Below are 57671 nucleotides of genomic sequence, written 5' to 3'. Positions count from 1 at the left end.
AGCTGAGCCAGGAATCCGTCGGACACTGTGCGGAAGTAGACGACGCCGTCGATGACGGCGAAGTTGACCGGCACGAGTTGTTGGCCTTCGTCGTTGACGAATGCCACTCTGCCGACCGTTGTGGTCGTCAGAAGGAACCTGCACTCGTCTTCAGGTATGTCGATGATCTTGCCTCGCCGTAGGTCCTCGTGAGTTGTCATGACAGCCCTTTCGGGTCGGTGTCCGCCGTCGTTACGCGACGGACCGCATACTTGGCGCAGTCGTACCTCGTGAGCGACGAAGGAGTGCAATGAGCGAATCGATTCCTGGTGGTGAAGACAGGGGACACCCGGCTGTCTTGGCCTTTCATCAGAGCCGTACGGCCGACGTTCAGCTGCGTCTCGCGGACGCGATCACGACGTTCGCGGGGTCCATGCCATTCGTGTATGCGCACGTCGTGGCGTTCGCATTGTGGATGCTGCTTGCGGAGTCGAGCCCGTGGCCGACTCTGACGCTGGTGGTCTCGCTGGAAGCGATCTTCCTGTCGACGTTCGTCATGATCGGGCAGAACCGCCAGGCCGAGTTCCAAAGAGCGAAGGCGGACCACGACTTCGTCGAGCAGGAGCTCGAGCTCAAGACAAACACGGAACTGACCCGCGCCATCCATGTCCTGACCACCGAACTTCATCGGCGCATCATCGACGATCCTGAACAGCGGACGTCGTGATTGCGGCGTGACAGCTCCCTCCACCATCACGTCACGTGCACTCATGTCCTGCTCCCTTCATACGCGGCCGCCTTCGCGGCGTGCCCGTCTTCCCCGCGTCTGGGGGGTTGGTGGTCCTGCCACCTCACGGCTCCGACGGGCTCGCTGATTCCACTATTTCGAGAGTTGAAGGGCGAACACACAGTCGTTGAGCACCACTCGCCAGGACCTTGGTCCTACGCCTGCCGGTGGCTGTGACCGTGGTCGGCGGCATAGGCGCTGAACACCTCGTCCCGGCTGCCGCTGAGGTCAAGGAACTTGGCGTCAACGGATTCGGCAAGGTCGTCCAGGGCGGCGGCAAGTACGCGTACCGCCAACAGCACAGCAGGCGAGTTCGAACTCCCGGCGGCTTCGAGTAGCTCGACCGCATATCCGAGGTTTGCGGGTAGCGACGCGTCGGCGTCGTCCTCCCTGAAGAAGTAGATCTCCGCGTACTCCTCAAGATCTACTCGTACGTCAATCACGCTCTTAGTGAGCGATTCGAGAAGTTGCACTGTCGCTGCCGCATCGAGCTCCGCGATTGTTTCGCGTGCTCTCGCTCGCCGGAGAAGGTTGAGTCGTACCGCGAGAGTTCGCCGGCGCGTCAGTGCCGGGTAGACCTGCATCACCCAGGACAGGGCAACTGTCAGCAGGGCGAGCCCAAACAGCGCCTCCAGAGGACTAACTATCCGCAGCCAGCCGTTGCTGGGAACCACGTCGCCGAGGCCCAATGTGGAGATGTTCACTAGGGAGATGTACGCAGACTCGAGCCAGGTCTGCAGCAGCCCGCGCGGCGGCTCGGAGATGAAAGTGAATCCTGACGGAATCTGTGGCCAGTAGATGAGAGCCCATCCGAGGGCGGCGAACAGACCCCAGACTGCGATGACACCGAGCATCGCGACAGGCCCGGCAAGCGACGCACGTCGGCGATGCCTGGATATCTTCCAGATCGGCCTCAGCACAGCCCTGCTCACGAATCCCTGAGTTCCGGGCCGGGCGAGTGTTCGGAAGATGTCACGGAGCACCCATGCAAGCACGAGACAGCCAGCAAGGCTGACCAACCACGCGGCGAGGTCACTCATGGCACGCCTGAGTTGCCCAAACGGTCGTCATCACCCGTTCAGTGTGGCGTTCGTCGTGCGCGGCCTTTCAGGGTCACTCGTCCGCCTGAGCGAGGACCTTTGGCACTCAGCCCGGCGCATCTTCGTGGCTAGCGTCGAGACATGACCATCAACGAGACCATTGACGTCAGTAGGGGGACTAGCGCGGCCAGCACGAAAGACGAGTCTGACGAGCAGCGAGAGGAGTTCGCACTCCCTCATATCACCGTCGGAATCTTCGAAGGGCGCTACAAGGGTGCGCTTGCCTATGCGCTTCGGTCTGCGCTGGGACGTCCTGCGACGATCGACGTGGCTCCTGCACGGATGGAGGAAGCGTCGTCTGAGGTCCCGCTCGACGTCGTCGAGCTGCTGGGTCCTGCCGGCGACAGACTGGTCGTGGCGACCGAGAAGTCCGACATGTTGGTCGTTGAAGTGTCGGATTCCGTGATCGAACGTCTTTCCGATCCTCAGCTGGCACGGCTGCGACGACACACTAAGTGCTTGTTGGTCGAGGTGAACTCAACTGGCCAGGTGGTACGCGTTGCCGGACCAATTGCAGGAATCTTCTCGATCGTCCCACCGGGCGAGGGAATGCATGTTCACACAGGAACAGACCATGCGACACGAGTTCCGCCGCCCGCGGCCTGAAGAATCTCGAAAGTTCCACCACGCGCTTCGGCCCGATCTCGGAGATTTGCCAGACCGCTGAGACGTGGGGTCTTGCCGGGTCCAACCCCGTCGTCAATGACCTCAATCGTCACCCTGCCAGCGATCGCGGAGACGCTGATCTGCACGTGGGTAGCTTCAGCGTGGCGTACTGCGTTGGCAAGAGCCTCGGTGACCGCGGCCGACACGTCGTCGGTGAGCGCGGCGTCAGCCATCAGGTCCACGGGTCCGAGGAAGGTGACGCGCGGCTTGTTGGGCAACTGATCGCCTGAGCGGTCGACAATTTCGAGGATCCGCGCCCGGAGGCTTGCCGAGGTGGATTCGGCATCGCGCCTGATGGCGAAAATACTCTGTCGGATCTGGGCGATGGCGCCGTCAATCTCTCGGATTTGATCCATGATCTTGTCGGCCGTGCCAGCGTCGGCTCCGGCCGCCGTGGCCTGGAGGTTGAGACCGGTCGCGAAGAGGCGCTGGATGACATGGTCATGGAGGTCGCGTGCGATGCGGGAGCGGTCCTCGAGCAGTTCCATACGCCGACGCGTCAGGTGAATCTCTGTGCGATCCAGCGCCAGGCTGATGTGGCCAGCGAAGGACACCCCCATGTCGAGGTCTCGTGGAGCGAACGGAGGCCTGTCGCTTGTGCGAGCTACACACAGCACGCCTGTAGCGGTCTCGCTCGAGCTGAACGGGATGATCATCGCGTTGCCGAGCTGAGTCTGCTCGTCGAATCCGTGCGCTGGGTGCAGGGAGAGATTGCCAACGATGGCCGGCTCGCCGGTGCGCATCGGCTCGGCTGCAGAGGTCCCTTCCACGGCGAAGGTAGAGGCGAGCAGAGAGTCGGCGCCAAGACCGACTGCTCGTTCAACCATGAGCTCGTCACTTGACCCTGGGCTCAACGCGACGCTCACCAGGTCTGCCTGTGCCAGATCGCGGAGTCGCTCGATCAGTGCGTCAAGTTCGTCTCCCTCGTCGGCCGACATGAGTCGGCGCGACACGTCGACCAGAGCCGTCGACCAGCGGGCTCGGTACTCAGAATCCTCGAACAGTCGGGCATTCTCGATCGCGATGCCTGCTGTCGCTGCCAACGCCTGCGCGAGCTCTTCGTCATCCGCGGAGAACTGGCCGTTCTTGCTGTCAGTCAGATAGAGATTGCCGAAGACTTTCTCGCGCACTCGAATCGGTACTCCGATGAAACTGTCCATCGGTGGGTGATGGGCCGGGAATCCGCTGGATCTTGCATCTGAAGATATGGATGCGAGGCGCACCGGTTGCGGGTCGTCGATGAGTGCGCCGAGAAGCCCCTTGCCCTCTGGCAGGTGTTCAATTTGGGCAACGATGTTGTCCGCCATACCGACGTGGATGAATTGCTCAAGACGTCGCTCGTCGCCGACCACGCCCATCGCGCCGTAGCGCGCCTGGATCAGGTCGACGCCGATTTCCACGATGCGGCGCAGCAGCGTGGGGAGATCCAAGTTGCTCGTCAGGTCATTGTTGACCCGGATGAGCTCTCGGAGGCGCGCCTGCGCGCTCATGACTTCGCCAGCCTGCTCGACGAACTGCCTTAACAAGACCTCGGACTCAAGCTGCGGGCCGTCAGGGCTTGGACGCTTTGCGCCCATGTCCCTCCTCATTGTCAATCGGTGCTCCTAGTCCACACCGTACGCCTGCATTGGTCCGCCGAGCCCGCCATGGTCCGCATGCTTCGCGCCGGCAGATGCGGGACCTTTGTCCCCCTGATCATGGTCGCGTGACCATTTCGTCGCCAACCGGGGTGGCAGATGCTCGAATACAACACGCCTCAGGAGGAGCCATGAGCAGCCCCACGCCACCCGTCGTCGTAGCCATTGCCGACAAGCAGCCGAGCGCGCTGCGATTCGCAATCAGTGAGGCGCGTGCGTTTGGTGCACCTCTGCGGGTTGTGTATGCCTACGGCGTACCTGCGCGGGCTTCGCAGTTCAATCCTGTGCCGGATCGCATCGTCCGCGAGCTTCGTGCGGTCGGCGAGGCCGTGCTGGACGCTGCCAAGCTGCTTGTGGACGAGGTCGACCCGAAACTGAGCGTCGAGTTCGTGTTGTCCAGCCATATTCCTCTCGACGCACTCTCGCTTGAGGCGGCATCTGCGCGCGTGATGGTTCTCGGTTCCGATGACGTGCCCTGGTACGACCGGCTGTTGCGCACCAAGATCGCCGGATACCTCGCTCGGTATGCGCTGTGCCCGGTGATCGTTGTACCTGAGCTGGAATTCCCGGTCGACCCCGGCGGTGAAGTCGTACTTACGCTCGACGGGGACACGGCCGCGACAGGGCCGGTGCGTTTGGCTTTCGAGGAGGCGAACGCGCGCGACTGCGTCCTCCATGTCCTTCATTGCACGCCTCCCGGAACACTTGGGGTGGACGTCGAGGCAGCGCGCGCCAACGTCGCCGAAGTGGTGGCAGGTTGGTGTGAGACCTACCCAGACGTCGCCGTGCTCGAAGCCGACGCGATTGGCGACACGGCGGAGACGATTGCTCGCGCGACCCGGAATGCAGAACTCGTCGTCGTCGGTCGTCCCCACGACCACGTGATTTCGTTCCCGCTCTCACAGCCTGTTGCCATCGAGGTTCTACGTAAGGCGAAATGCCCGGTGGCTGTCGTTCCTGCCACGTACTAGCGAGCGATGCGCCTAGACAAGCTGACGATCAGGACCTGATCGTCAGCTCGTCTGCGTCGGTCTCGTGGTCGACAGTCACTGTGGTGCCATCGTGCACGTCGCCTGAGAGCAGCATCCGGGCGAGCTTGTCGCCGATTGCCTGCTGCACAAGACGACGCAACGGGCGTGCGCCGTACGCGGGATCCCAGCCGGTCACCGCAAGCCACTCGCGGGCGGCGGGGGTCACATCCAGCGTGATCCGGCGCGCGTCGAGGCGCTTAGCCAGCGAACTGACCTGGAGGTCGACGATGTGTGCCAGCTCCTTGGTACCCAACGGATCGAACATCACGATCTCGTCGAGACGGTTGAGGAACTCGGGCTTGAACGAGGTCTTAACCACGTTCATCACCGCGTCGCGCTTGGCGTCGTCGTCCAGAGCCGAGTCGGCGAGGAACATCGAACCCAGATTGGACGTCAGGATCAGGATGACGTTGCGGAAGTCGACCGTACGTCCCTGGCCGTCGGTCAACCGTCCGTCGTCGAGCACCTGCAGCAGGATGTCGAACACTTCGGGGTGTGCCTTTTCGACCTCATCGAGGAGGACCACGGAGTAGGGGCGTCGGCGTACAGCCTCAGTCAGTTGACCGCCTTCGTCGTATCCCACATAGCCGGGAGGTGCACCGACCAATCGGCTCACGCTGTGCTTCTCGGAGTACTCGCTCATGTCGACGCGAACGATCGCTCGCTCATCGTCGAACAGGAACTCCGCCAGCGTCTTGGCGAGCTCGGTCTTGCCCACGCCGGTCGGTCCAAGGAACAGGAACGAGCCCATGGGCCGGTCAGGATCGGAGATTCCCGCACGTGAGCGACGTACGGCATCGGACACCGCTGCGACGGCCGTCGTCTGACCGATCAGGCGCTTGCCCAACTCGTCCTCCATACGGAGGAGCTTTCCGGTCTCGCCCTCAAGGAGGCGGCCGGTCGGAATGCCGGTCCAGGAGGCGACGACCTCGGCGATGTCATCGGCGCCGACTTCTTCGTGCACCATCGACTCGCCGTCCTGTGCTGCCTCGACCGCCTGGGCGTCTTCAAGCTGCTTCTCCATGTTGGGGATCTCGCTGTAGAACAGTCGACTTGAGGTCTCGAGATCTCCTTCGCGCTGGGCGCGTGCCGCCGCGATTCGGACTTCGTCAATACGTTCCTTGATCTCGCCAACGGCGTTGAGTGCCTGCTTCTCGCGCTCCCACCTGGTCTCGAGCGCACGCAGCGCCTCCTGCTTGTCGGCGAGCTCGACTCGCAGTTTCTTGAGGCGTTCCTTGCTTGCCGCGTCCGACTCCTTGTCGAGATGCAGTTCCTCCATGCGCAAGCGGTCGACGGCTCGGCGTAGTGCATCGATCTCGACGGGGCTCGAGTCGATCTCCATGCGGAGCCGACTGCTGGCTTCATCGATCAGGTCAATGGCCTTGTCGGGCAGCTGGCGGCCCGGAATGTAGCGGTCGGACAGTGTCGCCGCCGCGACGAGGGCAGCATCCGAGATCGAGACTTTGTGGTGTGCCTCGTAGCGCTCCTTGAGTCCACGCAGGATTGCGATGGTGTCCTCAGGGCTCGGCTCGCCGACGAAGACCTGCTGGAAGCGACGCTCGAGTGCTGGGTCCTTCTCAATGCGCTCGCGGTACTCGTCGAGCGTTGTGGCACCAATCATTCGCAGCTCGCCGCGAGCCAGCATGGGCTTGAGCATGTTGCCGGCGTCCATTGACGAGTCTCCGCCTGCTCCGGCGCCCACGACGGTGTGAAGCTCGTCGATGAATGTAATGACCTGGCCCTCGGACTCTTTGATCTCGGTGAGCACAGCCTTGAGGCGCTCTTCGAACTCGCCTCGGTACTTGGCTCCCGCGACCATCGCCGCGAGGTCGAGAGAGATCAGTCGACGTCCGCGAAGTGACTCCGGAACGTCACCGGCAACGATGCGCTGGGCGAGGCCTTCGACGACGGCGGTTTTGCCAACGCCGGGCTCTCCGATCAAGACGGGGTTGTTCTTGGTGCGTCGCGAAAGGACCTGGATGACTCGGCGAATCTCACTGTCGCGGCCGATGACGGGGTCGAGCTTGCCCTCTCGGGCCACAGCGGTCAGGTCGACGCCGTACTTCTCGAGAGATTGGTAGGTGTCCTCTGCGTCAGCGCTCGTCACGTGGGCGTTGCCACGCACGGCAGTGAACGCTGCCTGCAACGCATCGGCTGTGGCTCCCGCGTCGTTCAGGACTGTCTTGGCGGGAGAGTCAACGGTTGCCACGCCAACAACGAGATGCTCGGTGGAAACGAAGTCATCCCCCAGTTGATCGGCGAGGTCCTGGGCGCGCTGGAGGACTTCGTGCGTCGCACGACTGAGCCCCGGGTTCTGGACGTTTGCGCCACGTGCAGATGGCAAGGCGTCGAGGGCGGTCTTCAGACCGCTCAGAACTGCTTGCGTATCTACGCCGGCGGCCTGAATGAGTGGGGCAGCGGTTCCGCCGTCCTGGGTCAGGAGAGCAGTGAGCAGGTGGGTAGGTTCCACGGCGGGGTGTCCGGAAGCGGCTGCTGACGAAATTGCGCTGCCGAGCGCCTGCTGGCTGCGAGTGGTGAACTTGGCGAGATCCATCTGGTCCTCCTCAAAGGGTGTGCGTCATCTTGTTCAACGTCCCCAAAGTTGAGTCCATTCCACTCAACTTTAGGATCTTTGGGCTGCCGCGGTGAGAACTGGCTCACCCGGATGATCGGTTGTTGGGGATGGGTCGAAGGGGGAGACGACACTGACGACCTCGTCGCAGGCGTTGAGCACCTCAGCCGAGTGGGAGATCAGCACGATCGCGTGACCTCGCCTCAGCGACAGGATGTCGGCGATCATCTGCGCCGCTGCTTCTCGGTCGAGATGCTCGGTCGGTTCGTCGAAGATCAAGACCTTGTGCTGGCCTAGCAGCAGACGCGCCATGGAGAGTCGCTGTCGCTCACCTCCGCTGAGCGAGCTGCCGAGGTTGCCAATGACCGTGTCGAGTCCGGCAGGCATACGTTCGAGCAGCGGGCGCAGACCTACTCGAGTGAGGACGGACTGCATGGCGTCATCGTCAGCGTCCGGCGCTGCAACCCTGAGGTTCTCGCGAATCGTCGTGTCGAACAGGACGTCATCTTGTCCGCAGAGACCGACCCTGGCCCGTACGTCGTGGCCGTCGAGATCGCGATAGTCGATCCCGCCAAGAGCCAGACTTCCCCAACGCGGGGGGATCAACTTGACCAGCGTGAGCGCAAGAGTCGACTTGCCGACGCCACTGACGCCGCTGAGTCCAACGATGTGACCTGATGTCAGCTTGACCGACACCGGTCGTGTCAGAGACGAGTCCCATCCGGCGACAACTCCGCGCAGGACAAGCTCATTGCTAATGGGGAGTGGAACTGCTGCCGGTGGGTCGATGACGGGAGCCTGCAGGTCGTCGAGTTGGGCTAGACGCTGGCGGGCAGCTTGCACGGCGGGTCGGAGGCGTTCAGCTTCGAGCACACTGAGTAGAGGCTCGAGCAGCGCGACGGGGGCGAGGAGGACTACACCGGCCATGACGGGTGCAAACCCACCCGCCGCGAAGGCGATCGTTGCCGTGGCGGCACCTGTGGAGACCAGCACCAGGGCGGATCCAATCCCCGCCAACCAGCCTGTGCGGAGCTGGTTGCGCGCCTGACGGTCGATGGCCTCATGCAAGCGTCGAGTGAACGGTGCGGCCGCGCCGTACGCGACAAGATCGCGTGACGTGGATGCCAGAACAGCGCTCTCGGCCGACATCGTGCTGCGAGCCTTCGACGCGTCGATCGAGTCTCCCCGAACCGCCGTGGCAATTCCGAGACGCGCGATGGTGAAGCACGCGAGAGCGTGACCAACGATGACGAGTGCAGCCACGGGCGAGATCCAGGCGACGACTGCTGTCACCACAACACAACTGGTGATCGCATAGATCCACGGAAGCCTGATTCGGAGGAGAGCGTCCTGAGACGTCGTCACGTCGGAGACGACGCGGCTGATGATGTCTCCGCGGCGCTGCCGGGGCAAGCCGGTCGGCGCGGAGCGCTCGAGGTTTTGGTAGGCGTGAACTCGGTCGTCGATCATGCGACTCAGCGCAACATGATGTGTCAACAGTCGTTCCGCGTAGCGAAAGACAGCTCGACCGACGCCGAAGAACCGGACCGAAACGATTGCCACCATCAGGTAGAGCACAGGTGGGTGCTCGGCGGCACGCACGATCAACCAGGCCGACGTGAGCAGCAGTCCGACGCTGCTGAGCTGCGAAGCGCTCCCCAGGACGGCTCCCGCGACAAGTCGACGGTTCATGCGATCACGGCTGTCGGCGTCTGCACCCTGATCACTCGAGTCGCTGCGCTGATGGTCGCCTGCCGATGTGCCACGACGACGACGGTGGCGTCGAGCGCGGCCAGTGAGGCAAGCACGGATGCCTCGCGGTCGTCGTCGAGGCCGGCGGTGGGCTCGTCGAGAAGAACGAGCTGTGCACCGCCTACGCGAACTCGCAGCAGTGCGCGAGCAACGGCGATGCGTCGTCGCTCGCCAGCAGACACGTCGCTTCCTGCCTCGCTGACGGTGCGCGACAGCGGGAGGTCGGCGGCGCCGGCATCGTCCAGCGCCTGGCGGACGTTCACATCGCTCGCGACGGCGCATGCAAGTCGAACGTTGTCGGAGATGGTTCCGGCGATCAGTCCTGGGACCTGCGGGACCCATGCGATCTGGTGACGCCATTGGTCAGGGTCAATCTCGCGCAGGTCGGTGCCCGCAACGGTGATGTGTCCTGCGGTCGGAACAATGAACGAGAGCATCACGTCCAGCAGGGTCGACTTGCCGCACCCTGTGGGTCCCACCACCGCGACGTACTCGCCTGGGTGGATCTCGAGTTCATCGATCACCAGCGAGGGCGTCGAACGGCTGGGGTGCTGGACGGACACGTTGCTAAGCCGGATGGTCGACGTCCGAAGGCTGGGCGCGTTCTGGCCCCCGGTTTGTCGGTCGTGGTCCAGTAGGTCGAGCGCCACGGTGACCGCGGCTGCGCCTTCGGTGCTGTCATGGAACATCATGCCGAGCTGACGTACTGGCAGATATGCCTCGGGTGCCAGGAGCAGCACGATCAGGGCCGGTCGAAGATCCATGCCTCCGTCCACCACGCGAAGTCCGACGCTGACCGCGACCAACGCGACCGACAGGGTGGCGACAAGCTCGAGTACCAGCGAGGACAGGAACGCCAGCCGAAGCGAGCGCATCGTCTCATCGCGGTGCCGCTGACCTACGGCAGTCAGGTTTCGTTCCTGGCGGCGACCGAAGAGCTTGAGCACGACCAGACCGTCGAGGACCTGTGCGAAGTGCAGACTGAGTCGTTCCAATGACTCCCAGCGTCGGCTGAGCTTGTCTCGCGTCATGAGTCCGATGAGCACCATGAATGCGACGCTGAGGGGGAGGGTGATGGCGACGATCGCGGCGGACGCAGGGTCGACGAAGAACATGGTCGCGATGACGACCGGTGGTACCAGGCAGACCAGCACCAGCTGTGGGAGGAACCGAGACACGTACCCGTCGAATGCGTCGAAGCCGGGACCCATGATGGCCGTAACCGCAGCTGGGTCCGGCGCAGGACCAAGGCGGCGAGCGTCCAAAAGGTCGTTCGCCAGTTCGTGGCGCAACTCGGCCTTGACTGTGACCGCGGCGCGTTCGGAAACCGAGGAATTGGCCCAGTGCAGCAGTCCACGAACCAGGAAAACTCCGGCCAGAGCCCACGCGGTGTGGGTCAACGGCCGAGATGAGAACAACTGGTCGACCAGGGTGGCGATGACGACAGCCTGAGCGATGACGGTTCCGGCCGAAGCCAGTCCGAGGCCCGCAGTGAGAACGAGCAGCGACCGTACGCCATGGGATCGGCCGACGAGCCTCGGGTCCAGCGGCTTCACCGAGCCAGCACCTCGGTTGGGATGTGCTGGACGCCGATGCGCTTGCGGAAAACCCAATAGGACCAGCTCTGGTACATCAGGACGATGGGCGTGAAGATCACGGCAACCCACGACATGATCACCAGCGTGTAGTGGGTGGACGAGGCATTCGTGGTCGTCAGATTCCAGGCGCTGTTGAGCGAGGACGGCATGACATCGGGGAACAGCCCAACGAAGAGCATGATCGCGACGAACGCGATCGTCAGACTGGTCGCGATGAACGCGAGCATCTCGCGGTGGGCCAGTGCGAGTGCGAGCGAGGCGACGCACGAGATCACGGCCAGGAGCCCGAACAGCCAGACGGCGAACGCGCCCTGATCGATCCCAGTCCAGACGATGAATGCGACTGCCGGACCAGCGGCGCCGACTCCGACCTTCACCCCAAGCTTGGTTGCGCGGTGACGGATGTCTCCGACCGTTTTAAGGGCTACGAAGAAGCATCCGTGGACGAAGAAGACGGCCAACGTCACGACGCCGGCGAGCAAGGCGTACGGGTTGAGGAGGTCGAAGAACGTCCCGACATACTCGTGGTTCTTGTCGATCGGTACGCCACGGACGATGTTGGCGAGCGCGACTCCCCAGAGAAGTGCGGGCACTGCAGAGCCGACGACGATGGCAATGTCCCAGTTGCGTCGCCAAGCGCGTTCGTTGCGCTTGCCGCGGAACTCGAAGGCCACACCGCGGACGATGAGAGCGATGAGGATCAGCAGCAAAGGAAGGTAGAACCCGCTGAACAAGGTGGCGTACCACTCGGGAAAGGCGGCGAACGTCGCGCCGCCGGCAACGAGCAGCCAGACCTCGTTTCCGTCCCAGAGCGGACCGATCGTATTGATGAGTACCCGGCGCTCGGTGTCGTCCTGGGCCAGCGCCCCGACGAGCATGCCGACGCCGAAATCGAATCCCTCGAGCACGAGATAGCCGATCCACAGCACTGCAATGAGGATGAACCAGAAGGTGGTGAGTTCCATGAGTCAGGTCCGATCAGTAGGCGAAGGCGAGGGGTGCGTCGATGTCGTCGTCCCCGGGAGATTCGGTCGGAATCTCAGGAAGGCCGCGCTGGATGTACATCAGCAGCAGCTTGACCTCGACGATCGCCAGGACTCCGTAGATGACCGTGAAAGCGATCAGCGAGGTGAGAACCTCGGCCAAGGTCGTGCCAGGGGAGACTCCCGCAGAGGTGGGCATCAGCCCGAACACGATCCACGGCTGACGACCCATCTCGGTGAAGATCCAGCCGAAGGAGTTGGCGAAGAGCGGTAGCAGCGGAAGCACGATCGCCGTGCGAAGAAGCCAGCGTCCGCTGGGAACTCGCCCGCGCCGGGTGGCCCACAGCATCCACGCACCTGCCGCCATAGCGAGGCCGCCCAACGTAATCATGATGCGGAAAGTCCAGTAGCTGATGGGGATGTTGGGCGAGTAGTCGCCGGCGCCGTATGTCTCCTCGTACTTAGCCTGGAGAGAGTTGATCCCCTCGACCTTGCCGTCGAAGCTTCCGGTGCCGAGATAGGAGAGCAGTCGAGGAACTTCGAGCTTGTAGACCTCCTTTGAGCCGTCCAGTGTGCCGATCGTCAAAATCGAGAACGGAGCTGGCTCGGAGGTTTCGTACAGGCCCTCGGCGGCCGCCATCTTCATTGGCTGCACCTCGGTCATGATCTTGCCTTGGTAGTCACCGGAGACGATCGTGCCGAGACCGGCAACGATCAGAGTCACTGCGCCAAGGCGGAACGCCGTACGAAATGCCTCGGCGTCGCGGTCAGGGTGTTTCATGATCTGCCACATGGCGATTCCGCCGACAAATGCGCCGGCGACCATGAAGCACGCGAAGATCTGGTGAGGGACAGTCGCGAGTAGGACCTTGTTGGTCAACACCGCTCCAAAGTCCGTGAGCTCGGCTCGGCCCTTCTCGGCATTGAACTCGAATCCGACCGGATTCTGCATGAAGGAGTTCGCGGCGAGGATGAAGTACGAAGAAAGCAATGTGCCGACTGCGGCGATCCAGATGGTGGCGAGGTGGACTCTGGGCGTCAGTCGGTCCCATCCGAAGATCCACAGGCCCAAGAAGGTCGACTCCAGGAAGAACGCCAGCAGACCCTCGATCGCGAGCGGAGCGCCGAAGATGTCACCGACGAATCGCGAGTAGTCGCTCCAGTTCATCCCGAACTGGAACTCCTGGACGATGCCGGTCGCAACACCCATGGCGAAGTTGATCAGGAAGAGCTTGCCGAAGAACTTCGTCAGTCGCAGGTACTTCTCCTTGTGGGTACGGAACCAAGCCGTCTGCATACCGGCGACGAGGAAAGACGTGCCGATCGTGATTGGTACGAAAAAGAAGTGGTAGACGGTCGTGATGCCGAATTGCCAGCGTGCGATGTCCAGTGCGTCCATGGGAGAGGGCTTCCGTTTTGTGGCGCCGCGTAGGGCGGCCGGACCGCGGGCCCGCCAGTTCCCGCGGTCGGGGGTCGGCGGATCAGTTCTCCGTCGCGGTTCCGGCGGGCCCGCTGATCCCAATCTGTCGTCTGAGGTGCCGACTCCCCACGGTCGTTGCGCCTGATTCGGAGGGACCTTGGTCCTTAGCGTCGGTTGACCAGCTTGAGCTCGACCTGACTCAGAGTGTTGGTCGACGGTCGGCCCACGGAGCGGCCGCCTCGAGCTGGGCACACAGGCTGAACAGAGCGCCGTCTTGTCCCGGCATCGCTGCGAGCATCACGCCGATAGGCAGTCCTTCGGCGCTCCAATGCAGCGGCAGGCTGGCGGCTGGCTGCCCGCTCATGTTGTAGAGCGCGGTGTACGGCGTGAACAGCAGTTCTCGGTGGTGGTCCTCGATCGGATCGCCAGACTCGTTGAACCACTCGTTGGGCTGTGGAGGCAACGCGAGTGTCGGGGTGAGGAGGGCGTCGTACGACTGCAGACCGGTGATGACCTCACGCGTCGTTGCTTCGAGGAACTGCATCGCTTGGCTGAGCTCGATCGCCGACGCCGTCGCTCCTCGCGCACGCCAGTAGCGCGTGTTCGTGCGCAGCGTCGCCTCGGCCTCCGGCGGAAGGGGTACGCCAGCAATGCCGCTCGACCAGATGATGTTGAACTGCGGCTCGAGTGCCTGGGGGAACGGGTTGGGTATGTCTACGACCTCGTGACCCAACGATTCCAGCAGCGCGCCCGCCGCATCGAAAGCCGCCAATGCGTCCGGTCCGGGCTCGATGCCCTCGAGGTGTGTGGCCGACCAGCGAGCGATACGCAGGCTCCCCGGCTCGCGTCGCGACCACTCCGCGTACGGGATGGCGGGATCGGGGAGAGGGCGTATGTCACCAGGCATCGGGTGGGCGAGGACGTCGAGCAACGCGGCAGCATCGCGGACGGTACGCGTCAGCGGCCCATCAACGGCCAGGCCGCTCCAGTCGCTGCCGAGCGGTCCGGCGCTGACTCGACCGCGGCTCGGCTTGAACCCGATGATGCCGCAGGCGCTCGCCGGGATGCGGATCGATCCGCCGCCGTCGCTTCCTTGCGCGAGCGGCACGAGTCCGGCGGCCACCGCTGCTGCGGCTCCACCACTCGACCCGCCGGCGTTGCGCGAGGTGTCCCATGGCGTACGGGCAGGCCCGATGAGGTCGTTGTCGGTGTAGGACGAGAGACCGAACTCCGGGGTATTGGTCTTGCCGAGGCTGACAAAGCCGGCCTTCTCGATCAGGTCGACGACGTACGCGTTGACCGGCGGCACGAAGTCGCGCATCGCGACCGAGCCCATGGAGGTGGGGATGTCGCGGGTGAACGTGAGGTCCTTGATCGCGATCGGCACTCCAGTGAACGCCGGCGCGTCACCAGCGGTGAGCTTCGCGTCGGCGATCGCGGCTCGCTCGAGGGCCTGCTCGGCCGTGACGGTGATGAAGGCCCCCAGCGCTGCCGAGTGTGAGGCGATGCGATCGAGGTGGTGTTCGACCAGCTCGACCGACGAGACGTCGCGAGCACGGAGCGCCTCGGACTGGGCAATCGCATCGAGCTCGTGCAGTTCGGCCACGAACTGAGCGTAGGCGACACGCGAATCGTTCACCGTCTGGTTCGTTGCTTATCGCATCGCGAGGGACCACGCTCGAACTGAGCGAAAGGGGCTCCCATGAACAAGCTCATCGACAAGCTTGGCTCTCTCCAGGGCATCGTGACAGTTCTTACCGGCACTGTGGCCGCATACATTTCTCTCGTTGCCATCGGCAACATCACCGACTTCGACAGCAACCAGGCCTTCGTCCATCACGTGCTCGAAATGGACACCACGTTCAACGATCCGGACGTGATGTGGCGCGCGATCGAGAGCGACACGCTTCAGGACATCGGCTACATCGGCATCATCGCCTTCGAAACGCTGACGGCCCTCGTCTGCATATGGGGCACGGTGCTTCTGATAAAGGCGTTCAAGTCCGGAGCTTGGGGCCACGCCCGCAAGGTCTCCAGCCTCGGCATCCTGATGATGCTGTTCCTGTTCGGCTTCGGGTTCATTGCCGTCGGTGGCGAGTACTTCTCGATGTGGCAGTCGGACACCTGGAACGGTTTGAGTGCGGCGATCCGCAACTTCACGCTGGGTGCGATTCCGCTGATCCTGCTGCAACTACCCAACAAGGCGTGGGACGACGACTGAGCATTCGCGCCTAGAATTGCCCGGTGGCCACGCCCAAAGTCCTTCTCTTCTACGCCTTCGCTCCGTTGGTGGACCCTGAGGCGATCCGCCTCTGGCAGCACACCCTTGCAAGCTCGCTCGGTCTGCGTGGTCGCATCCTGATCTCGTCCCACGGCATCAATGCGACGCTCGGTGGCGATGTCATCGAGATGAAGAAGTACGTACGTGGCACCAGGGCGTACGCGCCCTTCAAGGACATCGACTTCAAGTGGAGTGAGGGTCGTGCACTCAAGGACGGTACGACCGCCGACTTCCCGAGACTGAGCGTCAAGGTGCGAGATGAACTGGTGACGTTCGGTGCGCCCGACGAGATTGAGGTCGGCGATGACGGCATCGTCGGTGGTGGCACCAAACTCACCCCGGCCGAGCTGCACGCGCTGGTCGAGTCGAAGGATGTCGTGTTCTTCGACGGCCGCAACAAGTTCGAGTCCGATGTCGGCCACTTCACCGGCGCCGTTCGCCCTGGCGTCGAGACGACTCGCGAGTTCATTGCGCAGCTCGACAGTGGCGCGTACGACCACCTCAAGGACCAGCCCGTCGTGACCTATTGCACCGGCGGCATCCGCTGCGAAGTACTGACTCCGCTGATGAAGAACCGCGGGTTCCAAGAGGTTTACCAACTAGACGGCGGCATTGCGACATACGGCGAGGCCTACGGTGACGACGGCCTCTGGGAGGGGTCGCTGTACGTGTTCGACGACCGCATCACGATGGACTTCTCCGATCACACTGCGCTGGTTGGCGCCTGCGATCGGTGCGAAACACCGTCGAACCATGTCGCCGACTGCGGCGACGTCTCGTGCGTACGCCAGATGAATCGCTGCGAGTCGTGCTTGGCCGCCGACACGATGTGCGATCAGCACGCCGCGGTGTCAGTGTGACCAACGAGCGCTTCCCGCGCGACATCTACGACGAGGGCAGGGACCCCGATCCGCGATTCTCTCTCGCCAATGAGCGCACGTTCCTCGCTTGGACGCGTACCGCGCTCGCATTGTTGGCGGGTGCAGTGGCAATCCACACTCCCGCAGTCGACCTCGACACTTGGGTCAAGGTCGTGGCGTCTCTGGTCCTGCTGCTGGCTGCCGGAGTCGCCGTAGCTGAGTCGTGGCGGCGCTGGCGGGCGACAGAACGGGCACTTCGGCTGGGGCACCCACTTCCGGGGTTCGGCGGTGCGGCTGTGCTGGTCGTGCTGCTCGGCTCTTTGATCGTCGGTGTGGCGGTCGGGGTCATTGTCGTCGCACTCCGCTGAAAAACTTTGAGGACCGTGTCGAATTGGCTCGACTCCGGTCGACGTAGTGGTGAAGGCTGACCCACAGAGGGCCTGCCACTGACAAGGGAGACATCATGCGATTCCTCAGCTACATCGAGTCCGATCCGGCGCAGCCGTGGGGCCCTCCGCCTCCCGAGCTGTTCGAGGCCATCGGCGCGTTCGGCGAAGAGATGGTCAAGCTCGGCGTCATCGTCGACCAGGGCGGTCTTGCTGACATCGCCACCAGCCCGCACATCCGGCTGGCCGGCGGCAAGATCACGGTCACCGATGGGCCGTTCTCCGAGGCCAAGGAAGTCATCGGTGGTTACGGCATGTACGACGTACGCTCCCGCGAGGAGGCGATCGAGTATTCGCGCCGCTTCATGCAGGTTCACCTCGACACCTGGCCCGAGTTCGAGGGCACCAGTGTCGTCCGCCAGGTCTTCGGCCCCAACGCCGAATCAGATGTAGTTGGCGAGGCCTGACATGAAGTACCTCGTGCTGATCCATCTCGATGAATACGTCACGGAAGCGCCCCCGGAGGCTCTGCTCGACGCGATGGTCGCTCACGTTGCCGACGAGACGCACGCACGCGTCGTCACAGACGCAGGGCTTGCGCCGACGGCGGAGTCGATCCGAGTCGTTCCCCGAGGCGGCAAGATCACCACGATCGATGGTCCGTTCGCCGAGGCCAAGGAGGTCGTCGGCGGCTTCATCATGATCGACGCGCCGACGCGTGAAGACGCGGAGGCTTGGACCCGCGGCTTTGTCGAGCTGCACGTTGCGAACTGGCCGGAAATCCCCGACTCGTTCTTCACCGAGCTGCGACAGGTCGCGGGAAGCCTCAGCGACCCGGAGTGACCAACCGCTGCGGTGGTGGTTGGATCGGTTGTCATGACCGAGCGCAGCGAAGGCACATCTAGGCTGTCATGCCGGTACGGCCGTATCGTGCCTTGCCTAGCGGTCGTGGCGGCATGACCGACTCCGACCTCCACCGCTCGGTCGAGGCCGTCTGGCGGCTGGAGTCGACCAAGCTCGTCGCCGCTCTCGTACGCATCACTCGCGATGTCGGTCTGGCCGAGGATCTCGCGCAGGATGCCCTCGAAGCCGCTCTCTCGCAATGGCCTGAGTCCGGCATACCTGACAACCCCGCCGCCTGGCTGATGGCCGTGGCGAAGCGTCGAGCGATCGACGGCTTCCGCCGTCGCGAACGCCAGGACCGCGCATACGGAGCACTCGCTGAAGGGCAGGAGGACGTCGTGGCTGGCATTGAAACTGCAGTGGACCATGTCGAGGACGACGTCCTGCGGCTCATGTTCATCTGCTGCCACCCGGTGCTCGGCGACGATGCGCGGCGGACCTTGACGCTCCGACTGGTCGCGGGACTGACGACCAGCGAGATCGCTCGGTCGTTCCTCACCAGCGAGGCGACGATCGGCGCTCGCATCACCCGCGCCAAGAAGACGCTTGCTGATGTCGATGCGCCGACCGAGGAGCCCGCCGACAACGAGCGTGCCGAGCGCCTCGAGGCCGTGCTCGCGGTGATCTATCTGCTGTTCAACGAGGGCTACTCGGCCACCGCGGGTGAGGACTGGATGCGTCCCGCGCTGAGTGAGGAAGCCGTACGCCTTGGTCGACTGCTGGTCGGTCTCGTGCCAGATGATCCAGAGGTGCTCGGTTTGCTGGCACTGATGGAGATGCAGCTCTCTCGTACCGCCGCTCGCACCGGGCCCGACGGAACACCGGTGCTCCTGCTCGATCAGGATCGCTCCCGTTGGGACCAGCTACTGATCCGGCGAGGGTTGGCAGCGCTCGAGCGGGCCACGGCTATCGGTGGGTCACCGGGCCCATACGTACTCCAGGGTGAGATCGCTGCGTGCCACGCGCGAGCCCGTGCCGCCGAGGACACCGAGTGGGCACGCATCGCATCGCTGTATGAGTCCTTGGCCGCAATCACCGGCTCGGCTGTCGTCGAGCTCAACCGGGCGGTGGCTGTGTCGATGGCACACGGACCTGACGTCGCTCTCTCCCTGATCGACCAGCTCGCGGAATTGCCAGAGCTGAGTTCGTACCACTTGCTCCCGAGTGTTCGCGGCGATCTGCTGGCGAAACTGGGACGCAGCGAGGAGGCACGCGTCGAGTTCGAGCGGGCTGCCTCGCTCACCCAGAACGAGCAAGAACGCGCGCTGCTGCTTGCCCGCGCGGCAGACTGCTAGACGTGCACCAGATCTCGAAACGCAATGCGAAGTTCCAACAGTGGGAAGCGCTGATCGCCAACCGCAACAAGCGACAGCGTGCGGGGGAGTTCTTGGTGCAGGGCGTGCGGCCGATCAGCCTGGCCATAGAGCATGGCTGGCCCGTACGCGCGCTGCTTCATGACGCCGACCGCGACCTGTCGGACTGGGCATCCGGGATCGTACGGTCGGTAGCCACCGATCACGTGGCGATGTCGAGCGATCTACTGGCCGAGTTGAGCGGCAAGGATGACGGAGTGGCCGAGCTTGTCGCGGTGGTTGAGATGCCGGCCGATGATCTGTCACGCATTTCGGTCGGGCCCAACTTCCTTGGGCTGGTCTTCGATAGGCCGAGCAGCCCGGGCAACATCGGAACGGTGATTCGAGCCGCCGATGCGTTCGGCGCAGGCGCAGTGATCGTCACTGGGCATGCTGCCGATCCGTACGATCCGCGTGCCGTGCGCGCGTCGACCGGATCGCTCTTCGCGTTGCCAGTTGTACGCGAGCGCAGCCACGTCGAAGTCCTCGCTTGGGCTCGGCAGTCAGGGCTGAACGTCGTTGGCACCGACGAGTCGGGCGAAGTCGATATCGCGGCGCACGACCTGACTGGCGCGACCTTGCTGGTGATCGGCAACGAGACCTCAGGCATGAGCGCTGGATGGCGAGAGTCCTGCGATGCAGTCGCCCGCATTCCGATCTCCGGCTCGGCGAGCTCGCTCAACGCGGCCACTGCCGCGACGGTCTTCCTCTACGAAGCGGCCCGCCAGCGCGGCTAGGCGGCCCACTTCCAGGTCGCGAGCACGGACTCGATGGTGTCGGACTGCTCCTCGGGGGTGACGTCGACGCTGAAGGAGAAGGTCACGATGAAGACGATGTCGTCGTGAACCACGCCGTACTGATTGGTGCGGTATTCGACGTCGTTGAAGCTCGTCCTCGCGGTGATGTGGATTGATTTGGCGTCGTCGATCGACTCGGGCGGCAGGACCTCAATCTCCTTCGCGCCGAGCCTCGTCAGTTCCTTCACGCTCTCGTCCTCGAACTGGCCGAGATCGTCAGATGGCGCTTCCCCGACGCGGATCACGTTGATGTTGTCGGCGAACCCGTCCTTGTCGCCGACGTCGGTCGCGACCGAATGGAAGTCGAATCCAGGCGTCTCGCCGCGAGGCTCCTCCCAGCCTTTCGGAAGGCTGTAGGTGTAGTCGTCCGTGGTGACGGTGTCACCCTCTGCAGGCGCCGCCACAGAGGTCGAACTGCTGGAGGGCTTCTTGGATTTCGCATCGGGTTCGCTGCTGCTGCAACCGGCAAGGGTCACGACGGCAAACAGGAACGCAACCAGAGCACGAGAAATCATGCGAGTGAATCTACTGGCACTCGAGGCCAAAGTTTTCTGATCGACCCGGAATACCGAGTGCTTGAGCAAGGTTGATAACATCAGACTCAAGTCTGTTGACTCAAGTCTTGCAACATCACATGCACCACCCCCACAGGAGGAAACACCATGGCCAGAGCGGTCGGAATTGACCTGGGGACGACCAACTCGGTTGTCGCCGTACTCGAAGGTGGCGAGCCCACCGTCATCGCCAACGCCGAGGGCGCGCGCACGACCCCCTCGGTCGTCGCATTCGCCAAGGATGGCGAAGTTCTCGCTGGTGAAGTCGCCAAGCGTCAGGGCGTGACCAACGTTGACCGTACGGTCCGTTCGGTTAAGCGCCACATGGGAACTGACTGGAACGTCGACATCGACGGCAAGTCGTTCAACCCGCAGCAGATCTCTGCTTTCATCCTGCAGAAGCTGAAGCGCGACGCTGAGGCCTACCTCGGCGAGCCGGTCACCGATGCGGTCATCACCGTGCCGGCCTACTTCAACGACCACCAGCGCCAGGCGACCAAGGAAGCCGGCGAGATTGCCGGACTCAACGTCAGCCGCATCATCAACGAGCCCACCGCAGCAGCACTCGCCTATGGACTCGACAAGGCCGATGACCAGACGATCCTCGTGTTCGACCTCGGTGGAGGCACGTTCGACGTGTCGCTGCTCGAGATCGGTGACGGCGTCATCGAGGTCAAGGCCACCAGCGGCGACAACCACCTCGGTGGCGACGACTGGGACGAGAAAGTCATCGACTGGATCGTTGCGAAGTTCAAGAGCGACACCGGTCTCGACCTGACCAAGGACAAGATGGCGATGCCGCGCATCCGCGAGGCTGCTGAGCGCGCCAAGATCGAGCTGTCGTCGAGCCAGTCGACGTCGATCAACCTTCCGTACATCACCGTCGACGCCGAGAAGAACCCCGTGTTCCTCGACCTGACGCTGACCCGTTCGGAGTTCGAGAAGATCACGCACGATCTGCTCGAGCGCACCAGGAAGCCGTTCACCAGCGTCATCAAGGATGCAGGCGTCGCGCTCAGCGCGATCGACCACGTTGTCCTCGTCGGTGGATCGACTCGTATGCCGGCCGTCGCGACGCTCGTCAAGGAGCTGACCGGTGGCAAGGAGCCCAACAAGGGCGTCAACCCTGACGAGGTCGTCGCCATCGGCGCCAGCCTCCAGGCCGGCGTTCTCAAGGGCGAGGTCAAGGACGTTCTGCTCCTCGACGTCACTCCACTGAGCCTCGGTATCGAGACCAAGGGCGGCGTGATGACCAAGCTCATCGAGCGCAACACGACGATCCCGACCAAGCGGTCCGAGGTCTTCACGACGGCCGATGACAACCAGCCGTCCGTGGCGATCCAGGTCTACCAGGGCGAGCGCGAGATGGCGGCTGGCAACCAGCTGCTGGCTACGTTCGAGCTCACCGGCCTGCCGCCGGCTCCGCGTGGTGTGCCGCAGATCGAGGTCACGTTCGACATCGACGCCAACGGCATCGTCAACGTGGGCGCCAAGGACCGCGGCACCGGCAAGGAGCAGTCGATGACGATCACCGGCGGCTCCGCGCTCAGCAAGGACGACATCGACAAGATGGTCAAGGACGCTGAGCAGTACGCCGAAGAGGACAAGGCACGCCGCGAGGCTGTCGAGACCCGCAACCAGGCCGAGTCGCTGTCGCACTCCACCGAGAAGTTCCTCGCGGAGAACGGTGACAAGGTCGGCGACGACCTCAAGGCTGAGGTGCAGGCTGACCTCGATGCTCTCAACGAGGCGCTCAAGGGCGAGGATTCGGACGCCGTTGCGGCTGCCGTTGCCAAGCTCGGTGAGTCCAGCTCCAAGATGGGCGAGGCGATGTACGCCGCGGCCGCGGCTGAGGCCCAGGAGAACGCCCCGACCGGTGACGACGCCGGCAACGATGACGATGACGTCGTCGAGGCCGAGATCGTCGACGAGGACGAAGCTCAGAAGTGACCGAGCCCAACGGCTCGGTCCCCGAGGAGGGCGTGGAGCCGGTTGAGGAAACTCAGCCGGCTCCCGCCCCGCCCGAGCCACCGACGGTGGAGCAGCAGCTCGCCGAACGTACGGCAGATCTGCAGCGCCTCCAGGCCGAGTACGTCAACTACAAGCGACGCGTTGACCGCGACCGTGAGCTCGTACGAGCGCAGGGCGAAACGGCTGTCCTGCAGTCGTTGCTGACCGTGCTCGACGACATCGGTCGTGCCGACGAGCATGGTGAGCTCGAGGGCGGTTTCAAGGCCGTCGCCGACGCGATTCACCAGCTCGCGGCCAAGCATGGCCTCGAGCCGTTCGGTGCCAAGGGCGAAGCGTTCGATCCCTCGGTGCACGAAGCGGTCTTCCATGCCGGCGAGTCCGCTGAGGTCGACACCACGACGATCGACAGCGTGCTGCGTATTGGCTACCGCCACGGTGACCGGGTGCTTCGCCCGGCAACTGTCGGCGTGGTCGAGCCGGCAACCGAAGAACCTGCAGCAGAATCGGCAGCACCGCTGACCGACGAAGCACCCGACGAGTAATTGAGAGGAGGGGTGGAACATGGCAGCCAGTGATTGGTCGACCAAGGACTTCTACAAAGTCCTCGGCGTCAAGAAGGATGCGTCGCAAGACGAGATCAAGAAGGCCTATCGCAAGCTCGCGCGTGACAACCACCCCGACTCCAACCCAGGCAACAAGGCCGCCGAAGATCGCTTCAAGGGCATCTCGGAGGCGTACGCCGTGCTCTCGTCCAAGGACAAGCGCAAGGAGTACGACGACCAGCGCAGCATGTTCGGGCAGTTCAAGGGTGCGGCAGGTGGCTACGGCCAGCCCGGGCCTGGTGGCCAGCCCGACTTCAGCGATCTGTTCGGCGGACTCTTCGGTGGTGGCGGTCGCGGACGCGGCCGGGGTCGCCAGTCGGCCGCTCGCAAGGGCGATGATCTCGAGACCGAGGCATCGATCACCTTCCAGCAAGCTGTCGACGGTGCGACGCTTCCGCTGCGCCTGACCAGCGACGAGCCGTGTCCGACGTGTCATGGCACCGGCGCCAAGCCGGGCACTACCCCCAAGGTGTGCTCGAAGTGCCAAGGCAGCGGCTCGCAGACCGGTACCGCTGGGGGACTTTTCGCGATGACCGAGCCGTGCGACCAGTGCCGCGGTCGCGGTCTCGTTGTCGAGCACTCCTGCGACACGTGCCGTGGCTCAGGCCGCGCGCCGTCGAGCCGCACCTTGCAGGTGAAGGTGCCAGCCGGCGTCAAGGACGGTCAGCGCATTCGCATCAAGGGCAAGGGTGGCAAGGGTGAAGCCGGCGGACCTGCTGGTGACCTCTTCCTCCTCGTCCACGTGCAGGCGCACAAGCTGTTCGGTCGCAAGGGTGACAACCTGACGATCTCGGTTCCGGTCGAGTTCGACGAGGCAGCGCTCGGCGCCGAGATTCAGGTTCCGACTCTCGACGGTCCGCCGGTACGCATCAAGATCCCAGCAGGCACGCCCAACGGTCGTACGTTCCGCGCGACCGGCAAGGGTGGCGTCAAGCGCGCCGGCGGCAAGGGCGACCTGCTCGTCACCGTCGAAGTGCAGGTTCCGGCAACCTTGAGCGATGAAGCCAAGGCTGCGGTCGAGGCGCTCCGCGACTCACGTGGCTCGACCTCGCCGCGTGACGGATTGTTCGAGGGGGCGAAGTGATGGACTCGTCATTCGTCCCGCCGGGACCCGAGGCGAAGGTCTTCGTCATCAGCGTTGCCGCTGAGCTGTCTGGCCTTCACCCGCAGACGTTGCGTACGTACGACCGACTCGAGCTCGTCGTCCCCGGACGTACGGGTGGTGGTGGCCGCCGCTACTCGTTGCGCGACATTGAACTATTGCGCCAGGTCGCCCGGCTCACCGCCGAGGGCCTCGGCCTCGAAGGTGTACGCCGGGTCATCGAGCTTGAGAACCAGGTCGACGCGCTGCGCCAGCGCGTCGCCGAACTCCAGCTCGCATTGGCTGCCGCCGGGCAGGTGCAGAACCTGCCGGTGCCGTTCGCGGGCCAACAGGTCACCGTCTGGGCCAAGCGCCGCCGCTGACTAGGACTCGTCAGCCCACTTGCGTTGCTTGGCGATGAACTTGATCGACTGCTTCTGCGTGAACTTCGGGGCGAGACGCTGCAGCCGGTGCGCAATGCGAGCCTGAACCGGCGCGATCACGATCGCTTCGTTCTTGCTGATCGCCTTCAGCACCTGCTTTGCGAGTTCATACGGATCGACTGGTTTGCGAATGCCCTGCCCCTTGAGGAAATAGTCGCGCCCGCGAACGACGCCGAACTGGCCCTTGTCGAGAATCGGCGTGTTGACGGCTGCAGGGCAAATGGCCGTGACGCCGATCCCGTAAGCCGCAGCTTCAGAGCGAAGGGCGAGTGAGAGACCGACGACTGCATGCTTGGTCATCACGTACGAAGTGAGCAAGCCCGCTGCCATGAGGCCACCCATAGAAGCGGTGTTGACGATGTGACCGCCGCCCTGCTTGATCATCTGCGGGTATGCCGCGGCGACGCCGTGCACGACTCCTCGAATGTTGATGTCGATGATCAGATTCCACTGGTCCAAAGGGAGGTCCTGGGTCTCTCCGAGCAGGCTGATCCCGGCGTTGTTGAACATCAGGTCGAGGCGGCCATGCTCGGCAACAACGGCATCGACGACGGACTGAACCGCGGCCGCATCTGTGACGTCGAGCTCGACGGCGCTTGCTGAGCCGAGCTCGGCAGCCACCTTCTCGGCAGCCGCCAGATCGAGGTCTGCCAGCACCACGGTGGCACCAGCTGCGGTGAGCGCTGTCCCGAGGGCAGCGCCGATACCGGATCCGCCACCGGTGACGATCGCGATCTTGCCGGCGTACGTATCGCGGCTCATCCGAACGCCTTCATGACGTGGCCGTGAATGTCTGGGTATCGCTGCATGTGCGCTCCGCCGTTGATGTCGAGGTTCTCACCGGTGATCCATCGTGAGTCGTCGGAGAGCAGGAACCGGATGGCGGCTGCGATCTCCTCGGGTTCGCCGCTGCGACCGAGAGGCGTGTTGGCGATGTAGTCATCCTTGATGCCGGGGATGTCCATGGCCGGAGCAGTCAGGGGAGTGACGACCAAGCCGGGCGAGACGGCGTTGACCCGGATCTTGCGGCCTGCCAGCTCGAGAGCGGTGACCTGCGTGAGCATTTCAAGGCCCGACTTCGCAGAGCAGTACGCCACCAGGCCGACGCCCGGCTGCCGGGCGTTCAAAGACGACAGGGTCACGAGCGAACCGCCGTCGGCGACGCGCGATCCGGCGTGCTTCAGGACGATGAAGGCGCCCGTGAGACAGATGTCGACCACGCGGCGGAACTCGGCGACATCGTGGTCCACGACCAGGCTCAGCGTGCTGACACCGGCACAGTTCACGACGCCGTCGAATGATCCGTGACGTTCGAGAACGCCGTCGAAGAGTGCCGCGACCGATGCCTCGTCGCTGACGTCAACGGAAGCGCCTTCGCTCGTACCGCCGAGCTCTGCGGCGCGCGCCGTCGCTGCCTCGCCGTCGATGTCGGCGATCACCACGAAGTGGCCATGCGCGAGTAGTTCGCGGGCGGTAGCAAGGCCGATTCCTGATGCCCCGCCAATCACGACTGTGGTCTTGCCCGGCCCGCTCATCTGATCTCCTGACGCTTGTCTGCATGGATTGACACGTGTCAAACGTAGACCTAATGTGGCCTACGTCACCACCGATTGCAAGCCCCCAACTTCAGGAGACTCCATGGTCGGCCCTACAACTGCGGTCATCGGCGCTGGGATCAGCGGCCTCACCGTCGGCAAGATGCTGAGCGACTACGGCGTCCCTTACACATGCTTCGAGTCGTCGGATCGCATCGGCGGCAACTGGGCCTTCGGCAACCCGAACGGGCACAGCAGTGCGTACCGCTCACTCCACATCGACACCTCCAAGGAGCGCCTCTCGTTCCGGGACTTCCCGATGCCGAAGGAGTACCCGGACTTCCCGCACCACACGCAGATCAAGGACTACCTCGAGTTGTACGCCGAGGCCTTCGACCTCAAGGACAACATCGAGTTCACCAACGGTGTTGCCCACGCCAAGCGACTGGAGGGTGGCGGCTGGGAGATCCTCGACCAGGCCGGCAAAACCCGTCATTTCGAGCACCTGGTGGTCGGCAACGGACATCACTGGGATCCCCGCTTCGCTGAGTTCCCGGGCGAGTTCACCGGTGAGTCGATGCACTCGCACCATTACATCGATCCGAAGTCGCCGATCGACTTCTTCGGCCGTCGCATCCTTGTCGTCGGCTTGGGCAACAGCGCAGCCGATATCGCCGTCGAGCTGTCATCGAAGTCGCTGCAGACCCAGGTGACGCTGTCGACGCGTTCTGGCGCGTGGATCGTGCCGAAGTACGTGTACGGCAAGCCGGCCGACACGATGTACCGCACGACGCCGTACCTGCCGCTCGCCTGGCAGCGCAAGGTGATGCAGAAGATGCAGTTCATGAACGGCTCGGACAGCTCGCTGTACGGACTCCCGCAGCCGAACCACAAGTTCTTCGAGGCACACCCGACCCAGTCAGTCGAGCTGCCGCTTCGTCTCGGCTCGGGTGATGTCGTGCCGAAGCCCAACGTCGCGTTCCTCGACGGCAGTACCGTCCACTTCGAGGACGGTACGAGTGCCGACTTCGATGTCATCGTCTACGCGACGGGCTACAACATCACGTTCCCGTTCTTCGATCCTGACTTCATCAGCGCACCCGAGAACCACCTCCCGCTCTACAAGCGCATCTACAAGCCGGGGATCGACGATCTCTCGTTTGTCGGGTTCGCCCAGTCGACGCCAACGCTGTTCCCGTTCGTCGAGTCGCAGGCCCGTCTCGTCGCAGCTCATCTCGCAGGCGAGTACGCGCTCCCGAGCATCAGCGAGATGGAGCAGACCATCAAGACTGACGAGGAGAAGTACATCGGTCACGTGCTCAAGACAGCCCGACACACGCAGCAGGTCGACTACTTCATCTACGAGCACGACATACGTGCCCGCGAGATCCCCGCTGGCCGCCGCCGCGCCAAGCCCGGGGTACGCGCATGACCGAGGGCGCCCCGGAACGGCCAGGTGAAGATGCCTGGAACCGCCTCGTCGACCGCCGTGGACCGAACCGCGGTGACGACCGTCGGGACGCACTGCTCGGAGCCTTCGACCAGCTCCTTCGCGAGCAGTCTCTCGAGGAGATCAACGTCGTCGAGATCTCGAAGCGCGCGGGTGTCACCCGCTCAGCGTTCTACTTCTACTTCGAGTCCAAGGCGATTGCCGTCATGGCCTTGATGCAGGACCTGTATGACGCGGCCGCCGAGGTCAACGAAGTGCTCGTGAAGGCTGAGGGTGAGCCGGAGGAGCGCATCCACTCCGCTCTCAAGATGCTGTTTGACTCTGTCGACGGCAGCCCGCACACCTATCGGGCGTTGCTGGAGGCGCGTGCCGCCAGCCCGACGGTCCGGCAGATGTGGGACGCCGGGCGTGCCGACTTTGCCAGCGTCATCGCCGGCATGATCTCGACCGAGCGTGCGGCCGGGCGCGCATCCGAAGGCCCATCCTCCGAAGCGCTCGCCTCCGTACTGCTCGACCTCAACGACCACGCGTTGGAGCGTCACTCGCTCGGCTCTGGTCCACCCCGTGACGAACACATAGAAGCACTGACGTTCATCTGGCTCCAAAGTATCTACGGAGCCGAGACCAGGAAGAAGCAGCGATGAGCCCCGAGAACCTCACCTTTGAATCCCAGGGGGTCCAGTGCGCGGCGTGGCACTACCCCGCGGCACACGATGAGCTCGCCACCGAAGCCGGTCGCCCGGCTCTCGTAATGGCGCACGGTCTTGCCGGGACCAAGGACTCCGGTCTGTCGCCGTTCGCCGAGGCGTTCGCCGAGGCGGGCCTCGACGTCGTCCTGTTCGACTACCGGGGTTTTGGTGCGAGTGAGGGGATGCCGCGGCAGACTGTCTCACTCGCGGGTCAGGTGGACGACTATCGCGCCGCGCTGACTGCGGCGGCCAAGCTTCCTGGCGTGGATTCGTCCCGGCTGGTCCTCTGGGGCGTGTCTCTTGCGGGCGGCCACGTGTTGTCGGCTGCCGCTGGCCGTCACGACATCGCTGCGGTCGTCGCGTTGATCCCGATGGTTGACGGGATCGCCGCCGGGGTCCACGCGACCAAGGTCCATAAGAAGCGAGAGCTGCTTCGGGCAACCCGACTCGGCATCGCGAGCAAGGTCTCCACTGCCCGCGGGCGTGGTGCGCGCATGATCCCGGTTGTGGCACGGCCCGGAGAGGTCGGCGCATTCACGCTGCCAGGCGCGCTCGACGACTATCTGAGCATCGCGGGACCGACCTGGCTGAACCAGATCGCCGCCGACGTCACGCTTGAGCTCGGCAGTCGTGCGCCAGCCAAGGCTGCTGCGACCCTCACCTGCCCCGTGCTCGTGCAGATCGCAGACTTTGATCAGAGCGCTCCGCCGCACTCCTCGGCGAAGGCGGCGTTCGCTGCCCAGGCCGAGGTCCGGCACTATCCCGGCGACCACTTCGACGTCTTCCCCGGAAAGCCGTTCCACGGTCCAGCGGTCAAGCACGCCGTCAGCTTCCTCGTTCGACACCTCGCTCCTGTTCGCGAAAAGGACCTCGCTCATGGCTGAGACCGTTCAGCAGTTCGTACGCTCGCTCGCTGAGAGCGAGAGCGTCGGTCTCGCGTTCGGGTCTGATTCATGGACGTGGGCCGAGACGGTTGGCGACGCAGCGGCGCGAGCCCGGGTGCTGCGCAGCTGGGCAGATCCGGATCGCCCGCTCCACGTCGGTGTGCTGATGGAGAACACCCCCGAGATGATCCGCGCCCTTCTTGCTGGAGCGATCGGGGCCCACGTCACGGCCGGCATCAACGCGACCCGACGCGGTGAGTCGTTGGCGGCCGACGTACGAAGGGCCGACTGTCAGGTCTTGCTGACGGACACGGAGCACCTCCCGCTGTTGGACGGGCTGGATCTCGGTGGAGCGCGAATCATCGACACCGACAGCGATGAGTGGAGAGAGCTGGTTGCCGAGGCGCCCCGCGACATCGACGGCTTCCCAGAAGTCGGCGTGATGGACACGTTCATGCTGATCTTCACGTCGGGCACCAGCGGTGACCCAAAGGCGGTGCAGGTCAGCAACTTCATGGTCGTGATGTCGGGGAGTGTGCTGGCCGAGAAGTACGCGCTGACACCCGAGGACGTTTGTTACTGCGCCATGCCGCTGTTCCATTCCAACGCGATCATGGCGTCGTTTGCTCCGGCGCTTGCCGGAGGCGCAACGATCGCGCTGGCGCGCAAGTTCAGCGCGACCCAGTTCCTGAAGGACATCCGTCACTTCGGCGCGACGTACATGAACTACGTCGGCAAGCCGCTCGCATACGTCCTGGCCACGCCCGAGCTGCCCGACGACGCAGACAACCCGCTGCGCACGGCCTTCGGCAATGAGGCCTCTGACCGCGATATCGCAGAGTTCGGACGACGCTTCGGCTGCACCGTGTGGGACGGTTTCGGATCGACCGAGACGGCCGTGATCATCACGCGTACCGATGACACTCCGCTCGGCTCGATTGGCCAGCCATTCGAAGGCGTCGCCGTTTACGACCGAGAGACTCGTACTGAGTGCCCGCCCGCGACATTCGACTCGACCGGCGCGGTCACGAACCTCGACGAGTGTGTCGGCGAGCTCGTGAACACCCAAGGCGCAGGTTTCTTCAGCGGCTATTACAACGATGATGCGGCGACCTCGGCCCGACTCGACGGAGGCATGTACTGGTCTGGCGACCTCGGCTATCGGGACGAGGCCGGGTTCATCTACCTGGCCGGGCGGACCGACGACTGGCTTCGCGTCGACGGCGAGAACCTTGCGGCCGCGACGATCGAGGCATTGCTGCTCCGTAACGAAGCCATCAGCCAGGCCTGCGTCTATGCCGTGCCCGATCCGCTTGTCGGCGACCAGCTGATGGCCACTCTGGTGCTGCGCGATGACGCCACGCTGGACGCGGTCGCGTTCGAGAAGTTCCTTGCTGATCAGGCGGACCTCTCGACGAAGGCATGGCCCCGCTACGTACGTCTCGCCACCGAGGTCCCGACGACCGCGACCAACAAGGTGCTGAAGCGCGAGCTGCGCGTACAAGGGACTGACACGACCGATCCGCTCTGGGTGCGGGAAGAGCGCGGCCGGTCCTATTCGAGCGTCTCCTGATGCGGGTCGCTGTCACCGGTGCTGCCGGATTCCTCGGGCTCAACCTGGTCACTGCACTGCTTCGGGATGGCCACGACGTTGTGGCCATCGACCGTGTTCCCGGTGCGCTCCCTGTGGACGTCACCGAGAGCTCGAGCGGCACGATTCGATGGGAGTCGGTCGACATCCTCGACGAGGAGGCAGTGGCTGTCGCGCTCGACGGTGTCGAGATTGTCCACCATCTCGTCGCGGTGATCAGCCTCCGCCAGAAGGATCCACTGGCAGAGCGGGTGAACATCTACGGCGTCGGCTCGGTGGCGCGCGCTGCGCTGCGGGTCGGAGCTCGCCGAATGGTCAACTGTGGCTCGCTGGCGTCGTTCGACTACGAACGCAACGGCACTGTCGACGAGGGTTCGAAGAGGGCGACGGATCCGAGTCTGCCGGTCTATCACCGCTCGAAGTTCCTCGGCGAGGTCGAGCTGCTCAAGGTCGTGGACGCGGGTCTCGACGCGCTTAGCTGCAACCCGACCGGGATCTACGGTCCGATCGACAACCCCGCCAGGCTGTCACGGATGAACCAGGGCCTGCTCGACTCAGCTCTCGGCAAGCTGCCGGCCAGCGTGCCGACCGAGTTCGACATGGTTGACGTGCGCGACGTGGCGGAGGGATTCCTCCTCGCGGCCGACAAGGGCCTCACGGGCCACAACTACCTGCTCGGCGGGCGTCGCCACAATCTGTTCGATGCGCAGGTGCTCGCCGCCGAGCTCACTGGCCAGCGCGGACCGCGCATCAAAATCCCGATCGGGGCCTTACGCGCGATTGCACCCTTGGTTGACCCGATCACCCGGAGGTTCGGCTCGGAGTCGTTCGCGCCAGCCGCTCTCGAGAATCTCGCGATGAGTCCGATCGTCGATCGCTCCAAAGCCGTTGCGCAGCTGGGGTACGAGCCGCGTCCGACCGAAGAAACGATCCGTGACCTGGTGGCATTCTTCGAGGCAGAAGGACTCCTGGACGGGTCGCGATGAACGGCCAACGGTTCCCTGAGCTGGGTTGCTACGGGCTTGCGGGACACTCCGCGACGCCTCGCGATCTGATCGACGAGGCCCGGTTGGCGGAGGAGCTGGGGATCGGCTCGATGTTCTTGTCAGAGCGGTTCGCGACCAAGGACGCCGGCGTGCTGGCGGGTGCAGCCATCGCGGCCACCACCACACTCGGGATCGGCACAGCGGCGACCAACCACAACACCCGCCACCCGCTCATCACCGCGACGATGGCTGCCACCGCGCACCGGATGTCTGGTGGCCGGTATGCCTTCGGGCTCGGCCGTGGGTTCGGGATGCTGTTCGACCTGATGGGCGTCCCGCAGGTCACGAGTGCTCAGATCGAGGACTCGATCGGGATCTACCGGCGTCTCTGGCACGGTGAAGCAGTAGCCGGTCATGACGGACCTGCGGGCCAGTTCCCGTACCTGAACCAGGACTCGTCCTTCGACGAAGACATCCCGGTGATGCTGGTTGCGATTGGGGACAAGACGCTCGAGCTGGCTGGCCGCGTTGCTGATGCCGTGGTTCTGCATACGTTCCTGAGCGACGAGACTCTTGCTCGCTCGGTGGCGACCATTCGAGGCAGCGCAGAGCGCGCCGGTCGTGATCCCGCCTCCGTACGGGTCTGGTCTGTGCTCGCGACGGTGGAGGACTCGATCCCGGAAGAGGCGCGGCTCCGTAAGCTCGTGGGTCGGCTCGCCACATACATGCAGGGCTACGGCGGCGTCCTGGTCGACGCGAACCGGTGGGATCAAGCCGATCTGGAACGCTTCCGCAACGATCCGCTGGTGCAGGGGTATCCGGGTGCGTTCGATGCGATCGGAACCGTCGAGGAGCTCACATACTTGCGCGATGAGGTCCTGCCGGCACACTGGCTCGCTGCCTCTGGAACGGGAAATGCGGAGACGTGCGCCAACCGGGTGCTCGACCAGTTCGATGCGGGTGCCGACAGTGTGATCCTGCATGGCGCAACACCTTCGGAACTTGCTCCGGTCGTAGAGGCCTGGGCTGCGATTCGCCCTGCGATTCGCCCTGCGGATCGCTTTGCCGGCCTGCCCACCAACCCGGGCCTGACATGACCACGATCATTGAGTCGCCCGACGAGCTGAGCACGTCGTGGCTGAGTGGGGCACTCGGCCTCGAGGTCACCGCATACGAGGTGGTTGCGGTCGGCACGGGCCAGATGGGCTCGTGCCATCGGATCACGCTTCAGGGTGACCCGGCTCTGCCATCAAGCGTCCTGCTGAAGCTGCCGTCTGGAGACTCTGGCACGCGCCAGATGGTTGCCGGCGCGTACAGGGGCGAGATCCGTTTCTACACCGAACTGCTGAGCACCGTGGACATCCGCACTCCGCAATGCCTGATGGCGACATCGGTCGACGACGACGGGCGATTCTCGATGCTCCTCGAGGACATGGCGCCGGCTGAGCAGGGCGATCAGATCGCAGGATGTACGCCCGAACAGGCGCGCGACGCAGCGGTGAACCTTGCTGGTTTGCACGGTCCTCGGTGGAACGACCCGACCCTGAACGACCTGGGCTGGATCACCCTGTCGGGACCCGACGACGCGAGCCTGCTGGCATCGGTTCATGGTCCGGCGACCGATACGTTCCTCGACCAACTTGGCGACGCGATCTCCGCCGAGACCCGCGAGACGTTGCTCGGCTGCGTCGAGGTGTCAGAGGCGTGGTCGCTTGGACGGCAGGCCGAACGGTTCGGGATCGTCCACGGTGACTATCGGCTAGACAATCTGCTGTTCGCGGCGGCGGGGAGTGATGGGCCTCCCGTCACGGCCATCGATTGGCAGACGCTGAGTCTGGGCCTACCGGTTCGCGACCTCGCCTACCTGGTTGGCACCGGACTTACGATTGACGATCGGCGAGCCCACGAACGGTCGATCGTTGCGGCCTATCACCAGGCGTTGTTGGCATACGGCGTCAGCGACTATCCGTTCGAGACGTGTTGGGACGACTACCGCTTCGCCATGCTCCAGGGACCACTGGTCAGCGTGTTCGGGTGCGCGTACGGCGCCCGCACGGAGCGTGGTGACGCCATGTTCGCGGCGATGGTCGAGCGAGCCTGCACGGCGATGCGAGATCTTGGCACGTTCGACCTCATTCAGGAAGCCGACGACCCCTCTCACCGATAGATTGGCGGCACGCGATTCAAGCCAAAGGGGATACTTGATGGGCAGGTTCCAACGATCCGTTGGACTGGTGATCCTTGGGCTCGCGCTCGGCGGTGCCACACTGCTGTGGTTCGCGGTCGCCGCCTCCGAACCGGAGTCGGGCGACAAGCCGAGGGACGGCGTGCTCTTCGGTCTCTGGCGTGTCGCGTATGACACGGAGGCCCCGTCGACGCGGGTGGTCCTGGCCGCATGTGGACTGGCGCTCCTCTTCGCGGCAGGTGTGGCAGTGATCGAGCGCCGCATTGCCAATCGCGCTCGCCGATCCGAGAACCAAGGAGCCATGCCGCTGGCTCCAAAGATCGTGATGGCCGAGACCTTCGGTGTCTATGCAGGACCAGTCACGGTCACCGTGCTCGTTCCGGCACACAACGAAGAATTGTTGATCCAAGCGACACTCGACTCATTGCTGGCGCAGTCACATCGACCCGAGCGGATCATCGTGGTCGCCGACAACTGCACCGACTCCACCATTGAGATCGCGCGTGCAACCGGCGTCGATGTGGTCGAGTCGGTCGGCAACACCGACAAGAAGGCCGGCGCGCTCAACCAAGTGCTCAAGACGCTGTTGCCAGGGCAGGGCGACAACGACGTCGTGATGATCATGGATGCGGACACGACTCTTGACGACGGCTTCCTCGAGGACGTGGTTCGTCGCATGACGGCGGACCGCGGACTGATGGCCGTCGGAGGCCTCTTCTACGGCGAAGAGGGCAGCGGAATGTTGGGCCAGTTCCAACGCAACGAATACATCCGTTACGCGCGCGAGCTGCGGCGCAGGCGGGGACGGGTCTTCGTCCTGACTGGAACCGCGTCGGTCTTCCGGCCGCGGGCACTCGCGACGGTCGCTGCGAGCCGCGGTGAGCGTATCCCTGGAACCCATGGACAGGTCTACGACACCGCAGCGCTGACTGAGGACAACGAGCTGACCATTGCGTTGAAGTCCCTCGGCGCGCTGATGATTTCCCCCGAGCAGTGCACGGTGGTCACTGAGGTGATGCCGACCTGGAAGGCGCTGTGGGTCCAACGCCTGCGCTGGCAGCGCGGTGCCCTCGAGAACCTCGGTGCCTACGGAGTGACCCGGCAGACGCTGCGCTACTGGTTGCAGCAGCTCGGCATCGGCTACGGAGTGATTGCGCTGAGCACCTACTTCGTCCTGATCTTCCTGATGGTCGTGTCTCTGGACAGCTGGGTGTGGTTCCCGTTCTGGCTGGGAATCGGGCTTGTGTTCATTCTCGAACGAGTGGTTACGGTGTGGCGCGGAGGTTGGTCTGCCCGAATACTCGGCCTGACGCTCTTCCCCGAGCTGATTTTCGCTGTGTTCCTCAACGTGGTCTACGTCAAGGGAATCTTCGACATCGCGTTCAGGCGCCAGGCGGCCTGGCAAGCCGAGGCAAAAGCTATTCCCGGGCGACACCTGAAGAGGGTCGGTGAAGAAGCATGAGCTTGCCGACTGGTCTGCTGTTCTCTGAATCGACACTGCACACCGACGCGTTCGCTGTGTTGGCGGCCTTCGTCGCCATCAACACGGTCATGTACATGGCCCTTTCGGTCTCGAAGATGCTGCCCAAGATCTACGTCAGCGACTGGATCAAGCGTGCCAACCGTCGTTCCCAGACCCGCAGCATCCACCCGGACCCTCCGAAGATCTGACGTCATGCTCGGCGCAATGTGGCCGTGACATTGGGGCGATAGGTTGGAGCTCCGTTCACTCCGAGCTTGGATGGTCCCGTGTTCCAGAAGATCCTGGTGGCCAATCGCGGCGAGATCGCGATCCGTGCATTCCGCGCCGCACATGAGCTCGGTGCGCGAACTGTCGCCGTCTTCCCGGTCGAGGACCGTGGCTCGGAGCACCGCGTACGTGCCGATGAGGCGTACGAGATTGGCGAGGCGGGGCACCCCGTCCGCGCCTACTTGGATCCGCAGGCGATCGTCGAGACGGCCGTCAAAGCCGGTGCCGACGCGATCTATCCCGGCTATGGCTTCCTGTCGGAGAACCCGGACCTCGCCGAAGCGTGTGAGAACGCTGGCATCGCGTTCGTCGGTCCTGCCAAGGAAGTGCTGGAGCTCACCGGCAACAAGGCTCGTGCGATCGCTGCCGCCAAGGCCGCCGGGGTGCCGACGCTCAACTCGGTCGATCCGTCCGCGGACGTCGACGAACTCATGTCGGCTTCGGACACCCTCAACTACCCGTTGTTCGTCAAGGCCGTCGCCGGCGGCGGTGGTCGCGGTATGCGCCGCGTCGACGATCCCGCAATCCTGCGCGAGTCGATCGAAGCCGCGATGCGTGAGGCGGATGGCGCGTTCGGCGATCCGACCTGCTTCATCGAAGAAGCCGTCGTCGACGCCCGGCACATCGAGGTCCAGATCCTCGCCGACCAGCAGGGCAATGTCGTCCACCTCCGCGAACGCGACTGCTCAGTGCAGCGTCGCCATCAGAAGGTCGTCGAGATCGCGCCCGCTCCCGATCTCGACCGCGACATTCGCAAAGCGATGTGCGCCGACGCCGTACGGTTCGCCGAGTCGATCAACTACTCGTGCGCTGGCACCGTTGAGTTCCTACTCGGCAAGGACGGCCGGTACGTCTTCATCGAGATGAATCCGCGCATCCAGGTCGAGCACACCGTGACCGAGGAAGTCACCAACGTCGATCTCGTGCAGGCTCAAATGCGCATCGCTGCTGGTGAGACGCTCGCGGATCTCGAGCTCGACGTGCAGGAGAACATCAAGGCCCGCGGTTTCGCCCTACAGTGCCGCATCACGACTGAGGATCCGTCGAACGGATTCCGGCCTGATACCGGCCAGATCACGTCTTACCGGTCGCCGGGCGGACCGGGCGTACGACTGGACGGCGGCACGGTCTACACAGGTGCCACGATCAGCGCGCACTTTGACTCGATGCTCTCCAAGCTGACCTGTCGCGGCCGAGACTTCGCAACAGCCGTTGGCCGGGCGGAGCGGGCGCTGGGCGAGTTCCACGTGGGCGGCGTCTCGACCAACATCACGTTCCTCAAGGGTGTGCTGGCCAATGAGGACTTCCGCAACGGCGGCGTGACGACGACCTTCATCGACGAGCATCCCGAGCTGCTCGATGCGCAGGTTACGACCGATCCGGCCGACAAGATCCTGTCCTGGCTCGCCGATGTGACGGTCAACAAGCCGCACGGCAAATCGCCGACCAAGGTCTTCCCGGGCTCCAAGCTCCCGAAGATCGATCTCGCGGCGTCGCCTCCGGACGGGTCGCGGCAGCTGTTGACCGAGCTCGGTCCCGAGGGGTTCGCGGCTGCACTTCGTGAGCGCGAAACCGTCGGTGTCACCGACACAACTTTCCGTGACGCGCACCAGTCGCTGCTCGCGACCCGCGTACGCACGCACGACCTCGTGGCCGTTGCTCCTCACGTGGCGCGGATGATTCCGCAGCTGTTGTCGATCGAAGCGTGGGGTGGGGCGACGTACGACGTGGCGCTGCGGTTCCTCAAGGAAGATCCTTGGGAACGCCTCGCGGCGATGAGGGAAGCGGCACCCAATATCTGCCTGCAGATGCTGCTGCGTGGACGCAACACCGTCGGTTACACGCCCTACCCGACGGAGGTCACCTACGCGTTCGTCGAAGAGGCGGCGGAGACCGGCATCGACATCTTCCGCATCTTCGATGCACTCAACGACGTCGACCAGATGCGGCCGGCGATCGAAGCCGTACGCGAGACCGGGACGACCATCGCGGAGGTCGCGCTCTGCTACACCGGCGATCTGTCCAACCCGGCCGAGAAGCTCTACACACTCGACTACTACCTGCGCCTCTCCGACAGCATTGTCGAAGCCGGCGCCCACGTGCTCGCGATCAAGGACATGGCAGGACTGCTGCGGGCTCCCGCAGCTCGTACGCTCGTGACCGCGTTGCGGGAGCGCTTCGACCTGCCAGTCCACCTGCATACGCACGACACAGCTGGTGGTCAGCTCGCGACACTGCTCGCCGCGATCGAGTCAGGTGTCGACGCGGTCGACGTCGCCTCGGCCGCGCTGGCCGGGACCACGAGCCAGCCGTCTATGTCAGCGCTGGTCGCCGCCACTGACTACTCGCCGCGTGAGACCGGCCTCGACATCGACGCAATCAATGCACTCGAGCCCTACTGGGAAGCCGTACGCCGCGTCTACGCGCCATTCGAGTCCGGGTTGCCGGCACCGACGGGTCGCGTCTACCGCCACGAGATCCCGGGCGGTCAGCTCTCCAACCTCCGTCAGCAGGCCATCGCCCTGGGACTCGGCGAGAAGTTCGAGCAGATCGAGGACATGTACGCCGCCGCGAACGACATTCTGGGCAACATCGTCAAGGTGACGCCGTCGTCGAAGGTGGTCGGCGACCTCGCGCTTCACCTCGTCGCAGTGGGCGCCGATCCCAAGGCGTTTGCCGACGATCCCGCGTCCTTCGACATCCCCGAGTCCGTCATCGGCTTCCTGTCCGGTGAGTTGGGCGATCCGCCCGGTGGCTGGCCCGAGCCGTTCCGCACCAAGGCGCTCGAGGGCCGCAAGACCAAGGTGCGCGTCACCGAGCTCGACGACGCCGATCGCGACGGACTCAAAGTCGACCGTCGCCATACGCTCAACCGTCTGCTGTTCCCCGGTCCGACGAATGACTTCGACACGGCTCGTCAGCAGTACGGCGACCTGTCGGTCGTGCCGACCAGAGCCTTCTTCTATGGGCTGCGCACCGACAAGGAGACCGAGGTCGAGATCTCCGAGGGCAACTTGTTGCTGTTCGGCGTCGAAGCCATCGGCGAGGCGGACGAGCGCGGCATTCGCAATGTGCTCGGCACTATCAATGGCCAGCTGCGTCCGATCGAGGTGCGTGACCGGTCGGTCGACTCCAAGGTCGCCTCGTCGGAGAAGGCAGACACCTCGAACGTCCAGCACATCGCCGTACCGTTCGCCGGCGTTGTCAGCCCGTCAGTGGCCGAGGGCGACAAGATCGAAGCCGGGCAGACCGTCGCCACGATCGAGGCGATGAAGATGGAAGCCGCAATCACCGCTCCCAAGGCCGGAACCGTTGCGCGACTCGTCATCACCGACACCCGTCAGGCCGAAGGCGGAGATCTGCTTCTCGTCCTTGGATGAGCGTCGGGGACAAACTGGGTGGGTTCCCGGAGTCGCACATTGCCGTCGCTGTGCCATGCTGAAAGCGCGTAGTCAGTCCGCGGCGGTAGGCCGCGACGATGCGATGCACGGTCCGTAGGGAAGGGGCCGCACATGACGCAACAAATCCAAGAACAACCCGCTCCGAACGAGCAGTACGTCAGCCATTTCACCGAGCTGATGCAGGACGTCAAGGACGCCGGGCTCCTCGAGCGCAAGCACGGCTACTACTGGTTGCAGATCGGCGCGCACGTCGCTGCGTTCTTCGCCATCTGGGTGGGCTTCTTCCTGCTCGGCAACTCGTGGTTCCAGCTGATCCTCGCTGCAGCGCTCGGCGTGATCGTCACCCAGTTCGGATTCCTCGGTCACGATGCCGCGCACCGCCAGATGTTCACGTCAGGCAAATGGAACTCGTGGACCGCGCGAATCCTGGCCGGCGCGTTCGCTGGGCTGAGCTTTGCCTGGTGGCGCAACAAGCACGCCATGCACCACAAGGGTCCGAACCTCGAGGGTTACGACCCCGACATCGGTCCCGGCGCGATCGCGTTCACGCCCGACATCGTCGCGCAACGTACGAGCGGGTTCGCCGGCTGGTTCGTGAAGCGTCAGGGTTGGCTGTTCTTCCCGTTGCTGACGCTCGAAGGCCTCAACCTGCACGCTGAGAGCATTCGCGCCGCCCGCGACAAGAGCTCCAACCAGCCATGGCGTCGTACGGAGCTGTTCCTCGTCGTCACTCGACTCACGGTCTACGTTGCGATCCTGCTGACGTTCCTGCCGCTCGGCAAGGCGCTCTCATTCTTCGCGATCCAGATGGCGGTGTTCGGGTTCTGCCTCGGCGCTTCGTTCGCGCCTGCGCACAAGGGCATGCCGCTGATCCCGCCCGAGATGAAGCTCGACTTCCTGCGCCGCCAGGTCATGGTGTCGCGCAACGTCAAGGGCAACCCGGTCGTCGACTGGGCAATGGGCGGGCTCAATTACCAAATTGAGCACCATCTGTTCCCGAGCATGCCGCGCTGCAACCTCAAGAAGGCGCAGCCACTCGTACGCGCACATTGCGAGCGCGAAGGCATCAACTACATGGAGGTCGGGCTCTTCCACTCGTACGCGATCGTCGTCGACTACCTCAACAACGTCGGCCTTCGTGCGCGTGACCCGTTCGACTGTCCACTCTCCGCGCAGCTGCGCGGCGGTGTCTAAGAACGCTTCTTGGTGAACGCGCCGCGACGGCTGCGAGCGATCAGGGCGGCTGTCGTACGGCCCTTGCCGCGCGTGACGTCCGGTTCCTTGCCCTTGCCGATGCGATGCAGCTGGTCCTCGTGCCAGGCGAGGTCCACGGCGCTGTTGATGGCCTTCACGTCCACCACCTTGCCCAGCAAGCCGCCCTTGTAGCCGACAGAGTGCGACTCGATCCGTGACTCGTCGGACTCGAGGAGGGTGTTGCCAGCATGCGGCGTAGTTGCCGTCGGACGGCCGAGGCCGATCAGGTCGCAATCGCCTGAGGCCAGCGCGGATTCCATTGCCACACGCGTGCGGTTGCCGCCGGTGACGGCGAGCGGGATGCTGCCGGCGACGTCGCGGATGGCGCGCGCGTACTCCAGGAAGTACGCCTCGCGGTCGCGGGTGCTCTTGGCGGCGCTACCCATCATGGCTGGGGCTTCGTAACTGCCTCCGCTGACCTCAATGAGGTCGAGACCTTCGGTGGAGAGGGCGGCGACGACGTCGCGGGACTCCTCTTCGGTGAACCCGCCGCGCTGGAAGTCTGCGGAGTTGAGCTTGATGCCCACCGCGAAGCCGGGCGACACGCGAGACCTGATGCGCCGGACGACCTCGAGCACGAAGCGCATACGACGCTCGGGGTCGCCTCCCCACTCGTCGTCGCGAACGTTGGAGAGTGGCGAGAGGAACTGTGCGACGAGATAGCCGTGAGCGGCGTGCACCTGTACGCCGTTGAACCCTGCGGTCTCTGCAACAGCAGCGGTAGTCGCGAACCGATCGATGATGTTCTCGATCTCTGCGTTCGTCAGTTCACGTGGTTTTGAGGCTCCGGGGATCTTGACGGCGATCGGGCTGGGGGCAACGGGGCGCTGGCGCACCGCGGCGAGGTTGGCCTGTCGGCCGGGATGGTTGATCTGCATCCAGATCGGGGTGCCGGTGTCCTGGGTGGACTTGGCCCAGCGTGACAGAGCGTCGAGATCGCGCTCGTCCTCGATCACGACATTGCCCGGCTCGCCGATCTGGGTGCGGTCGACCATGACGTTCCCGGTGACCAGGAGGCCGTAGCCGCCTCTGCCCCAGGTGCTGTAGAGCTGGTCGAGCTTGGGCGTCGGCGCGTGGTTCTTGTCGCCGAGCACCTCGCTCATCGCCGACTTCATCAGTCGGTTGGGGAGTACTTGGCCGCAGGGGAGTGTCAACGAGTCGTGCAGGGTGGTCATGGGAGTCCGTTCGCGGCAATGTTCGTCAGATGGCGAGATACCGATGGTATCTCAAACCGAACCAGCCGTCAGTTGACCTGGCGGTCGTGGCCGTCCCAGAACGGCTGGCGAAGCTTGAACTTCTGGAGCTTGCCGGTCGCCGTACGGGCCAATTCGTCGCGGAACTCGATGCGCTTGGGGCACTTGTAGCCCGCCAGGTGCTGACGGCAGTGCTCGATCAACCCCGCCTCGTCGACGGTGGGCTCGTCAGGATCGAGCACGATCAACGCGGTGATGAGCTCGCCCCACTTCTCGTCCGGGATGCCGATGACGGCAACCTCCCTGACCGCGGGGTGTGACATGAGTGCGTCCTCAACCTCGATTGACGACACGTTCTCGCCCCCGGTGATGATGACGTCCTTCTTGCGGTCGGCGATCGAGATGTAGCCGTCCTCGAACGTGCCACCGTCGCCGGTGTGGAACCAGTTGCCGGCCTGCGCCTCGGCGGTGGCCTCGGGGTTGTCCCAATAGGACGCGAGGTTGTGGTTGGACTGGGCCAACACCTCGCCGTGCTCGTCGATCTTCATGCGTACGCCGACGGCCGGTGCTCCAGCGCGACCCAGGTTGAGGGCCTGCTGGTGCGGGTCGAGGTCATCCCACTCGGCACGCATGCGCGACATCGTCAGCAGCGGTGCCGTCTCGGTGAGTCCGTAGATCTGGATGAACTCCCAGCCGAGCTCCTCACGTACGCGCTCGATCGTGCGAGTCGGCGGGGGAGCGCCAGCGACGATGATGCGTACGCGGTCGCGTCCGGGGATCTCGCCTTCCCAGGTCTTGGCGCCGTCCAGTGCCGCGGCGACCACTGCTGGAGCAGCGCACATGTAGGTGACGCCATGCTTCTCGATGCGCTTGAGGATCTCGGTGCCGTCGACCTGGCGCAGCACGATGTGAGTCGCGCCCATTGCGGTGGCCGTGAACGGCATGCCCCAGCCGTTGGCGTGGAACATCGGCAGCGTGTGCAGATAGACATCGCGGTCCGACACCGAGGCCTGCCAGCCGAAGACTGCTGCGTTGAGCCAGTTGTTGCGGTGGGTGAGCTGTACGCCCTTGGGCCTCGCAGTGGTGCCTGACGTGTAGTTAATCGTCGCTGTCGCGCCTTCATCGCCGGCCCACGGCTCGGGCTCGTTGGTCGAGCCCCAGATCGCGTTATCGTCTTCGCCGAGCACGAAGGTCCGCTTGCACTCGATTTCGTCGACCAGATGGCGCAGGTCGGGGTCGACCATCAGCACCTCGGCGCCGGAGTGCTCGACGATGTAGCGGATCTCAGCGACTGCGAGCCGGAAGTTCACCGGAACCAGCACTCGACCCCATCCGGAGACGCCGAAGAACGATGTCAGCATCCGCGCGGAGTTCTGCGACACGATCGCCACTCGACCGCCGACCGGCACACCCATCTCGTCGAGTGACGCGGCCTGCGCACGTGCGCGACGGCCGAGCTCGGCGTACGTGACCTCGCCCCACGACTCGGCGGGCTGGTTGGGCTCGTCGATCACGGCGATGCGGTCGGGATAGACCGTCACCGCGCGATCGAGGAAGTCGTTCACGGTGAGCGGGAAGAACACAGCAGCCTCCGGAAAGTGACATCGTCGATGTAACGGTGCTCTCATTCTTACCCGTCACAGCGAAAAGACCCTACGGTGATCCGATGACCTACTTCGTCACTGGCGCCACAGGCTTCATCGGCCGCCGATTTCTGGTTGATCTCGTCGCCACCCGCAAGGGCCCGATCCATGTACTCGTCCGTCCCGGCTCCGAGGACAAGCTTGAACGTTTCGCCTACCAGTGGGGTCGCTCGTCGCGGGTGAAGATCGTCTCCGGCGAGCTGACTGAGTCGCGCCTGGGTGTCAGCGACGACTGGATTGCCGAGAACACCGGCAAGATCAAGCACGTCTTCCATCTCGCGGCGTCATACGACATGACCGCATCCAAGCGCGAGAACGATGCACTCAACCTCGACGGCACGCGCCATGCGCTTGAGCTGGCAGAGGCAGTCAACGCGGGCACGTTCCATCAGGTCTCGTCGATCGCCGCTGCCGGCGACTTCCACGGCCGGTTCACCGAGGACATGTTCGACGAGGGCCAGGGCTTCCCGTCGGACTACCACCGCACCAAGTTCGGCTCCGAGAAGCTCGTACGTGACACCGCGACGATGCCGTGGCGTGTCTACCGACCCGCGATCGTCGTCGGCGACTCCGAGACGGGCGAGATCGACAAGATCGACGGCCCCTACTACTTCCTTCCGCTGCTCAAGGGACTCCGCGACCATCTGCCGGCCTGGCTGCCGCTCGCCGCCGCGGGGCTCGGCAAGACGAACATCGTGCCAGTCGACTTCGTCGCGAAGGCGATGAACGAGCTGGCTCACCAGCCAGGACTCGACGGCCGCGCGTTCCACCTGGTCAACCCGACACCTCAGTCCAACCTCGACGTCATGGCGACCTTGGCCGGGGCCGCGGGTGCGCCGCAGATCAAGCTGTCGATCGACAACGCAGTGACGGACCGGGTCACCGACACGTTCTTGAGCTCGGTCGTCGCCAAGGTCGTCGACTCGGGCCCGGGTCACGCGATTGCGCAGGCCACGACTGGCCGACTCGGCGTACCGCCCGAAGTGCTCGCCCACCTCAACTTGCCGACGACGTTCGATGCGACTGCCACCACAGCTGCACTCGCGGAGTCCGGCATCGAAGTGCCGCCGCTCGAGTCGTACGCCTCGGCGATCTGGGACTACTGGGAGCAGAACCTCGACCCGACAATCCGCGCCGACCGCGGAACGCGTGCTGCGGTGAAGGGGACGACCATCGTCATCACCGGTGCGACGTCCGGCATCGGCAAGGCCTCGGCCTTGCGGCTCGCAGCACTCGGCGCCCACGTGATCCTGGTGGCGCGAGGTGTGGAGGCGCTCGAGCTGTCTGTCGCCGAGATCCGTGCTCGTGGTGGCAGTGCCGACGCCTACCCGTGCGATCTCGCTGACCTCGACGCCATCGATGAGCTGGTCAAGAACCTGAACACCGACTTCGAAGCCATCGACTTCCTGGTCAACAACGCCGGCCGATCGATCCGTCGTTCACTGCGTTTGTCGTACGACCGCTTCCACGACTACGAGCGCACGATGCAGCTCAACTACTTCGGCGCGATCCGACTCGTGATGGGCCTGACCCCCGCGATGGCGAAGCGCCGTAAGGGTCACATCATCAACGTCTCGTCGATCGGTGTGCAGACCAATGCGCCTCGCTTCTCGGCGTATGTCGCATCAAAGGCGGCCCTCGATGCGTGGACGCGGGTCGTGAGCTCGGAGCTGTACGACCGCAACGTCACCTTCACCACGATCCACATGCCGCTCGTACGTACGCCGATGATCGCGCCCACCAAGCTGTATGACCGCTTCCCGGCGATCAGCCCGGCGCAGGCTGCCGAGATGGTGCTCAAGGCGATCCGCGACAAGCCGCACGAGATCAATACCCTCGGAGGCACGGCGGGCGAAATCGGTCACGCGCTCGCACCACACGCGGCGTTCCGACTGCTCAACCGCGCGTACAAGCTGTTCCCCGACTCAACAGCGGCACGCGGCGACGACGCCGCCAAGGACGCGACCCGCGAGCAGCTGACGCTGGCTCGCATCCTCAAGGGCGGTCACTGGTAACAAGCACTCGTGTCGCGCGGGGTTCGGTGCGATCCGGCGTGGTGAGATGAGACATGCGTACGCTCGCAGTCGCCCTGCTCCTGGTCCTCGCGGGCTGTGGTGGTGGCGGCGAGACGCCCGAGCCGAAGGCGACTGCGACGGCGACCAAGGCAACCGCCAAGGCGACGATTGCCGCGCCGACAGGTACGCCGGCGCCCGAGGCGTTGTCGCTCTTCCGGTGCGCCAAGGACACCAAGGGCAGGTGGCGAGCGTCGGGCACGATCGCCAACGACGGCAAGAAGCAGGCGACCTATCAGGTCACTGTCTACATCGGTGAGGCCGCGGGCAGCGACGAGAAGGCCAAGACCAAGCAGCTTGCCAACATCCAGGCGGGTGGTTCGGCAAAGTTCGTGATTGTGAAGGTGCCAGCCCCGAAGGATGGCGGACCCTGCCACGTCCAGGTCCTCCGCCGGTGACCGAGCGGTTCTAAGGCCTCACTAAAGTGGCGGGATGACCACAGCCCCTGTCACCTGGACCGCCGCCGGAGAGTACGAGGACATCTCGTACGAAACGTCGCCCGAAGGCATCGCCAAGATCACGATCTGCCGGCCCGAGGTGCACAACGCATTCCGCCCGCAGACGATCATCGAAATCGGCTTGGCTCTCACGGTTGCACGCGAGGACGAGAAGGTCGGCGTCGTCATCCTCACGGGCCAGGGCGACAAGGCGTTCTGCTCGGGCGGAGACCAGCGCGTACGCGGTGACAGCGGCTACAAGACTGACGAGAACGCGGTCGGGCGCTTCCACGTGACGGATCTGCACGTTCAGATGCGACGCATGCCCAAGCCGATCGTTGCCCAGGTCGCAGGTTGGGCCATCGGTGGCGGCCACGTGCTGCACCTCGTATGCGATCTGACGATTGCTGCAGACAACGCCGTCTTCGGCCAGGTCGGTCCCAAGGTTGGATCGTTCGACGGTGGCTATGGCGCCAGCGTTCTGTCGGACCTCGTCGGCCCCAAGAAGGCCAAGGAGATCTGGATGCTGTGCCGTCAGTACGACGCCCAGCAGGCTCTCGACATGGGCCTCGTCAACACGGTCGTGCCGCTCGCCGAGCTCGAGGCGGAGACCATCCAGTGGTGCCGCGAGATGCTCGAGCTCTCCCCGTACGCGTTGCGGTTGAGCAAGGCGAGCTTCCACGCGCACGAAGACGGCTATGCCGGCATCCAGCAGTTGGCGCATGACACCAACTTGTTGTTCTACGGCAACGCCGAGGCGCAGGAAGGTCGCGAGGCCTACAAGGCCAAGCGCAAGCCCGACTTCAGCCAGTTCCCCAAGAGGGCTTAGTCCCAAGCGGGCTTAAGCGCGGGAGATTTCGACCATCTCGTCGCGGGGGACGACCTTGATGCGCGGACGTCCGACTGCTTCGCCGAGGGCGATCTCGTGCTCTTCGAGCTTCTCGAAGCCGTCCCACGTCGTGTACTCGAGGCCGCGACCGTCGAGGTAGCGATCAACTGCCTCGCGCTCGGGCTGCTCGGGTGCGACGAGCTTGTCGATGTCGGCGAGCAGCAGCTCGATCGTGTGAGCAGCGTCGGACTTGGTGTGGCCGATCAGGCCGACGGGTCCGCGCTTGATCCAACCGGTGACGTACGCGCCGGGCAGCGGTTCGCCGTCGATGTCGATGACGCGTCCACCGTCGTTGGGAACCGTGGCGGTGCCGTTGTCGAACGGCAGGCCGGCGAGGTTGTCGGAGCGGTAGCCGACAGCGCGGTAGACCGCCTGCACGGGCCAGTCCTTGAACTCGCCGGTTCCGCGTACGTTGCCGGTGCCGTCGAGCTCGGTGACCTCGGTACGCAGTCCGATCACCTTCCCGTCCTCGCCGAGGACCTCGACGGGGTTCTGGCAGAAGTGGATGTGGATGCGGTGGTCGGCGCCGGTCGGTTCCTTGGCCAGGTAGTTCTGCAGCACGTCGACGACGAGCTTGACCGACTTCGAGCCACGGATTGCCTCCATCGAACCCTCGTCGAGCTCAAAGCCCTCGGGGTGCACGATGACGTCGACGTTGGGGGAGTGCGACAGCTCGCGCAGCTCCATCGGGGTGAACTTCACCTGGGCAGGACCGCGACGCGCGAACACGTGGACGTCCTTGGCGGCATTCGCCTTGAGTCCGCGGTAGACGTTGTCCGGGATCTCGGTGACGAGCTGCTCGTCGGCTGTTTTGGCGAGCATGCGGGCGACGTCGAGCCCAACGTTGCCGACGCCGAGAACGGCGACCGACTCGGCGGCAGGGTCGAATGGCCAGTCACGGGGTACGTCGGGGTGGCCGTCGTACCAGTAGACGAAGTCGGCTGAGCCGAACGAGCCCTTGAGGTTGATACCGGGGATGTCGAGATCGCGGTCGGCACGAGCGCCGGTCGCGAAGATGACCGCGTCGTAGAACTGCTGCAGGTGATCGAGCTTGAGGTCGGCGCCGTAGTTGACGTTGCCAAAGAAGCGGATGCCGTCGTGGGAGAGCACGCGCTTGAGCGCCTTGATGATCTCCTTGATGCGCGGGTGGTCCGGCGCAACGCCGTAGCGGATCAGGCCGAACGGCGTGGGGTCGCGATCAATGATGTCGATCGTGACGTCGACCTCAGACTTCGTCAGGATGTCCGCGGCGTAGATACCTGCGGGACCGGCGCCGATCACGGCGACACGCAACTGCCTGGTCATGCTCACTCCTGGGAAGAAAGGGCTAGCTCTTAGGCGAGCCTAAGTGGCGGGTTCAAGCCTCTCTCAAAGTGTCTTGCGATGCGAACGCGATCCATGTGGCATGAGTCACAGAACCTTGTAGGGTTCGGAGCCGGGGGCTGCATCGTCAAAGGAGCGTCATGGGTCTGATCTCGCCCACCTTGCCGAAGTTTGATGTCGACGAATGGCGAGCCAAGTCGCGGGCTGAGCGCACCAAGGCGCTGCAGCAGCACTGGGCGATCTACGGATTCGGTACGCCGTACGCGATCTACATCCTCTACACGCTCAAGATCGGCCTCTACATCCTTGGCGGCCTGCTGTTCGCCGCCTCTACTCCCGGCATCGGCGGACTCGGCAACGTGAGCGACTGGTGGTTCGAGCCGGTCGTCTTCCAGAAGGTCATCATCTGGACGTTGCTATTCGAAGTCCTCGGCTTTGGCTGTGGCTTCGGCCCGTTGACGATGCGCTTCCTGCCACCGCTTGGCACGTTCCTCTACTGGCTTCGCCCCGGCACGATCCGTCAGCCTCCGTGGCCCGACGTCGTACGCGGTACGGCGGGTTCGCGCCGCACGATCGTCGACATTGTGCTCTATCTCGGCGTGATTGCCGCAGCCGTGTACGTACTGCTCTCGCCTGCGGATCGGGCCGTGACCGGTCTGGGCGACGACGCCTTCAACCTCATCGAACCGGCCCGCTTCCTGCCGCTGCTGATCGTTCTGCCGATCATGGGACTCCGCGACAAGACGATCTTCCTGGCGGCTCGTTCAGAGCACTACTGGGTCACGGCGATCGTGTTCCTGTTCCCGTTCGTCGACATGATCGTGGCCGCCAAGCTGCTCATGGTTGCGATCTGGTGGGGCGCGGCTACGTCCAAGCTCAACGGCCACTTCCCGTTCGTCGTGTCCACGATGATGAGCAACGCACCTCTGGTGCCCAAGGCGGTCAAGCGCCGGCTCTGGCGCGATGCGGAGTTCGACGTCCGACCCGGATTGCTCGCCCGGGCGCTCGCTCACGGTGGCACCGTCATCGAGTTCGGCGTGCCACTGATCCTCTTGCTTTCGCGCGGTGGCTGGGTCACCACGATCGCGCTGATCATCATGATCCTGTTCCACCTGCAGATTCTCAGCGCGATCCCCATGGGTGTGCCATTGGAGTGGAACGTCCTGATGATGTTCGGCGCCGTGTTCTTGTTCGGCCGCTACTCCGAGTACGGATTCACCGATGTCACCGAGCCTTTCCTGCCGTATGGGCTGTTGGCCCTGGTGGTCGCGACGATCGTCGCCGGCAACCTGCGTCCTGACCTGTTCTCGTTCCTGCCGTCGATGCGCTACTACGCCGGTACGTGGGCAACGTCGGTCTGGCTGTTCGCCGAAGGCGCCGAGGACACGTACGCCGCCAAGGTCACCAAGTCGGCACAGCTCCCGCATCGCCAGCTGGCCAAGCTGTACGACGAGGACACGGTCGACCTGATGATCGGCAAGCTGGGCGCTTGGCGTGGGCTCCATACGCACGGGCGTGCCATGGTGGGGCTCTACCCGCACGCGGCTGAGGATCACGAGAAGCGGACGATCTTTGACGGCGAGATGGTGGCCGGATCGGCGATCGGTTGGAACTTCGGTGATGGCCACCTGCACGGTGAAGCGTTGCTTGCCGCGATCCAGGACCAGTGCCAATTCGAGCCGGGTGAACTGCGCGTCATCATGATGGAGTCGCCGCCGTTCTTCCGCCCGGTCCAGCGCTACCGCATCGTCGATGCGGCAACCGGAGTGATCGAGACCGGTGAGGTCGAGGTCGCCGAGATGCTGACTCGGCAGCCGTGGGACGGCTCCCTGCCGTTCAACAACGTGCACCGCCCGTAGGCTCGAACACATGACTACTGCCGTCGTCGTGGGCTCCGGCCCCAACGGGCTTGCCGCCGGTGTCGTGCTCGCGCGCGCCGGTGTCGGCGTGACGGTGCTGGAAGCCGAGGACGAGATCGGTGGAGGGATGCGCTCGGGAGAGCTCACGATCCCCGGACTCGTGCACGACATCTGCTCGGCGACGCATCCGACGGCTGTGGCGTCACCGTTCTTCCGGTCGCTCGAGCTGGAGCGCCACGGACTCGAGTGGCTGTGGCCCGAAGTCGACGCCGCGCACCCGATCGACGGCGGTCGTGCCGGCGTCATGTTTCGCGACCTCGATCGCACCGCCGAGATGCTCGACGCGGACGGCGATGCCTGGCGCAAGCTCTACGCCCCGCTGGTCAAGAACAGTGATGCGCTGATCGACGAGCTGTTCCGGCCGATCGTTCACGTACCGAAGCACCCGTTCATGCTGGCGGGCTTCGGTGCACGCGCGATGCAGCCGGCCTCGTGGATTGCGCGTCGCTGGAAGACGGATGAAGCTCGTGGCCTGTTCGCCGGACTCGCAGCGCACGCGATCCACCCGCTCAACAAGCCGACCACCGGCGGTCTCGGACTGATGTTTGGCATGACGAGCCATGCGTATGGGTGGCCTGTCGCCAAGGGTGGTTCTGCTTCGATTGCGAGCGCGCTGGCTGCCGAGATCACGCAGCACGGCGGCAAGATCGAGACGGGTCATCGGGTGACCGAACGACCCCAGGCCGACATCGTCATGTTCGACACGACCCCCGACAGCGTGCTCAAGATCGTCGGCGATGAGTTGCCGGGACGGGTGCAGCGCCCGTTCAAGAAGTGGCGTCGGGGCCCAGGTGTCTTCAAAGTCGACTTCGCCGTCGACGGCGGCGTCCCGTGGACCAATGAGTGGGCACGCAAGGCTGGCACGGTCCATGTTGCCGGCACGTTCGAGCAGCTCAACGCGGCGGAGAAGGAAGTCGCCGCCGGCCGTATGCCGGAACGCCCCTTCCTCCTCGTATGTCAGCAGTACCTCGCCGATCCGGGTCGTTCGGTCGGCGACGTGCACCCCGTGTGGGCGTACGCGCACGTGCCGCAGGGCTACACCGGCGATGCGACCGAAGCCCTGATCGCGCAGATCGAGCGGTTCGCGCCAGGTTTCCGCGAGCGCATCGTGGCGCAGGCCGTGAGTGGACCGGCGCAGCTTGAAGCGCACAACTCCAACTACCTCGGCGGTGACATCGCTGGCGGCGCCAACGACGCATGGCAAGTCGTGATGCGTCCGCGACTGTCGCCCAATCCATACTCGCTGGGCATCAAGGGGCTCTACCTCTGCTCGGCGTCGACGCCTCCCGGCGCGGGTGTGCACGGCATGGGCGGATTCCGCGCCGCTACCCATGCTGTGGCCAACCTGTGAAGATGGCGAAGCAGGAACTCACCCCAGAGCACTCTCGTTCTACCCAATGAAACGTCACCGATCAGTCCACGACCCAGGAGTCCGACCGATGAAGCTCCCCACTCACAAGAAGTTCCTCTCCGCGACGGCTGCGGCGTCGGTGCTGCTGCTCACGGCGGCGTGCGGCGGCGGTAGTGATCCCGCCGATACGTCTCCAACTACGTCCGCGACGTCGTCGACCGCCACTGACAGCACTTCGTCCACCGGCACGTACAAAGACGGTGTCTACGAGGCCGAGGCCGAGTACTCCAACCCGGCCGGCGTGTCGAAGGTCAAGGTTGAGGTCACGCTCGCCGATGGCGTGATCTCCGTCGTCAAGGTCACTCCCGAGGCTACGAACGGCACGTCGAAGGGCTTCCAGCAGAAGTTCGCCAGTGGAATCGCCCCCGCGGCGGTCGGCAAGAGCATCGACGAGCTCGACATCAGCAAGGTCTCCGGATCATCGCTGACCTCGCAGGGCTTCAACCAAGCGATCGAACAGATCAAGGCTGATGCCACCGCCTGACGCCTGGCAGTTCGAGGCGATAGGCACGGCCTGGCAGATCGACACCGCCTCGCCGCTCACTCCAGAGACACGCGACGCGATCACGGCGCGCATCGAGTCATTCGATGCCGCCTGGTCGCGTTTTCGCGACGACTCGCTGGTCAGCCAGATCGCCCGATCAGGCGGTACGTGGGAGCTTCCGGACGAGGCGGACAAGCTGCTTCGCCTCTATGCGGAGTTGTACGAGATCACCGACGGGGCGGTCACGCCGTTGATCGGGCGAGCGCTGGCTGATCTTGGCTATGACGCGAACTACTCGCTGACCGAACAAGCCGATCCGGCACCTGTTCCGTCGTGGGATGCGATTGCATGGCACCGCCCGTTCCTCACGAACCTCTCGCCCGTGCTGCTCGATGTCGGCGCCGCCGGAAAGGGCTTGCTGGTTGACCTGCTCGGAGACGTTCTCGAGGGCGCGGGCGTCGACTCGTACACGGTCGACGGCAGCGGCGACATGCTCCACAGATCGGACAAAGCGCTGCGCATCGCGCTGGAGCATCCAGCCGACACATCGCGGGCGATCGGTGTGGCCGAGCTCGCCGCGGGTCAGGCGCTGTGCGCGTCGGCGACCAACCGTCGCGCGTGGGGCGATGGCTTGCATCACGTGCTCGACGGGCGTACGGGTCGGCCGACTGGCGACATCATCGCCACGTGGGTAATTGCTGACTCCTGCATGCTTGCCGACGGTCTTGCCACCGCGCTGTTCCTTGCCGAACCAGCCCAGCTCATGCCACGTTTCACCTACGAGTTTGTACGCATGCACGCCGACGGCCGCGTCGAGTGGTCGCCGGAGTTCCCCGGAGAGGTGTTCGCATGATCGACAAGGTCAGAGATCTGCTGGACCGTCAGCTCGGGCGGGTGACGATGTATCGCCTCGTCACGATCGTGCTCAGCGTGCTGGCGGCGATCTACATCCTCTTCTCGGCGACTGGGGTGATCGACGGGGTCTCGGTCAAGCACGAGCTCATCTCTCTCGCCGTGCTGCTGGTGGTCTCGTACGGGTCCAACCGAATCTTCGCGCTGATCTGGCGCATCAAGCCGCACAGCGAGTCCTCGATCATCACCGGTCTGCTGCTGTTCTTCCTGTTCGTGCCGATGCTGTTCACCGACGTGGACAGCTACCTGTGGTTGGCCGCCGCGGCTGCGCTCGCCAATCTCTCGAAGTACGTGCTTGCCTGGCGCGGGCGACACATCTTCAACCCGGCCGCCGCGGGCGCGTTCATTGTGTACGCGGCGCAGCAGATTGCGGGCCGCGACTTCGGAACGACGGCGATCTGGCAGTCGGCGGCCAGCGACAAGATGCTGCCGTTCGTCGTGGTCGGCGCGTTCCTGGTCCTGTGGCGTACGCGGCGGATCGATGTCGGTCTGCTGTTCATCCTGCTCGCAGCTGTGCTGACCGTTGTCGCACTCAATGACCGCACCCCGGGCCTCGGCAATGCGATCGAATCAACGTTCAAGTCCTATCCCGTCATCTTCCTGGCCGGCTTCATGCTGAGCGAGCCGCTCACCCTGCCGCCGCGTCGCAAACAGCAACTCATCGTCGCGGCGGTTGTGGCGCTGGTGTTCGCGTACCCGAGCTACATCACGCTGCTTACGGACACTCCGCCGGACCTGGGCTGGGCCATGGGTCAGCCGCAGGAACTCTCACTGCTCGTCGGCAACCTGGTCGCCTTCGCGTTCTCTCGTCGTCGTGGCGTGGCCCTCGACCTCGTTGCCAAGCGCCAGCTGACCCCTGAGACGCATGAGTTCACGTTCAAGCCGAAGCGGCCTGTGGCGTTCCGGCCCGGTCAGTTCGCCGAGCTGACCCTCCCGCACAAAGGCTCGGACGGCAGAGGCCTGCGGCGCTCGTTCAGCATCTCCTCGCCGCCGGGTGCAGATGGCAACGTCACCTTCGCCCTCCGCGTGCCCGAGAAGTCGTCGAGCTTCAAGCGGGCCATGGTTGATCTCAAGCCGGGCGATCGCATCCACGCCACCGGTGTCGGCGGCGACTTCGTACTTCCGAAGGATCCATCCGTTCCTGTGGTGCTGATCGCCGGCGGCATCGGCATCACCCCGTTCATCAGCCAACTCCTTCACGAGCCGAAGCGCGATGCGGTGCTTGTCTACGGCGTCACGTCACCAGAAGAGATCCCGTACGCCGACGTGCTGGCTGGATTCCGGGTTGTGATCGTGTCACCAGTCGCCCCGGAACAGCTACCGACTCTGTGGCGTCACGTTGAAGCGCCGTTCGTATCGGTCGACCTGGTAGCGACAGCAGTGCCGGATCTGGATCGACGGCTTGCCTACATCTCGGGACCTCCCGCCATGGTCAACGCCGTACGCGCGGGACTGGTCAAGCGCTGCAAGCGCGTGAAGACGGACTACTTCACCGGCTACTGAGCACAAGCGAAAGGCCCCGCACCGTGTTGGTGCGGGGCCCTTCCTTTGGGTTGTTCAGGCTTGCCCAAGATCAAGCATTGGCGCGCTTGCGGGCTGCGAACGCGATACCCGAGGCGGTGACGACTCCGCCGCCGACGAGCAGCCAGGTGATGTCGAGTCCACTGTTGTCGCTGTCATCGGCGACCAGTTCAGTCTCGGCCGGACCGGCGACGAAGAGGTTCTCGCTGCGATCGATCGAGTCAGGCGAACCCTTGGCGCTGATGACCTTGACGACCTTCTTCTCTTCAACGACGTCAGCCTGGGGAACAACAACCTGCGGCTTCGGGGCCGGCTTGGGCTGCGGCTTGGGCTTGTTCGGCTTGGGTGCGTCCTTGATGGGGAAGTCTGGCTTGGGCTCAGGGTCTCCACCCTTGGGCTTGATGACGATGGGGAGGTCCTGGTCGTTGGGACCAGCAGTGGCTGCGGTCGCGTTGACCATGGTGAAACCGACAGTGGCGAGCGGGACTGCGATGACGAGGTTGCGGATGATGCGGTTCATGATTTCTCCTGTGGTTTTGGTGGTGTGGTTTTGGTGGTGTGGTTTTGGTGGTGTGTTTTTGGTGGTGTGTTTTTGAGTTGGTCTGTGGTGTTGCTTGTAGGTAGGAGCCACAGACCCCACAGGTCCTTACAACTTTTCCGAGGATCTTTTTTTTGAGCCACTTGGGCGGTGTGGTGGGATGAACGGGTGAGCGAGCTGCGCAGACCCCCATCCGTGACGATGGCCTGCATCTTTATCGGGCTGACCAGCCTGATCGTCTTCGGCAGCGTCACCTCAGCCCTGTCCAACTGGGGCTCGATCGAGCTGCAGGATGGCGTTCGGGACGTGCTCGACGATCCAGCATTCGACGGCGTTGACCTCACGGTTTCCCAAGCCATTGAGTGGCTGCGCCGTGCGGCGTACGCCGTGGTGGTCTTGACCATCGCCGGAGTGGTGTTCGCCGTGTTCACAACTCGCGGCGACCGAATCTCGCGGGTGAGCCTGACCGTGATGTGTGGGCTCGCGTTTGTGGGATTCATCGGTATTGGTGGGTTGGCAGGCATGCTGCCTGCTGTGCTCGCCGTCGTCTGCGCGACCCAGTTGTGGTCGCCGGATTCCCGAGCGTGGTTCGACGCAAAGAACGGCGTCGTGCGCCCCGCGGTTCCTCCGGTGCCCGGTTCGCCGATTGCAGGTCCTGTCGCTGCTCCGGCTGTTCCGTTGGAACAGCCCAAGTCCGTACGCATCGCCGGTCTGGTGGCGCTGATTGCGTCGTGGCTGGTCCTGATGTTCTCCGTGTACTACGCATTGATCTACGTGACGGCACGCGACTCATATGTCGACTCCCTCTCCAAGGGATCGACCAAGAAGATGCTTGACGAGTACGGGATCGCTCCATCGGATTTCGTCACCTGGATGTTCATCTTCTTCGTCGTATGTGGGGTTCTCGCGGTCCTGGCGTGCACAGCGGCGGCACTGATGCTGCGGGGTGTTCCGCGTGCGCGTACCGCGACGATCGTGCTCGCTGCGGTGTCCGTTCCGGTGTCATTTGTGTTCGTCGGAGTGGGCTGGCCATGGACGGCCGCGGCCGTGTTCGTGCTGGTCCAACTGCGACGCAGGCAGCCCCAGGGCGCATAGGGCACCCGCGGATTTCAGTGCACTGACATCTCACCGATAAACTGAAGTCATGGCCCAGAGTTCCCCGTCCCAGCGTCCGCACGTAGTCGTAGTCGGAGGCGGATTCGGTGGAATCGCAGCCGTCCGCAAGCTGAAGCGAGCCAACGTTGACGTCACGCTGATCGACCGCCACACGTACAACACCTTCCAGCCGTTGCTCTACCAAGTTGCGACCGCCAGCCTCAACCCCGGCGACGTCACTTGGTTCCTGCGCGCGATCCGCGCCAAGCAGAAGAACGTGCGTTTCATGAAGGGCACGGTCCTCACGATGGACCACGTCAACAAGACGCTGGGCCTCGAGAGCGGGCTTACCGTCTCGTACGACCACCTGATCATCGCCGCGGGTGTCACGACCAACTTCTTCGGCGTGCCCGGTGCTGAAGAGTTCGCGATGCCGCTCTACAAGCGCTCGCAGGCACTTGCCGTTCGTGACCGTATGTTTGCCGCGCTCGAGAACGCCGTGATCAACCGCACCGACGAGGACCTGCGCATCATCGTCGTCGGCGGTGGCGCGACCGGCGTTGAGACGGCTGGCGCCTTCGCCGAGCTGCGCAACAACGACATGCCGACGACCTACCCCGAGCTCGACCCCAAGAAGATGCACATCACGTTGATCGAGATGGGCCCCCACGTTCTGGCTCCGTTCCACCCCAACCTGCGCGAGTACGCCCGCAAGGCTCTCGAGAAGCGCGATGTTGACCTGCGCCTCGAGACCACGGTCAAGGAAGTACGCAGCGATGGTGTGGTGATCGCCAAGGGCGACAAGGAGGAGTTCCTCCAGGCAGGCATCGTTGTGTGGGCCAGCGGCATTACCGCGCACGCCACAATCCAGGACTGGAACCTCCCGCAGGGCCGCGGCGGTCGCATCGTGACCGGTGACGACTGGGATGTCGAGGGTCTCAAGGATGTCTACGCGATCGGTGACGTCGCGATCAGCCCCGATCCGCTGCCGCAGCTGGCGCAGCCGGCGATCCAGGCCGGCAAGCACGTCGCCAAGCTGATTGACCGTGCCCAGGACGGCAAGGGCATGAAGAAGTTCAAGTACAAGGACAAGGGCACGATGGCCACGATTGGTCGCGCGTCTGCGATCGCGCAAATCAAGGGCCTGCCTCGCCTCAAGGGCTTCCCGGCCTGGTTCATCTGGGTGGCGCTCCACGTTGCGACGTTGCTCGGCAACCGCAACCGCTTCGCCACGATGATCAACCTGACTGCCAAGTACCTCGCTTGGGGCAGCCACAACGCGATCGTCGGTGAGACTCCGCTGGTCATGGCCAACAACCCGACGACCGTGCGCGCGCTCGAGCAGCAGTACGGCGAGGGCAAGTCGCTGTCGCTGGCGAAGAAGGCCACGGCGGCCGCCAAGAAGGCCACGACCAAGAAGGCAGCCGCGAAGCCAGCAGCCAAGGCTCCTGCGAAGAAGGCTCCCGCGAAGGCAGCAGCCAAGGCTCCTGCGAAGAAGGCTCCCGCGAAGGCAGCAGCCAAGAAGACGCCGGCGAAGAAGGCACCCGCCAATACAGCCGCGAAGAAGTCCCCCGCGAAGCGCTCTTAGAGCTTCAGGCGGCTTGGTCGCGCATGGTGAAGTCGGTTGGTTCGGCGATCTGATGGGTTTTGATGTTGTGATGCCTTCGGCAGAGTGCCCGGAGGTTGGTGCCGTTGGTCGGACCGTCAGGTCTGGGAATCTCGTGGTCGAGGTCTGACTCCATCGACGGTCTGGA

Annotated in this window: 51 protein-coding genes (1 of these 51 running past the window's edge); 35 read left to right on the top strand and 16 right to left on the bottom strand. The window is 64.2% G+C overall.

Annotated elements, in window-relative coordinates; translation table 11 throughout:
* Nucleotides 1–200, bottom strand: the 5' portion of a protein-coding gene (locus tag J2X11_RS00255) for a pyridoxamine 5'-phosphate oxidase family protein (RefSeq protein ID WP_309965101.1). The gene continues 229 nt to the left of window position 1, outside the view; 200 of the gene's 429 nt are visible here — the first part of the coding sequence; it begins with the start codon at nucleotides 198–200; its stop codon lies off the left edge, out of view.
* Nucleotides 201–289: 89 nt separating this feature from the next.
* Here J2X11_RS00255 and J2X11_RS00250 point away from each other — a divergent pair, with 89 nt between their 5' ends.
* Complete coding sequence (locus J2X11_RS00250) at nucleotides 290–706, top strand: DUF1003 domain-containing protein (RefSeq protein ID WP_309965098.1); 417 nt, start codon at nucleotides 290–292, stop codon at nucleotides 704–706.
* A gap of 215 nt (nucleotides 707–921) precedes the next feature.
* Here J2X11_RS00250 and J2X11_RS00245 read toward each other — a convergent pair whose 3' ends face one another.
* Complete coding sequence (locus J2X11_RS00245) at nucleotides 922–1806, bottom strand: potassium channel family protein (RefSeq protein WP_309965095.1); 885 nt, start codon at nucleotides 1804–1806, stop codon at nucleotides 922–924.
* 141 nt (nucleotides 1807–1947) lie between these two features.
* On the opposite strand from J2X11_RS00245, the gene J2X11_RS00240 reads away from it, so the two are divergent.
* On the top strand, nucleotides 1948–2472 hold the full coding sequence (locus J2X11_RS00240; RefSeq protein WP_309965090.1) for a hypothetical protein: 525 nt from the start codon (nucleotides 1948–1950) through the stop codon (nucleotides 2470–2472).
* Here J2X11_RS00240 and J2X11_RS00235 read toward each other — a convergent pair.
* Complete coding sequence (locus tag J2X11_RS00235) at nucleotides 2424–4109, bottom strand: GAF domain-containing sensor histidine kinase (protein WP_309965087.1); 1686 nt, start codon at nucleotides 4107–4109, stop codon at nucleotides 2424–2426. The two genes, J2X11_RS00240 and J2X11_RS00235, sit on opposite strands and share 49 nt — an antisense overlap.
* 191 nt (nucleotides 4110–4300) lie before the next feature.
* Here J2X11_RS00235 and J2X11_RS00230 point away from each other — a divergent pair, with 191 nt between their 5' ends.
* Nucleotides 4301–5140 carry a universal stress protein gene (locus tag J2X11_RS00230; RefSeq protein WP_309965083.1) on the top strand — a complete coding sequence of 280 codons (840 nt, stop codon included), beginning with the start codon at nucleotides 4301–4303 and terminating at the stop codon, nucleotides 5138–5140.
* A gap of 28 nt (nucleotides 5141–5168) precedes the next feature.
* On the opposite strand, the gene clpB is transcribed toward J2X11_RS00230, so the two are convergent.
* From clpB to J2X11_RS00200, 6 genes are all read right to left on the bottom strand, one after another.
* Nucleotides 5169–7754 carry an ATP-dependent chaperone ClpB gene (clpB, locus tag J2X11_RS00225; RefSeq protein WP_309965081.1) on the bottom strand — a complete coding sequence of 862 codons (2586 nt, stop codon included), beginning with the start codon at nucleotides 7752–7754 and terminating at the stop codon, nucleotides 5169–5171.
* A 69-nt stretch (nucleotides 7755–7823) separates the two neighbouring features.
* Entirely contained in the window at nucleotides 7824–9464 is a 1641-nt protein-coding gene (gene cydC / locus J2X11_RS00220; RefSeq protein ID WP_309965078.1) for a thiol reductant ABC exporter subunit CydC, read from the bottom strand.
* The gene (gene cydD / locus J2X11_RS00215) at nucleotides 9461–11080 is read right to left on the bottom strand and encodes a thiol reductant ABC exporter subunit CydD (protein WP_309965075.1); all 1620 of its coding nucleotides are present in this window, start codon (nucleotides 11078–11080) and stop codon (nucleotides 9461–9463) included. Before cydD ends, cydC begins: the two co-directional genes overlap by 4 nt.
* The gene (cydB, locus tag J2X11_RS00210; protein ID WP_309965072.1) at nucleotides 11077–12087 is read right to left on the bottom strand and encodes a cytochrome d ubiquinol oxidase subunit II; all 1011 of its coding nucleotides are present in this window, start codon (nucleotides 12085–12087) and stop codon (nucleotides 11077–11079) included. The genes cydD and cydB overlap by 4 nt, the downstream gene beginning before the upstream one ends.
* A gap of 13 nt (nucleotides 12088–12100) precedes the next feature.
* A complete protein-coding gene (locus J2X11_RS00205) occupies nucleotides 12101–13504 on the bottom strand; it encodes a cytochrome ubiquinol oxidase subunit I (protein WP_309965070.1) in 1404 nt (467 codons plus the stop codon).
* 220 nt (nucleotides 13505–13724) lie between these two features.
* The gene (locus J2X11_RS00200) at nucleotides 13725–15131 is read right to left on the bottom strand and encodes an amidase (protein ID WP_309965067.1); all 1407 of its coding nucleotides are present in this window, start codon (nucleotides 15129–15131) and stop codon (nucleotides 13725–13727) included.
* A gap of 96 nt (nucleotides 15132–15227) precedes the next feature.
* Between J2X11_RS00200 and J2X11_RS00195 the strand changes: the two genes are divergently transcribed.
* From J2X11_RS00195 to J2X11_RS00165, 7 genes are all read left to right on the top strand, one after another.
* Complete coding sequence (locus J2X11_RS00195) at nucleotides 15228–15746, top strand: DUF2165 domain-containing protein (protein WP_309965064.1); 519 nt, start codon at nucleotides 15228–15230, stop codon at nucleotides 15744–15746.
* 23 nt (nucleotides 15747–15769) lie between these two features.
* Nucleotides 15770–16666, top strand: coding sequence for an oxygen-dependent tRNA uridine(34) hydroxylase TrhO (trhO, locus tag J2X11_RS00190; protein WP_309965062.1), 897 nt, complete (start codon nucleotides 15770–15772; stop codon nucleotides 16664–16666).
* Nucleotides 16663–17034, top strand: coding sequence for a YidH family protein (locus J2X11_RS00185; RefSeq protein WP_309965057.1), 372 nt, complete (start codon nucleotides 16663–16665; stop codon nucleotides 17032–17034). Before trhO ends, J2X11_RS00185 begins: the two co-directional genes overlap by 4 nt.
* A gap of 95 nt (nucleotides 17035–17129) precedes the next feature.
* Complete coding sequence (locus tag J2X11_RS00180) at nucleotides 17130–17519, top strand: YciI family protein (RefSeq protein WP_309965054.1); 390 nt, start codon at nucleotides 17130–17132, stop codon at nucleotides 17517–17519.
* Nucleotide 17520: 1 nt separating this feature from the next.
* Complete coding sequence (locus J2X11_RS00175) at nucleotides 17521–17895, top strand: YciI family protein (RefSeq protein WP_309965052.1); 375 nt, start codon at nucleotides 17521–17523, stop codon at nucleotides 17893–17895.
* Between the two features lie 113 nt (nucleotides 17896–18008).
* Complete coding sequence (locus tag J2X11_RS00170; protein ID WP_309965049.1) at nucleotides 18009–19250, top strand: RNA polymerase sigma factor; 1242 nt, start codon at nucleotides 18009–18011, stop codon at nucleotides 19248–19250.
* 2 nt (nucleotides 19251–19252) lie between these two features.
* The gene (locus J2X11_RS00165) at nucleotides 19253–20044 is read left to right on the top strand and encodes a TrmH family RNA methyltransferase (RefSeq protein WP_309965046.1); all 792 of its coding nucleotides are present in this window, start codon (nucleotides 19253–19255) and stop codon (nucleotides 20042–20044) included.
* Here J2X11_RS00165 and J2X11_RS00160 read toward each other — a convergent pair.
* The gene (locus J2X11_RS00160; protein ID WP_309965043.1) at nucleotides 20041–20619 is read right to left on the bottom strand and encodes a hypothetical protein; all 579 of its coding nucleotides are present in this window, start codon (nucleotides 20617–20619) and stop codon (nucleotides 20041–20043) included. The genes J2X11_RS00165 and J2X11_RS00160 overlap by 4 nt on opposite strands.
* Before the next feature lie 147 nt (nucleotides 20620–20766).
* On the opposite strand from J2X11_RS00160, the gene dnaK reads away from it, so the two are divergent.
* Genes dnaK through J2X11_RS00140 form a run of 4 tightly spaced genes read left to right on the top strand, consistent with a single transcriptional unit; the run spans nucleotide 20767 to nucleotide 24695 of the window.
* Entirely contained in the window at nucleotides 20767–22608 is a 1842-nt protein-coding gene (gene dnaK, locus J2X11_RS00155) for a molecular chaperone DnaK (protein ID WP_309965040.1), read from the top strand.
* Nucleotides 22605–23171, top strand: a complete 567-nt coding sequence (gene grpE / locus J2X11_RS00150; protein ID WP_309965037.1) for a nucleotide exchange factor GrpE — start codon at nucleotides 22605–22607, stop codon at nucleotides 23169–23171. The genes dnaK and grpE overlap by 4 nt, the downstream gene beginning before the upstream one ends.
* A gap of 19 nt (nucleotides 23172–23190) precedes the next feature.
* Nucleotides 23191–24315, top strand: a complete 1125-nt coding sequence (gene dnaJ, locus J2X11_RS00145; protein WP_309965034.1) for a molecular chaperone DnaJ — start codon at nucleotides 23191–23193, stop codon at nucleotides 24313–24315.
* Complete coding sequence (locus tag J2X11_RS00140) at nucleotides 24315–24695, top strand: heat shock protein transcriptional repressor HspR (protein WP_309965031.1); 381 nt, start codon at nucleotides 24315–24317, stop codon at nucleotides 24693–24695. The genes dnaJ and J2X11_RS00140 overlap by 1 nt, the downstream gene beginning before the upstream one ends.
* Here J2X11_RS00140 and J2X11_RS00135 read toward each other — a convergent pair whose 3' ends face one another.
* The gene (locus J2X11_RS00135; RefSeq protein WP_309965029.1) at nucleotides 24696–25517 is read right to left on the bottom strand and encodes an SDR family oxidoreductase; all 822 of its coding nucleotides are present in this window, start codon (nucleotides 25515–25517) and stop codon (nucleotides 24696–24698) included.
* The gene (locus J2X11_RS00130; protein WP_309965026.1) at nucleotides 25514–26290 is read right to left on the bottom strand and encodes an SDR family NAD(P)-dependent oxidoreductase; all 777 of its coding nucleotides are present in this window, start codon (nucleotides 26288–26290) and stop codon (nucleotides 25514–25516) included. The genes J2X11_RS00135 and J2X11_RS00130 overlap by 4 nt, the downstream gene beginning before the upstream one ends.
* 103 nt (nucleotides 26291–26393) lie before the next feature.
* Between J2X11_RS00130 and J2X11_RS00125 the strand changes: the two genes are divergently transcribed.
* From J2X11_RS00125 to J2X11_RS00075, 11 genes are all read left to right on the top strand, one after another.
* On the top strand, nucleotides 26394–27722 hold the full coding sequence (locus J2X11_RS00125) for a flavin-containing monooxygenase (protein ID WP_309965024.1): 1329 nt from the start codon (nucleotides 26394–26396) through the stop codon (nucleotides 27720–27722).
* The gene (locus J2X11_RS00120) at nucleotides 27719–28384 is read left to right on the top strand and encodes a TetR/AcrR family transcriptional regulator (protein ID WP_309965021.1); all 666 of its coding nucleotides are present in this window, start codon (nucleotides 27719–27721) and stop codon (nucleotides 28382–28384) included. The genes J2X11_RS00125 and J2X11_RS00120 overlap by 4 nt, the downstream gene beginning before the upstream one ends.
* On the top strand, nucleotides 28381–29313 hold the full coding sequence (locus tag J2X11_RS00115) for an alpha/beta hydrolase (protein ID WP_309965018.1): 933 nt from the start codon (nucleotides 28381–28383) through the stop codon (nucleotides 29311–29313). The genes J2X11_RS00120 and J2X11_RS00115 overlap by 4 nt, the downstream gene beginning before the upstream one ends.
* Nucleotides 29306–30886, top strand: a complete 1581-nt coding sequence (fadD1, locus tag J2X11_RS00110) for a fatty-acid--CoA ligase FadD1 (RefSeq protein WP_309965015.1) — start codon at nucleotides 29306–29308, stop codon at nucleotides 30884–30886. The genes J2X11_RS00115 and fadD1 overlap by 8 nt, the downstream gene beginning before the upstream one ends.
* Nucleotides 30886–31890: an NAD-dependent epimerase/dehydratase family protein gene (locus J2X11_RS00105; RefSeq protein ID WP_309965013.1), complete on the top strand. Its 1005-nt coding sequence runs from the start codon at nucleotides 30886–30888 to the stop codon at nucleotides 31888–31890. Before fadD1 ends, J2X11_RS00105 begins: the two co-directional genes overlap by 1 nt.
* Complete coding sequence (locus J2X11_RS00100) at nucleotides 31887–32987, top strand: TIGR03857 family LLM class F420-dependent oxidoreductase (protein WP_309965010.1); 1101 nt, start codon at nucleotides 31887–31889, stop codon at nucleotides 32985–32987. Before J2X11_RS00105 ends, J2X11_RS00100 begins: the two co-directional genes overlap by 4 nt.
* Nucleotides 32984–34057: a phosphotransferase family protein gene (locus J2X11_RS00095; protein ID WP_309965007.1), complete on the top strand. Its 1074-nt coding sequence runs from the start codon at nucleotides 32984–32986 to the stop codon at nucleotides 34055–34057. Before J2X11_RS00100 ends, J2X11_RS00095 begins: the two co-directional genes overlap by 4 nt.
* A gap of 37 nt (nucleotides 34058–34094) precedes the next feature.
* Nucleotides 34095–35537, top strand: a complete 1443-nt coding sequence (locus tag J2X11_RS00090) for a glycosyltransferase family 2 protein (RefSeq protein ID WP_309965004.1) — start codon at nucleotides 34095–34097, stop codon at nucleotides 35535–35537.
* Nucleotides 35534–35746, top strand: a complete 213-nt coding sequence (locus J2X11_RS00085) for a hypothetical protein (protein WP_309965001.1) — start codon at nucleotides 35534–35536, stop codon at nucleotides 35744–35746. The genes J2X11_RS00090 and J2X11_RS00085 overlap by 4 nt, the downstream gene beginning before the upstream one ends.
* Before the next feature lie 78 nt (nucleotides 35747–35824).
* Entirely contained in the window at nucleotides 35825–39205 is a 3381-nt protein-coding gene (locus J2X11_RS00080) for a pyruvate carboxylase (protein ID WP_309964997.1), read from the top strand.
* A 132-nt stretch (nucleotides 39206–39337) separates the two neighbouring features.
* Entirely contained in the window at nucleotides 39338–40420 is a 1083-nt protein-coding gene (locus tag J2X11_RS00075; RefSeq protein WP_309964995.1) for a fatty acid desaturase family protein, read from the top strand.
* Here the strand turns inward: J2X11_RS00075 and J2X11_RS00070 are convergent.
* Nucleotides 40417–41655, bottom strand: a complete 1239-nt coding sequence (locus J2X11_RS00070; RefSeq protein WP_309964992.1) for an NADH:flavin oxidoreductase/NADH oxidase family protein — start codon at nucleotides 41653–41655, stop codon at nucleotides 40417–40419. The two genes, J2X11_RS00075 and J2X11_RS00070, sit on opposite strands and share 4 nt — an antisense overlap.
* A 68-nt stretch (nucleotides 41656–41723) precedes the next feature.
* Entirely contained in the window at nucleotides 41724–43256 is a 1533-nt protein-coding gene (locus J2X11_RS00065) for an AMP-binding protein (protein WP_309964990.1), read from the bottom strand.
* A gap of 83 nt (nucleotides 43257–43339) precedes the next feature.
* Between J2X11_RS00065 and J2X11_RS00060 the strand changes: the two genes are divergently transcribed.
* Genes J2X11_RS00060 through menB form a run of 3 tightly spaced genes read left to right on the top strand, consistent with a single transcriptional unit; the run spans nucleotide 43340 to nucleotide 46654 of the window.
* On the top strand, nucleotides 43340–45331 hold the full coding sequence (locus J2X11_RS00060; RefSeq protein WP_309964987.1) for an SDR family oxidoreductase: 1992 nt from the start codon (nucleotides 43340–43342) through the stop codon (nucleotides 45329–45331).
* Nucleotides 45332–45384: 53 nt separating this feature from the next.
* Entirely contained in the window at nucleotides 45385–45786 is a 402-nt protein-coding gene (locus J2X11_RS00055) for a hypothetical protein (RefSeq protein WP_309964984.1), read from the top strand.
* Nucleotides 45787–45820: 34 nt separating this feature from the next.
* Nucleotides 45821–46654: a 1,4-dihydroxy-2-naphthoyl-CoA synthase gene (gene menB / locus J2X11_RS00050; protein ID WP_309964981.1), complete on the top strand. Its 834-nt coding sequence runs from the start codon at nucleotides 45821–45823 to the stop codon at nucleotides 46652–46654.
* 12 nt (nucleotides 46655–46666) lie between these two features.
* Here menB and J2X11_RS00045 read toward each other — a convergent pair whose 3' ends face one another.
* A complete protein-coding gene (locus J2X11_RS00045) occupies nucleotides 46667–48019 on the bottom strand; it encodes an FAD-dependent oxidoreductase (RefSeq protein WP_309964977.1) in 1353 nt (450 codons plus the stop codon).
* Between the two features lie 158 nt (nucleotides 48020–48177).
* Here J2X11_RS00045 and J2X11_RS00040 point away from each other — a divergent pair, with 158 nt between their 5' ends.
* From J2X11_RS00040 to J2X11_RS00020, 5 genes are all read left to right on the top strand, one after another.
* Nucleotides 48178–49896: a DUF3556 domain-containing protein gene (locus J2X11_RS00040; RefSeq protein WP_309964974.1), complete on the top strand. Its 1719-nt coding sequence runs from the start codon at nucleotides 48178–48180 to the stop codon at nucleotides 49894–49896.
* 10 nt (nucleotides 49897–49906) lie between these two features.
* Nucleotides 49907–51307, top strand: coding sequence for a phytoene desaturase family protein (locus J2X11_RS00035; RefSeq protein WP_309964972.1), 1401 nt, complete (start codon nucleotides 49907–49909; stop codon nucleotides 51305–51307).
* An 88-nt stretch (nucleotides 51308–51395) separates the two neighbouring features.
* Nucleotides 51396–51851 (top strand): FMN-binding protein, encoded by a 456-nt coding sequence (locus J2X11_RS00030; protein WP_309964969.1) that lies wholly within the window; start codon nucleotides 51396–51398, stop codon nucleotides 51849–51851.
* Nucleotides 51838–52704: an FAD:protein FMN transferase gene (locus J2X11_RS00025; protein WP_309964967.1), complete on the top strand. Its 867-nt coding sequence runs from the start codon at nucleotides 51838–51840 to the stop codon at nucleotides 52702–52704. Before J2X11_RS00030 ends, J2X11_RS00025 begins: the two co-directional genes overlap by 14 nt.
* Entirely contained in the window at nucleotides 52701–54266 is a 1566-nt protein-coding gene (locus J2X11_RS00020) for an FAD-dependent oxidoreductase (protein ID WP_309964964.1), read from the top strand. The genes J2X11_RS00025 and J2X11_RS00020 overlap by 4 nt, the downstream gene beginning before the upstream one ends.
* Nucleotides 54267–54336: 70 nt before the next feature.
* Here the strand turns inward: J2X11_RS00020 and J2X11_RS00015 are convergent, their stop codons facing one another.
* Complete coding sequence (locus J2X11_RS00015; protein ID WP_309964961.1) at nucleotides 54337–54804, bottom strand: hypothetical protein; 468 nt, start codon at nucleotides 54802–54804, stop codon at nucleotides 54337–54339.
* Nucleotides 54805–54990: 186 nt separating this feature from the next.
* Between J2X11_RS00015 and J2X11_RS00010 the strand changes: the two genes are divergently transcribed.
* Nucleotides 54991–55917, top strand: coding sequence for a hypothetical protein (locus J2X11_RS00010; RefSeq protein ID WP_309964958.1), 927 nt, complete (start codon nucleotides 54991–54993; stop codon nucleotides 55915–55917).
* Nucleotides 55918–55966: 49 nt separating this feature from the next.
* A complete protein-coding gene (locus tag J2X11_RS00005) occupies nucleotides 55967–57505 on the top strand; it encodes an NAD(P)/FAD-dependent oxidoreductase (protein ID WP_309964955.1) in 1539 nt (512 codons plus the stop codon).
* Nucleotides 57506–57671: the final 166 nt, after the last annotated feature.

This window comes from Aeromicrobium panaciterrae, assembly GCF_031457275.1.
Taxonomy (GTDB): Bacteria; Actinomycetota; Actinomycetes; order Propionibacteriales; family Nocardioidaceae; genus Aeromicrobium; species Aeromicrobium panaciterrae_A.
This window is presented reverse-complemented; position numbering and strand designations above follow the sequence as displayed.

Bases quoted from the DNA above. Each gene is read 5' to 3' on its own strand.
- J2X11_RS00250 (WP_309965098.1), top strand. From the start codon at position 290: ATGAGCGAATCGATTCCTGGTGGTGAAGACAGGGGACACCCGGCTGTC.
- J2X11_RS00245 (WP_309965095.1), bottom strand. From the start codon at position 1,806: ATGAGTGACCTCGCCGCGTGGTTGGTCAGCCTTGCTGGCTGTCTCGTG.
- J2X11_RS00240 (WP_309965090.1), top strand. From the start codon at position 1,948: ATGACCATCAACGAGACCATTGACGTCAGTAGGGGGACTAGCGCGGCC.
- J2X11_RS00235 (WP_309965087.1), bottom strand. From the start codon at position 4,109: ATGGGCGCAAAGCGTCCAAGCCCTGACGGCCCGCAGCTTGAGTCCGAG.
- J2X11_RS00230 (WP_309965083.1), top strand. From the start codon at position 4,301: ATGAGCAGCCCCACGCCACCCGTCGTCGTAGCCATTGCCGACAAGCAG.
- clpB (WP_309965081.1), bottom strand. From the start codon at position 7,754: ATGGATCTCGCCAAGTTCACCACTCGCAGCCAGCAGGCGCTCGGCAGC.
- cydC (WP_309965078.1), bottom strand. From the start codon at position 9,464: ATGAACCGTCGACTTGTCGCGGGAGCCGTCCTGGGGAGCGCTTCGCAG.
- cydB (WP_309965072.1), bottom strand. From the start codon at position 12,087: ATGGAACTCACCACCTTCTGGTTCATCCTCATTGCAGTGCTGTGGATC.
- J2X11_RS00205 (WP_309965070.1), bottom strand. From the start codon at position 13,504: ATGGACGCACTGGACATCGCACGCTGGCAATTCGGCATCACGACCGTC.
- J2X11_RS00195 (WP_309965064.1), top strand. From the start codon at position 15,228: ATGAACAAGCTCATCGACAAGCTTGGCTCTCTCCAGGGCATCGTGACA.
- J2X11_RS00180 (WP_309965054.1), top strand. From the start codon at position 17,130: ATGCGATTCCTCAGCTACATCGAGTCCGATCCGGCGCAGCCGTGGGGC.
- J2X11_RS00175 (WP_309965052.1), top strand. From the start codon at position 17,521: ATGAAGTACCTCGTGCTGATCCATCTCGATGAATACGTCACGGAAGCG.
- J2X11_RS00170 (WP_309965049.1), top strand. From the start codon at position 18,009: ATGACCGACTCCGACCTCCACCGCTCGGTCGAGGCCGTCTGGCGGCTG.
- J2X11_RS00160 (WP_309965043.1), bottom strand. From the start codon at position 20,619: ATGATTTCTCGTGCTCTGGTTGCGTTCCTGTTTGCCGTCGTGACCCTT.
- dnaK (WP_309965040.1), top strand. From the start codon at position 20,767: ATGGCCAGAGCGGTCGGAATTGACCTGGGGACGACCAACTCGGTTGTC.
- dnaJ (WP_309965034.1), top strand. From the start codon at position 23,191: ATGGCAGCCAGTGATTGGTCGACCAAGGACTTCTACAAAGTCCTCGGC.
- J2X11_RS00140 (WP_309965031.1), top strand. From the start codon at position 24,315: ATGGACTCGTCATTCGTCCCGCCGGGACCCGAGGCGAAGGTCTTCGTC.
- J2X11_RS00135 (WP_309965029.1), bottom strand. From the start codon at position 25,517: ATGAGCCGCGATACGTACGCCGGCAAGATCGCGATCGTCACCGGTGGC.
- J2X11_RS00130 (WP_309965026.1), bottom strand. From the start codon at position 26,290: ATGAGCGGGCCGGGCAAGACCACAGTCGTGATTGGCGGGGCATCAGGA.
- J2X11_RS00125 (WP_309965024.1), top strand. From the start codon at position 26,394: ATGGTCGGCCCTACAACTGCGGTCATCGGCGCTGGGATCAGCGGCCTC.
- J2X11_RS00120 (WP_309965021.1), top strand. From the start codon at position 27,719: ATGACCGAGGGCGCCCCGGAACGGCCAGGTGAAGATGCCTGGAACCGC.
- J2X11_RS00115 (WP_309965018.1), top strand. From the start codon at position 28,381: ATGAGCCCCGAGAACCTCACCTTTGAATCCCAGGGGGTCCAGTGCGCG.
- fadD1 (WP_309965015.1), top strand. From the start codon at position 29,306: ATGGCTGAGACCGTTCAGCAGTTCGTACGCTCGCTCGCTGAGAGCGAG.
- J2X11_RS00105 (WP_309965013.1), top strand. From the start codon at position 30,886: ATGCGGGTCGCTGTCACCGGTGCTGCCGGATTCCTCGGGCTCAACCTG.
- J2X11_RS00100 (WP_309965010.1), top strand. From the start codon at position 31,887: ATGAACGGCCAACGGTTCCCTGAGCTGGGTTGCTACGGGCTTGCGGGA.
- J2X11_RS00095 (WP_309965007.1), top strand. From the start codon at position 32,984: ATGACCACGATCATTGAGTCGCCCGACGAGCTGAGCACGTCGTGGCTG.
- J2X11_RS00090 (WP_309965004.1), top strand. From the start codon at position 34,095: ATGGGCAGGTTCCAACGATCCGTTGGACTGGTGATCCTTGGGCTCGCG.
- J2X11_RS00085 (WP_309965001.1), top strand. From the start codon at position 35,534: ATGAGCTTGCCGACTGGTCTGCTGTTCTCTGAATCGACACTGCACACC.
- J2X11_RS00075 (WP_309964995.1), top strand. From the start codon at position 39,338: ATGACGCAACAAATCCAAGAACAACCCGCTCCGAACGAGCAGTACGTC.
- J2X11_RS00070 (WP_309964992.1), bottom strand. From the start codon at position 41,655: ATGACCACCCTGCACGACTCGTTGACACTCCCCTGCGGCCAAGTACTC.
- J2X11_RS00060 (WP_309964987.1), top strand. From the start codon at position 43,340: ATGACCTACTTCGTCACTGGCGCCACAGGCTTCATCGGCCGCCGATTT.
- J2X11_RS00055 (WP_309964984.1), top strand. From the start codon at position 45,385: ATGCGTACGCTCGCAGTCGCCCTGCTCCTGGTCCTCGCGGGCTGTGGT.
- menB (WP_309964981.1), top strand. From the start codon at position 45,821: ATGACCACAGCCCCTGTCACCTGGACCGCCGCCGGAGAGTACGAGGAC.
- J2X11_RS00045 (WP_309964977.1), bottom strand. From the start codon at position 48,019: ATGACCAGGCAGTTGCGTGTCGCCGTGATCGGCGCCGGTCCCGCAGGT.
- J2X11_RS00040 (WP_309964974.1), top strand. From the start codon at position 48,178: ATGGGTCTGATCTCGCCCACCTTGCCGAAGTTTGATGTCGACGAATGG.
- J2X11_RS00035 (WP_309964972.1), top strand. From the start codon at position 49,907: ATGACTACTGCCGTCGTCGTGGGCTCCGGCCCCAACGGGCTTGCCGCC.
- J2X11_RS00030 (WP_309964969.1), top strand. From the start codon at position 51,396: ATGAAGCTCCCCACTCACAAGAAGTTCCTCTCCGCGACGGCTGCGGCG.
- J2X11_RS00025 (WP_309964967.1), top strand. From the start codon at position 51,838: ATGCCACCGCCTGACGCCTGGCAGTTCGAGGCGATAGGCACGGCCTGG.
- J2X11_RS00020 (WP_309964964.1), top strand. From the start codon at position 52,701: ATGATCGACAAGGTCAGAGATCTGCTGGACCGTCAGCTCGGGCGGGTG.
- J2X11_RS00015 (WP_309964961.1), bottom strand. From the start codon at position 54,804: ATGAACCGCATCATCCGCAACCTCGTCATCGCAGTCCCGCTCGCCACT.
- J2X11_RS00005 (WP_309964955.1), top strand. From the start codon at position 55,967: ATGGCCCAGAGTTCCCCGTCCCAGCGTCCGCACGTAGTCGTAGTCGGA.